Origin of the sequence: Methanolacinia paynteri (assembly GCF_000784355.1) — an archaeon.
Classification (GTDB): domain Archaea; phylum Halobacteriota; class Methanomicrobia; order Methanomicrobiales; family Methanomicrobiaceae; genus Methanolacinia; species Methanolacinia paynteri.
On record NZ_KN360934.1, the window covers coordinates 105,014 to 146,443 of the forward strand.

At 48.8% G+C, this 41,430-nt stretch carries 44 protein-coding genes; 27 read left to right on the top strand and 17 right to left on the bottom strand.

The annotated features are described in order from the left end of the window. The 6 genes from METPAY_RS09000 to crcB form a co-directional block, all read right to left on the bottom strand. Window positions 1-783, bottom strand: a 783-nt coding sequence (locus METPAY_RS09000; RefSeq protein WP_048151523.1) for a TraB/GumN family protein, incomplete at its 3' end; no start/stop codon positions are given. Further along, window positions 776-1,261 carry a YkgJ family cysteine cluster protein gene (locus METPAY_RS09005; RefSeq protein ID WP_245611591.1) on the bottom strand — a complete coding sequence of 162 codons (486 nt, stop codon included), beginning with the start codon at window positions 1,259-1,261 and terminating at the stop codon, window positions 776-778. The genes METPAY_RS09005 and METPAY_RS09000, both read right to left, overlap by 8 nt. A gap of 64 nt (window positions 1,262-1,325) precedes the next feature. Beyond that, entirely contained in the window at window positions 1,326-1,886 is a 561-nt protein-coding gene (locus METPAY_RS09010) for a GMP synthase subunit A (RefSeq protein ID WP_048151526.1), read from the bottom strand. A 104-nt stretch (window positions 1,887-1,990) separates the two neighbouring features. Beyond that, window positions 1,991-2,998 (bottom strand): nicotinate mononucleotide-dependent phosphoribosyltransferase CobT, encoded by a 1,008-nt coding sequence (cobT, locus tag METPAY_RS09015; RefSeq protein ID WP_048151527.1) that lies wholly within the window; start codon window positions 2,996-2,998, stop codon window positions 1,991-1,993. 119 nt (window positions 2,999-3,117) lie between these two features. Continuing rightward, window positions 3,118-3,471: a DUF190 domain-containing protein gene (locus METPAY_RS09020; protein WP_048151529.1), complete on the bottom strand. Its 354-nt coding sequence runs from the start codon at window positions 3,469-3,471 to the stop codon at window positions 3,118-3,120. After that, entirely contained in the window at window positions 3,468-3,851 is a 384-nt protein-coding gene (gene crcB / locus METPAY_RS09025) for a fluoride efflux transporter CrcB (RefSeq protein ID WP_048151531.1), read from the bottom strand. The genes METPAY_RS09020 and crcB overlap by 4 nt, the downstream gene beginning before the upstream one ends. 464 nt (window positions 3,852-4,315) lie before the next feature. On the opposite strand from crcB, the gene METPAY_RS09030 reads away from it, so the two are divergent. From METPAY_RS09030 to METPAY_RS09050, 5 genes are all read left to right on the top strand, one after another. Next, window positions 4,316-4,861, top strand: a complete 546-nt coding sequence (locus METPAY_RS09030) for a nucleotidyltransferase domain-containing protein (RefSeq protein WP_157199050.1) — start codon at window positions 4,316-4,318, stop codon at window positions 4,859-4,861. After that, window positions 4,833-5,309 (top strand): HEPN domain-containing protein, encoded by a 477-nt coding sequence (locus METPAY_RS09035; protein ID WP_048151533.1) that lies wholly within the window; start codon window positions 4,833-4,835, stop codon window positions 5,307-5,309. Before METPAY_RS09030 ends, METPAY_RS09035 begins: the two co-directional genes overlap by 29 nt. A gap of 71 nt (window positions 5,310-5,380) precedes the next feature. Next, window positions 5,381-6,631, top strand: coding sequence for a methyltransferase domain-containing protein (locus METPAY_RS14725; RefSeq protein WP_084600769.1), 1,251 nt, complete (start codon window positions 5,381-5,383; stop codon window positions 6,629-6,631). 74 nt (window positions 6,632-6,705) lie between these two features. Continuing rightward, window positions 6,706-7,431, top strand: a complete 726-nt coding sequence (gene cobS / locus METPAY_RS09045) for an adenosylcobinamide-GDP ribazoletransferase (protein WP_048151534.1) — start codon at window positions 6,706-6,708, stop codon at window positions 7,429-7,431. A 41-nt stretch (window positions 7,432-7,472) separates the two neighbouring features. Further along, the gene (locus METPAY_RS09050; RefSeq protein ID WP_048151537.1) at window positions 7,473-8,342 is read left to right on the top strand and encodes a 4Fe-4S binding protein; all 870 of its coding nucleotides are present in this window, start codon (window positions 7,473-7,475) and stop codon (window positions 8,340-8,342) included. A 9-nt stretch (window positions 8,343-8,351) separates the two neighbouring features. Here METPAY_RS09050 and METPAY_RS09055 read toward each other — a convergent pair whose 3' ends face one another. After that, the gene (locus METPAY_RS09055; protein ID WP_048151539.1) at window positions 8,352-8,654 is read right to left on the bottom strand and encodes a hypothetical protein; all 303 of its coding nucleotides are present in this window, start codon (window positions 8,652-8,654) and stop codon (window positions 8,352-8,354) included. Between the two features lie 178 nt (window positions 8,655-8,832). Between METPAY_RS09055 and tuf the strand changes: the two genes are divergently transcribed. From tuf to METPAY_RS09080, 5 genes are all read left to right on the top strand, one after another. Further along, on the top strand, window positions 8,833-10,110 hold the full coding sequence (tuf, locus tag METPAY_RS09060) for a translation elongation factor EF-1 subunit alpha (protein ID WP_048151540.1): 1,278 nt from the start codon (window positions 8,833-8,835) through the stop codon (window positions 10,108-10,110). Window positions 10,111-10,143: 33 nt separating this feature from the next. After that, entirely contained in the window at window positions 10,144-10,452 is a 309-nt protein-coding gene (rpsJ, locus tag METPAY_RS09065) for a 30S ribosomal protein S10 (RefSeq protein WP_013328647.1), read from the top strand. A 14-nt stretch (window positions 10,453-10,466) separates the two neighbouring features. Further along, on the top strand, window positions 10,467-12,203 hold the full coding sequence (locus METPAY_RS09070; RefSeq protein ID WP_048151542.1) for a flippase activity-associated protein Agl23: 1,737 nt from the start codon (window positions 10,467-10,469) through the stop codon (window positions 12,201-12,203). 470 nt (window positions 12,204-12,673) lie between these two features. Beyond that, a complete protein-coding gene (locus tag METPAY_RS09075) occupies window positions 12,674-13,513 on the top strand; it encodes a polymer-forming cytoskeletal protein (RefSeq protein ID WP_013328649.1) in 840 nt (279 codons plus the stop codon). Window positions 13,514-13,515: 2 nt separating this feature from the next. Continuing rightward, window positions 13,516-14,352: a hypothetical protein gene (locus tag METPAY_RS09080; protein ID WP_048151545.1), complete on the top strand. Its 837-nt coding sequence runs from the start codon at window positions 13,516-13,518 to the stop codon at window positions 14,350-14,352. A 15-nt stretch (window positions 14,353-14,367) separates the two neighbouring features. Here the strand turns inward: METPAY_RS09080 and METPAY_RS09085 are convergent, their stop codons facing one another. Then, a complete protein-coding gene (locus METPAY_RS09085; protein ID WP_048151546.1) occupies window positions 14,368-17,451 on the bottom strand; it encodes a HEAT repeat domain-containing protein in 3,084 nt (1,027 codons plus the stop codon). A gap of 160 nt (window positions 17,452-17,611) precedes the next feature. On the opposite strand from METPAY_RS09085, the gene METPAY_RS09090 reads away from it, so the two are divergent. Next, window positions 17,612-20,179 carry a U32 family peptidase gene (locus METPAY_RS09090; protein WP_048151548.1) on the top strand — a complete coding sequence of 856 codons (2,568 nt, stop codon included), beginning with the start codon at window positions 17,612-17,614 and terminating at the stop codon, window positions 20,177-20,179. Here METPAY_RS09090 and fdhD read toward each other — a convergent pair whose 3' ends face one another. Then, window positions 20,180-20,914, bottom strand: coding sequence for a formate dehydrogenase accessory sulfurtransferase FdhD (fdhD, locus tag METPAY_RS09095; protein ID WP_052418755.1), 735 nt, complete (start codon window positions 20,912-20,914; stop codon window positions 20,180-20,182). It abuts the gene before it with no gap. Next, entirely contained in the window at window positions 20,911-21,222 is a 312-nt protein-coding gene (locus METPAY_RS09100; protein ID WP_048151550.1) for a DUF1894 domain-containing protein, read from the bottom strand. Before METPAY_RS09100 ends, fdhD begins: the two co-directional genes overlap by 4 nt. Before the next feature lie 98 nt (window positions 21,223-21,320). Here METPAY_RS09100 and METPAY_RS09105 point away from each other — a divergent pair, with 98 nt between their 5' ends. The 5 genes from METPAY_RS09105 to METPAY_RS09125 all read left to right on the top strand — a co-directional run bounded on the left by METPAY_RS09105 (window position 21,321) and on the right by METPAY_RS09125 (window position 26,948). Beyond that, window positions 21,321-22,469 (top strand): LL-diaminopimelate aminotransferase, encoded by a 1,149-nt coding sequence (locus METPAY_RS09105; protein ID WP_048151553.1) that lies wholly within the window; start codon window positions 21,321-21,323, stop codon window positions 22,467-22,469. Then, the gene (gene lysA, locus METPAY_RS09110; protein WP_013328656.1) at window positions 22,466-23,761 is read left to right on the top strand and encodes a diaminopimelate decarboxylase; all 1,296 of its coding nucleotides are present in this window, start codon (window positions 22,466-22,468) and stop codon (window positions 23,759-23,761) included. The genes METPAY_RS09105 and lysA overlap by 4 nt, the downstream gene beginning before the upstream one ends. A 22-nt stretch (window positions 23,762-23,783) precedes the next feature. Beyond that, window positions 23,784-25,118: a hypothetical protein gene (locus tag METPAY_RS09115; protein ID WP_157199051.1), complete on the top strand. Its 1,335-nt coding sequence runs from the start codon at window positions 23,784-23,786 to the stop codon at window positions 25,116-25,118. A gap of 127 nt (window positions 25,119-25,245) precedes the next feature. Then, window positions 25,246-26,217 carry a DNA repair and recombination protein RadA gene (gene radA, locus METPAY_RS09120; RefSeq protein WP_048151557.1) on the top strand — a complete coding sequence of 324 codons (972 nt, stop codon included), beginning with the start codon at window positions 25,246-25,248 and terminating at the stop codon, window positions 26,215-26,217. Between the two features lie 17 nt (window positions 26,218-26,234). Continuing rightward, a complete protein-coding gene (locus METPAY_RS09125; protein ID WP_048151558.1) occupies window positions 26,235-26,948 on the top strand; it encodes a phosphoglycolate phosphatase in 714 nt (237 codons plus the stop codon). Here the strand turns inward: METPAY_RS09125 and METPAY_RS09130 are convergent. Together METPAY_RS09130 and METPAY_RS09135 are read right to left on the bottom strand one after the other, a co-directional pair. Next, window positions 26,937-27,188, bottom strand: a complete 252-nt coding sequence (locus tag METPAY_RS09130; RefSeq protein WP_013328660.1) for a PRC-barrel domain-containing protein — start codon at window positions 27,186-27,188, stop codon at window positions 26,937-26,939. The two genes, METPAY_RS09125 and METPAY_RS09130, sit on opposite strands and share 12 nt — an antisense overlap. A gap of 110 nt (window positions 27,189-27,298) precedes the next feature. Then, on the bottom strand, window positions 27,299-28,177 hold the full coding sequence (locus METPAY_RS09135) for a CBS domain-containing protein (RefSeq protein ID WP_048151560.1): 879 nt from the start codon (window positions 28,175-28,177) through the stop codon (window positions 27,299-27,301). 48 nt (window positions 28,178-28,225) lie between these two features. On the opposite strand from METPAY_RS09135, the gene METPAY_RS09140 reads away from it, so the two are divergent. Further along, window positions 28,226-29,188 (top strand): NOG1 family protein, encoded by a 963-nt coding sequence (locus METPAY_RS09140; RefSeq protein WP_048151562.1) that lies wholly within the window; start codon window positions 28,226-28,228, stop codon window positions 29,186-29,188. On the opposite strand, the gene METPAY_RS09145 is transcribed toward METPAY_RS09140, so the two are convergent. Then, the gene (locus METPAY_RS09145) at window positions 29,139-30,047 is read right to left on the bottom strand and encodes a presenilin family intramembrane aspartyl protease PSH (RefSeq protein WP_048151564.1); all 909 of its coding nucleotides are present in this window, start codon (window positions 30,045-30,047) and stop codon (window positions 29,139-29,141) included. The genes METPAY_RS09140 and METPAY_RS09145 overlap by 50 nt on opposite strands. Before the next feature lie 121 nt (window positions 30,048-30,168). Here METPAY_RS09145 and METPAY_RS09150 point away from each other — a divergent pair, with 121 nt between their 5' ends. The 8 genes from METPAY_RS09150 to cofC all read left to right on the top strand — a co-directional run bounded on the left by METPAY_RS09150 (window position 30,169) and on the right by cofC (window position 35,314). Next, a complete protein-coding gene (locus tag METPAY_RS09150) occupies window positions 30,169-30,483 on the top strand; it encodes a hypothetical protein (protein WP_048151566.1) in 315 nt (104 codons plus the stop codon). A gap of 31 nt (window positions 30,484-30,514) precedes the next feature. Next, window positions 30,515-31,516, top strand: coding sequence for a flap endonuclease-1 (gene fen, locus METPAY_RS09155; RefSeq protein ID WP_048151568.1), 1,002 nt, complete (start codon window positions 30,515-30,517; stop codon window positions 31,514-31,516). 57 nt (window positions 31,517-31,573) lie between these two features. After that, window positions 31,574-32,563, top strand: coding sequence for a 7,8-didemethyl-8-hydroxy-5-deazariboflavin synthase subunit CofG (cofG, locus tag METPAY_RS09160; RefSeq protein ID WP_048151571.1), 990 nt, complete (start codon window positions 31,574-31,576; stop codon window positions 32,561-32,563). An 18-nt stretch (window positions 32,564-32,581) separates the two neighbouring features. Next, window positions 32,582-33,304, top strand: coding sequence for a phosphoribosylaminoimidazolesuccinocarboxamide synthase (purC, locus tag METPAY_RS09165; protein ID WP_048151572.1), 723 nt, complete (start codon window positions 32,582-32,584; stop codon window positions 33,302-33,304). A gap of 8 nt (window positions 33,305-33,312) precedes the next feature. Continuing rightward, a complete protein-coding gene (gene purS / locus METPAY_RS09170) occupies window positions 33,313-33,561 on the top strand; it encodes a phosphoribosylformylglycinamidine synthase subunit PurS (protein ID WP_048151651.1) in 249 nt (82 codons plus the stop codon). Window positions 33,562-33,565: 4 nt separating this feature from the next. Beyond that, a complete protein-coding gene (gene purQ, locus METPAY_RS09175) occupies window positions 33,566-34,261 on the top strand; it encodes a phosphoribosylformylglycinamidine synthase subunit PurQ (RefSeq protein WP_048151574.1) in 696 nt (231 codons plus the stop codon). A gap of 20 nt (window positions 34,262-34,281) precedes the next feature. Next, window positions 34,282-34,581, top strand: a complete 300-nt coding sequence (locus tag METPAY_RS09180) for a ferredoxin-thioredoxin reductase catalytic domain-containing protein (RefSeq protein WP_048151576.1) — start codon at window positions 34,282-34,284, stop codon at window positions 34,579-34,581. A gap of 94 nt (window positions 34,582-34,675) precedes the next feature. After that, the gene (gene cofC, locus METPAY_RS09185; RefSeq protein ID WP_048151577.1) at window positions 34,676-35,314 is read left to right on the top strand and encodes a 2-phospho-L-lactate guanylyltransferase; all 639 of its coding nucleotides are present in this window, start codon (window positions 34,676-34,678) and stop codon (window positions 35,312-35,314) included. On the opposite strand, the gene cofE is transcribed toward cofC, so the two are convergent. From cofE to glyA, 4 genes are read right to left on the bottom strand one after another with little or no spacing between them, the layout of a single operon-like run. Beyond that, window positions 35,240-36,040, bottom strand: coding sequence for a coenzyme F420-0:L-glutamate ligase (gene cofE, locus METPAY_RS09190; RefSeq protein ID WP_048151579.1), 801 nt, complete (start codon window positions 36,038-36,040; stop codon window positions 35,240-35,242). The two genes, cofC and cofE, sit on opposite strands and share 75 nt — an antisense overlap. Continuing rightward, a complete protein-coding gene (gene folP / locus METPAY_RS09195) occupies window positions 36,040-36,849 on the bottom strand; it encodes a dihydropteroate synthase (RefSeq protein WP_048151581.1) in 810 nt (269 codons plus the stop codon). The genes cofE and folP overlap by 1 nt, the downstream gene beginning before the upstream one ends. Next, window positions 36,836-37,672, bottom strand: coding sequence for a bifunctional methylenetetrahydrofolate dehydrogenase/methenyltetrahydrofolate cyclohydrolase FolD (gene folD / locus METPAY_RS09200; protein WP_048151582.1), 837 nt, complete (start codon window positions 37,670-37,672; stop codon window positions 36,836-36,838). The genes folP and folD overlap by 14 nt, the downstream gene beginning before the upstream one ends. Beyond that, window positions 37,669-38,940 (bottom strand): serine hydroxymethyltransferase, encoded by a 1,272-nt coding sequence (gene glyA, locus METPAY_RS09205; RefSeq protein WP_048151583.1) that lies wholly within the window; start codon window positions 38,938-38,940, stop codon window positions 37,669-37,671. Before glyA ends, folD begins: the two co-directional genes overlap by 4 nt. Window positions 38,941-39,185: 245 nt before the next feature. Here glyA and METPAY_RS09210 point away from each other — a divergent pair, with 245 nt between their 5' ends. Both METPAY_RS09210 and METPAY_RS15490 read left to right on the top strand, forming a co-directional pair. After that, on the top strand, window positions 39,186-39,749 hold the full coding sequence (locus tag METPAY_RS09210) for a hypothetical protein (RefSeq protein ID WP_048151584.1): 564 nt from the start codon (window positions 39,186-39,188) through the stop codon (window positions 39,747-39,749). A gap of 53 nt (window positions 39,750-39,802) precedes the next feature. After that, window positions 39,803-41,430: AAA family ATPase (locus tag METPAY_RS15490; protein ID WP_048151661.1), on the top strand; the 1,628-nt coding region annotated here is incomplete at its 3' end.

Genomic DNA, 41,430 nt, shown 5'->3' on the forward strand with positions numbered 1-41,430 from the left:
TCCTACGCCAGAGAAGCCTATCAGGAGTATGAGGAATGCGAACAGTGCAACGAAAAAGACACCGAATGCAAGTTTCCACGGGAAGCCTTTCGGCTGTTCGACGAGCGAACTGAAAGGAGGGAGCGTTTCGGGTTTCGACATGTACTCTTTTATTCCCTTTACATGCCCTGCACCGACGATACCGAGAACCTTTTCGTGTTTTGATGCGAGCCTCAGAAGCGAGTGGGTTAGATAAGCATCCCTCTCCCCGATAAGCGCCGCCGCACCCTTCGGCGAGAACTTCCTGAACTCTTCGATCGAGGCCTCGATTAGGTCCTGGTTCTTAGTGAGCTCCTCGATATCGATCTCTTCTTCATCGCCTTTGCCGGCTACGGCGCCAACTACTGCAAAGAGAAGTTTGAGCTTTTCTATAATGCCCATTCCTCCCCAGAAACGCGATAGGGTCAGGCGGATGTCCCTGTCGGCAAGGGCTATCGGGATATTATTCTTCTCGGCCTCTTCAATTGCGGCAAGCATCTCGGCGCCAGGCTCGACACCTACATCCATCCCGATCTTTCTCTGGATATATGCAAGCGACCACTGGACAAGGAGTTCTGAAAAATTTCCTCCTTTCAGGATCTCGTTTACCGTGGGCTTCTCGCCCTGGTTTCTGATAGCCGCGAATCTTCCTTTATCCAGTTCAATAGCCACTACATCCGGCTGGTACTCTTCTATAGTATTTCTTACTTCATCGATACTTGCCTGCGACACATGGGCGGTGCCTACAAGTCTTATTTCACCCAACTGTCTTTACCCCCTCGCTGTCAATTATGTTCATTTTATCACATTTTAATTCGGCCGAACTGAAGATCTTCCTGATCTTATTGAATTCTTCCCGCTCGAATAGTGCTCTTTCAATTAGCTCTTCGGCGATTTTGCCTGCTGCCTCTTCTGAGGCCACATCTCCTATTCCGGGGCATTCAAATATCAAAAACCCCGATTCATCAAGCATGAACGGGTATGTCCTGCATATCTGCGGCCTGTATTCATATATACTGCACCGGGAGTCCTCATTAAGAAAACGGCACTTCTTTTCCGTTCTCTTCAGGCACCATGCAAACGTATACTCCTCGCCGTTGTCTCCTATGAGAGTCTCGGGATAGGGCTCTGCGATCTCACCCCATGAAAGGCCGGTACCGTCCATGATCCTCCTAATCTCGGGTGCACTCACCAGAACAAGATTCGAGTTGTCGGATATAAGAGAACAGCATTGTCCGCACATCCTGCAGGAAAATCCGGTTTCTTTTATTTTAGCTTTCAGTTCTTCGTGTTTAATCATAAAAAAATCAGAGATTGTCCTGTGTGATCCTGTCGAAGTTCTTAAAGACCCTGTAGCCTTCTGTCGTATGGCTGACTTCCGGGTGCCACTGGACGCCGTAGATATTCTTTTCAAAGTTTCCAATTGCTTCGTTTCCGCAGATATTGGATCTCGCAAGGAGCGTGAATCCCTCGGGCATCTCTTTTACTTCATCTGCATGGGATGCCCAGACAGAGATCCTGTCCGGGTAGCCTTCGAGAATTCCCGTATGATCCACGATCTCAACTTCAACGCCTCCGAATCCTCCCATCTTTCCCGGGTTTACAGTTCCGCCATACCTGGTGGCAATAATATGCAGGCCGAGGCATATCCCGAGTACAGGTAATCCGAGGTCGAGGTAGTCGGGGGCATGGTTCGCCCTATCAAGGCTGGGGCCTCCGCCGAGGATTATCCCCCTGTATGAACCTTCGACCTCTTCAGGCGGGACATCGTTTTTTATCATCACTGCATCGATTTCGATGTCCCTGAGCATCCTTTTGATCAGGTGGTTGAACTGACCGAAATTATTTACAAGGCAGATTGGAAGCATTTGTTAATATTTGTGGTTTATTAATGTATATTACTTTCACAGGAGGCATTGCCGCCTGTATCCGGAATAGGTAATCCTAAAAAATATGAGGCCAGGATGTTTCTTCACCCGTATTTCTCGAAGAAAGAATTGATTGCTTTCCAGATCTCATCTTTCGAGTATCCCATCATATATGCAAGCCAGAGGGAGCCCGAGATTAAAGCGCCTTCCTTTACCTCTCCGTTGCAGTATCTTGCAAGGGCTGCATTCCCGATATTTCCGAAGTCCGGGTCCACGAACCACGCGGTAGCCCCGACAAGATCGGACGCCTTTTCGATATTTGCAGAACTGTCGACTCTCACGTATTCTGTTGTTACAAAGGGCGGCATTTCATTCCCGAGCGCCTTGATTAGCGCCTCTACCGCAAGCATTTGGGTTCCGCCGGAGAGGACCAGGTTTTTGTCGTAACCCTTTGCAATTCCGGCTACGACCGGCATCATCGGGTCTCCGCAGTAACTTACAATATCTAAGGGGTCTTTAATGCCGTCCCCGACGATCCTCCTGGCAGCCTCGCTGCAGATCTCTTCCTTGATTGATGACGGATTGCTGCTGTAGCTGCTGGAAACGCCTACATCATAACCAAGTGCACGGAGAACGCAGAGCGCTGTCGTGGTTCCGCCGGGTACACTCTCCCCGAGGACAAGGAGGTCGCTGTAATCCGAGAGTTGTCTGCCTATTGTGATTCCCTTTTCATATAATTCACGTGCCTCTGGCACAGCAGGACCTTCCCTTGGATCCTTTCCCGGACTTCCGTATGCGTCAATGCACGGTACGGCAGGCGGTGTCTTAAGACCTGCATTGATTATTATCGGGTTGATCCTGCAGAGTTCAAACATCGCCCTGGTGACTGTCGCGGGTGTCGCACAGCCTGTCGGGCTGAGCGGGATTGCGATGTCCTTCGGCATCCCGTTCAGGATAAGGCCTGCATCAAGTGCCGGTGTTATCAGAGTCGCTTCAGGGTTGAATCCTGCGGCCGAGACTCCGGGAATTGTGGAAAGCATCGTGTTTGCGATGACCATTCCTGCCATCGGCCTTTCAAATTTGATATCCGGTTTATATGATAGAAAAGGCATGGAATAATTTTTACTGGTGAATGTATATGACAATTTGTTTTTCTTAATTCAAAAAAAATGGAAGAAACGATTATTTATACATGCCTTATATTCGGGAGATCTCTGTGAACGAAACGGGTTCAGTCGGATTCATCTTCCTTTCCCCTATATGCCCATACTTCCACTTCCTGTTCTATGATGAGCCCTCCTTTTATTATCTCATCCAGTACCGGTTTGATCTCGTCGATCTTCTCACGCGAATCGACGACTTCGATCACGATAGGAAGATCTGTTGACAGGCGGAGTATCGAGGTTGTATGGACATTGCTTGTCTGCCCGAACCCTGTAATGCCCCTTAAAACTGTCGCTCCATAGAATCCCTCCTTTTTAAAGAGTTCTACAAGGAAGCGGTACAGGGGTTTTCCTTTATACCGGTCGGATTCGCCTATGTATATCCTAAGCAGGACCGCCTTTGAATTTCTTTCAAGTTTCATGTAAACACCTCGGCAAAACCTGCCATTATCTTTCCCAGGTAAATTCCGCAAAGCGTAAGCAGAACTGTACCGAGTATATTTACCGACAGCTTAATGAATTCGTTGTGTTCGAGCATCCTGAAGGATTCATAGCTGAATGTCGACATCGTGGTGAACGCCCCGAGGACGCCGATAGTAATGAATATGCGTGTCTCATCGCTGAAAACTCCGGTATATTCTGAAAAATACATAATAAACCCGAGGAGAAAGCTGCCGATTATATTTACCGACATCGTTCCGACGGGGAATGTAGAATTTCCGCTCTGGAACCACCCGCCGATGATATACCTGGCGAGTGCACCGATTGCTCCTCCTATGGCTACGAGCAGCCAGATCTTCATATATCCGCCCCGGCTATAATCGTCATATGTCCCCAGTATTTTCCGGGAATATTATTAAATGCTCGTGATAAAATGAATTGAAGAATGCAAAAAACAGCCTTTTAGGGGGATTCCCTTCCTGTCCATGGCAATTTGGGCGGATTTGGATTATTTATCAGATACGGGATCATTTTTCATGGTTGAACCGGTTGGGGGTCCCGAAGGCATGTGTGTCATTTATTTTCTGGTAACGTGTGAAATTAGGTTTGTTTCTCCTCTTTATCACCTCGCTTCCGTGCCGGACTGCTATAACAACCCTTGTAAAATACATTTTACATTTTAACATATATACTTTACCTTTACTATGTGATGAATCTCAGTAATTGTTTTTCGGGTGCTCCATCCAAAGATCTCCCCTCAAAAATTTCATAGAGTATTTTTTCTCTGGCAAAAGGATATTATGGGATGGAACAATAATGTTCCATGTGGAACGAAATATCGGATATGAGATTGCCATACATCTGCTTGAGTCCGACAGCCACCCGAGGAGGATAGCAAAGGATCTCGAAGTCCCGCATACAACAGTTATCCGTCGGCTGAAAGGTCTTTATGACATGAATATTGTTGATTTCAGGGAGGAGGGGAAGAACAAGGTATTCTATCTTGAAGAAAGTCTTGAGGCAAGATCCTTCATCATCTCCGCGGAGATCTACAAATTTACAAAAACCCTGGACTTATATCCCCGTTTAAGACCGCTTTTCAATGGAATAATCCGGGATGACAGGATACATCTGGCAATACTCTTCGGGAGTTATGCCCGGTGGGCTCCGACCTACAAGAGCGATATCGATATTTTTATTGAAACAAAGGACAGGGAGATTAAAACCGGGGTGGAGAAACTCCAGTCACGGGTGAGCGTCAAGATCGGTGATTTCGACCGGAGCAGCGATCTTGTGAGGGAGATCGAGAGCAATCACGTAATAATCAAGGGTTTTGAGGATTATGTCGGAAAGACGCGAGTTTTACAGTAGGATCTACAGGCAGGGGCACCTGAGGCCGGTTCCGCCGAGCATAGATATGAAGCGTGCCTACCAGAAAAAATCCGAGAGCTATATCGTATCGGCAAGGATACTGTTCGAGAACGGGAAACTCGAAGAGGCTGTTTCGATGATCTACTACAGCATGTTCTATATGGTGCTCGCTCTTTTTTTCAGAACCGGCATAAAATGCGAGAATCATTCTGCCGCAATATATCTCCTCGAAGATCTGTACGGACTTGACAACAGTGCAATAATCCATGCCAAAAGCGAGAGGATAGACAAACAATATTATATCGATTTCAATCTAAGCCGCGAGGATGTCGATGAGATGATGGGAGAGGCATATGATTTCAATGCATACATCATGGACTTTACCGAGAAGATGAAAGGCAGGGAGATTGAGAATTTCAGGAACATGTTCTTAGACCTTGTCAGGTGAATCTTTTTTTTAGTATCTATAATATTACGGATATCCAAAATATATTTATGTGCTACGGACAACCGTAGTATATGCAGTTACACCCTGTAATCCGGCTTCGGCTTTCGCTTGGTTTCATTCAGTATGCATTGAACCTGTTGTGGGAGGTTGACAGGGGGAAGAAGAGCCCTCTTTCTCCTGCAGCGATTGAAATCATATACACGGCCTACTTTCATCCCCTCTATATGGGAGATGTGGCGGAGATGCTCGGGATAACCAGGAGTACTGCCACGGATCATATCAATTATCTTGAACGTGAGGGGTATGTCCGACGGGAACCCGACGGAAACGACAAACGAAAGATCAGGGTGTTTGTTACAGAGAAGGCCGAAGAATGGGTTCTGTCGATTGAAGAAAGATTGTTCGGCTATTTAGAAACATGCCTTTCCCGTATGACGGAGGAAGAGCAGGAGCAGTTTGCCTTATTGTCCACCCGGTTTACAGGAGTGTCCGATGACAGGACATTTGATGAAGCTATCAGGGGGATGAAAAAAAGCAGGGACGATTTCAGCGTACCGCTGCTCGAAAGGCGTGATGGGAGACTTCTGCGGCTTGAAGAAATGGCTGATGAGCGCTATCATGCGTTTGATGATGAAGATACTAAAAAAAGTGATGAAATTATGTTTGAAAAAAGAATTCCGGAGACTGATGAAGGTATTCAGGATGAGTTTACGGTTGAGATCTATGATCAGATGCAGAGAAATCTCCGTGATGCGGGACATCTCCCTTCGGAAGATTACATAAAAACCGGCATTGACTCGGGAGAGGTTCTTGAAATCGGTCCCGGGCCCGGTTATACAGGGCTTGAATGGCTTAAAGCTACAAAAGATACGAAGCTCACTGGCGTTGAAATCAGCCCGGAGATGATCCGCATGGCAGAAAAGAATGCATCGGATTATGGGATGTCCGGCCGGACCAAGTACGTGGAAGGAAATGCCATGAATATCCCTCTTGGCAATAACATGTTTGACGGAGTATTTTCCAACGGCTCCATGCATGAGTGGGAGAATCCTGTTTCGGTATTCAACGAAATCGCAAGAGTGCTGAAACCCGGCGGAATTTTCTGCATAACCGATCTGAGAAGAGATCTCTCGGAAGAGATATACGAATACATGTATAATGCCTGTAGTCCTGAGGAGATTAGGCCGGGATTTAAGACATCGGTTATGGCTGCATATACCCCCGTTGAACTGGAGGAAATCCTTGCAGAGTCGGATCTTTCCGGGAAAGTAATCGGCCATCCATACGGGCTTGTAATCACAGGCCGGGCTGCAAAAAAGTAGGAGAATTTTCAATCTCTTTTTTCGACCGGACAGAAGCCCTTTTTTACACTACCCTTCCAATAAATAATATTCAGATGAAGGGTTTTTTCAGATCGATAGCGGCAACGTTCGGGTTCTGCACGATACTCCCTGTAGGCAATAACGTGGACTTCGACTATTATGCGAGACGTTATTACCTGATGCCGCTCGTAGGCTATCTTACCGGGTGCATAGCTGCAGGGGTCGCGATCCTTCTTGGCAGTACGCCGTTTGCCGCCGCCGCTTCGATTGCTGTCCTTTTGATCCTTTACGGTTTCAATCATCTTGACGGCCTCCTGGATTTCGGCGACGGTCTCATGGCACACGGAAGCCGCGAAAAACGAATCAAAGCCCTGACAGATCAGAACGTGGGTGCGGGAGGTGTCGGTCTCGCCATGGTCGTGATATTAATGACCTATAGCGGTCTTTCCGCGTTGCCCGCAATGCCTGCGGCACTGATTGTTGCCGAGGTCTGCGCAAAATTCTCTCAGGTTGCTATGATTGCATTCGGAGAGCCCCTGCGGGAAGGAATTCATTCGTATGTCCGCTCGTTCGGGAAGAAATACTATGTCATTCCGGCGTTTTTGATATGCATCCCGGTAATCCTGATGCCCTTTTCCGTCAGGGAGTTTTCAGCTGTGGTAATTGCCACTGCAGTATCTATTGCTTTCGTTTATTTTGCCGCAACAAGGCTGTTCGGCGGTGTTAACGGCGATGTCGACGGCGCTTCCGGCGAGATCACCCGGATGGCGGTTATCGCTGCACTGGCACTCGCTGTCTGAAACATTTTCTTAATAAACTGCAAAGTCCCTCTATTATACTCATGAGTGAACTGTATTACGGGGTTCATACATTAGGCGGTGTAATCACCGAAAGAAATGGTGATCTCTGTACAATACGGCTGCGGACGCCTGCCGGTATATTGTCTGTTGAAAAGATGCGTGGTATCGCAGAGATTGCAGAAAGATTCGGCCAGAATGAAGTACACCTCACGACACGGCAGACCCTGGAGATCCCTCATATCCACCACACAAGACTGGAAGAGATAAAGGAGGCGCTTGCGGAGAACGGGACGCCTCTCGGATCGGAAAAGGACGAGGTCGTAAATATCGTGGCATGTCCCGGTACCGAGAGATGCAAGTTTGCAAATTCCGATTCAATTGGTCTTGCAAAAAGGCTCGATGAGAAGCTCTTCGGAAAAGAGATGCCGGTGAAGATCAGGATCTCGATCTCCGCCTGCTCTTATGCATGCACCAGTCCTGTCTTAAACGAGATCGGAATAACTACGAGGGTCTCGCCGCACCGGACACCAGGCCTTTGTACAGGGTGCGGTCAGTGCAGCGAATACTGCAAGGAGGAAGCTATCAGTGTAATCGGCGGCGAGGCCAGAGTCGACAAGGAAAAATGTCTCGAATGCGGCGTATGCGTCACTTCCTGCCCGTTCCAGCTTGTTGATATCCAGAAGAAATATTATATCATCACGGTCGGCGGACGAAGAGGAAGACACCCCCAGATGGGGCGCGTCCTTGCAGAGGTCGATAACGAGGACGATGTCGTAAATATCATTGACCGGCTGGTATACTGGGTATACAGGCGTGCATGGTCCGGCAGACTTCTCTCGGATCAGCTTGAAGACATTAAGTTCGATTCCTTCAAAAACGATGTGCTTCCCGAACTTCTGAAAAAGGAGTAATATCTTATTTTAGTATGAATAGAGGGATGTAAATCCTTCATCGTTTTCATCTGCGCATACGATTGCGGTGCCGTCCCTGATTAGAGTCATGAACATCATGTGCGCTGCCATGAGTTCTTCGTCCGGAGTAAGGCCTTTTTGGATCCCGTCCATCTTGGACTTCTGCGGCGCTTTGACTTTTCTCTTGTTCACAATCACACCTTCGCAGAATTTGCAGTAGGCGCAGTGGCTGTAGACGGAAACATCCTCATTTTGACATTTTACGGACGCCTGACTACCCTTCTCGTCTTTTTTCATCTCAAGCGATTTCATCTCTTACAAACCTCTTACTTAAATCAAGATAAATATCTCTTTTTTACGTCGTTTTGATCAATTATCCGCTCAGGTAGTACACAACGAAATCTTTTATATGGCTGGTTTCCATATATAAGATACTCGTACCCAAGCGATTGGACGAATTTGAGTAATCAATAAATTTGAGGTTATGATTATGGCATCAGACAAGCCACACATGAATCTGGCCGTGGTCGGGCACATCGATCACGGAAAATCCACAACTGTGGGTCGTTTACTGTTTGAGACCGGTGCTGTGCCTGCGCACATCATTGAGAACTACCGTAAGGAAGCGGAATCAAAAGGAAAGGGGTCCTTTGAGTTTGCATGGGTTATGGACAACCTCAAAGAAGAGCGTGAGCGTGGTATTACTATCGATATCGCTCACAAGAGGTTCGACACCGACAAGTACTATTTTACAATCGTAGACTGCCCTGGTCACCGTGACTTTATCAAGAACATGATCACAGGTGCATCCCAGGCAGATGCAGCTCTCCTTATTGTAGCAGCACCTGACGGTGCAATGGAGCAGACAAAGGAGCACGTTTTCCTTTCCAAGACACTTGGTATCAACCAGCTTATCGTTGGTATCAACAAGATGGATGCAGTAAAATACGACGAAAAGCGCTATGAGGAAGTCAAGCAGCAGATCAGCGATCTTATCAAGATGGTCGGATTCAACCCCGCAAACGTTCCGTTCATCCCCATGTCCTCGTTCGTAGGCGACAACATTGCGACGAAGTCTGCAAACACACCCTGGTACAGCGGTCCCGATCTTCTTGAGGCACTCAACATGCTTCAGCCCCCGGAGATCCCCGTAGACCTTCCGTTCCGTCTTCCGATCCAGGACGTATACTCGATCTCGGGTATCGGAACAGTCCCCGTCGGACGTATTGAAACCGGTATCATGAAGAAGGGAATGAAGGTTTCATTCATGCCCGCAAACAAAGCCGGTGAGGTAAAGTCAATCGAGATGCACCACGAGGAAATCCCCGAGGCAAAGCCCGGCGACAACGTCGGTTTCAACGTCCGTGGTATTGGAAAGAACGATATCCGCCGTGGAGATGTTTGCGGTCCTGAGGAAAAGCCCCCGTCGGTTGCAGAGGAATTCACAGCACAGATCGTTGTTCTCCAGCACCCGAGTGCAATTACAGTCGGATACACCCCTGTATTCCACTGCCACACTGCACAGGTTGCATGCACATTCGTTGAACTCCAGAAGAAGCTTGACCCGCGCACAGGTCAGGTCAAGGAAGAGAACCCCACATTCCTGAAGGCAGGAGATGCGGCAATCGTCAAGCTGCGCCCGGTCCAGCCTCTCGTCATCGAGAAGTTCAAGGACATCCCACAGCTCGGAAGGTTCGCAATCCGTGATATGGGTTCGACAATTGCAGCCGGTATGTGTATAGACATTGACCTCAAAGATATGAGATAATCCGGTTCTCAATATTTTTTTTGGTGACCAAAAATGCAAAAAGCAAGAATTCGTCTTTCCGGAACCGACTTTGAAAAAGTCGAAATGGTTTGCGACCGTATTAAAGAGATAGCTGAAAGAACAGGCGTAAACTTAGCAGGTCCGGTACCTCTTCCCACAAAGAAGCTGGTTGTACCCATTCGCAAGAGCCCCGACGGTGAGGGAACGGCTACATGGGATCGCTGGCAGATGCGTGTTCACAAGAGACTAATTGATCTCGATGCAGACGAGCGTGCACTCAGGCAGCTGATGCGCATTCAGGTCCCCAAGGACATCGGCATTGAGATAGTTCTCGAGAACTAAACAGGAGGCGGCACTTGAGAGCCGCAGAATTAACCTCTCAATTTAAAGGATTTTTTACTTTTGAGAGGACTCTTGTTCTGATATTTTTAGTAAGCCTGCTTTTCAGGCTTGCGTTTTTGGATCTGAAGCTCCTCCATCATGATGAGGCCATTCACTCGTGGTTTTCATACAGGCTTCTTACTCTTGGGGAATACAGCTACGATCCTGTCTATCACGGGCCTTTCCTGTATTACGTCACTGCCGGTGTCTTTTCATTTTTAGGCGCCAGTGAGTTTACAGCCAGGCTGATTCCCGCAATTTTGGGAAGCACGTTATGTCTGTTCGTGTACCCTGTATACAGGCTTGGCTATCTTAATCGTATCCAGGCAATTGTTGCAGCCGTATTCTTTGCAATATCACCCGATCTGGTATATTTCTCGCGTTTCCTCAGGAATGATATATTTGTGGTATTTTTCACTCTCGTTATTCTGGTTGCCGCATTGTATTATATCGAGAAAGGGAAACTGCGTTATGCCCTGATAGCCGGAGCAGGCGTCGGATTCGGGATGTCATGCAAGGAGAATATGCCGATAGTGGTCCTGATATTTGCGGTGTTTCTCCTTTATCTTGTATACTCGGGTAAATGGAAACTCCCGCGCCTCTGGATCCGTGATCTCGCATGTACAGTTATAATTGCCGTCGGAATAATGGCGGTATTTTACTCATCGTTCGGAGCAGTTCCGGAGATGCTCATGACCGGCTGGCAGACTGCCATTGAGCACTGGCTTGCGATGCACGAGGAGCAGAGGCTTGGCGGACCGCCTTATGTGTATATTCTGCTTTTCATTCTCTATGAACTGCCGATATTCCTGCTCGCCATTTATTCGGTTTACAGGTTCTTTATGGGCGGAAGAAGCCTGAAAAGGAAGAGAAAGCAGTTCCTGCCCGAGGAAGAAGCTAAGTTTCCCGAAGATCTGCTTGAGGGAGATGCAGAAACGGTACTCCCTGAAGAGGTTGCAACTACCAGTGACGAGAATCTTTGCACAGAGAATCCGGTTCCTGTAGTTGATAGCGAAGCAGGGACTGCAATTGACGAAGTGAAAGAACCACTCGGTAAACCTACTGGTTTATCCCTCCCGGTTATTGATAAAAAGACAGAATTTGCAAGATTCTGCATATTCTGGATGATTGCATCGATGGCGGCATATGCATATATCGGCGAGAAGGTCCCGTGGCTGATACTTCACCAGCTTGTCCCGATGATCTTTGTGTCGGTCATCTATATTGAGAGATGGAAGGTCTGGGTTCCGGTGCTGGCATCTGTATTCCTCATCGTGATGATGCTCCATGTCGCCTTTACTCCGGCAGATATCAACGAACCTATAGTTCAGGTTCAGAATTCGGAGGAGCTAAAGGAGCTCTTTACAATGATTGACGCCTCGGATAAAGTTGCAGTCGATTTTGACGAGAGATGGCCTATTGCATGGTACTATTACAGCGAAGAAGGCAAAAAGGTCAGTTATGTGACCGATATGAATAAGAATATAGATTATCTTAAAAACGGTGATTTCGATCTGATAATAGTCCATGATGACAAGAATCTCTCTGTGCCGGGCTATGAGAAGTATACGACTCTTAAGAAGAGCTACTGGTTCTCATATTATGATAATAAGGATCGCCTGATTCCCTATTATTTCCTGAGGGATGGCAAAGTTGGCAGTCTTAATTACGATGTTTTAGTCCGGACGAATAGCAGTTGGGAAACTGTATAATAATCTATTTTTTCTTTTCTGTTTCACATCTGCTTTGTAAATATTATTTTATTATTTGAACTGGTGACCTAAAGTCGCCTTGGGTTTCGAAAGGGGCGGAACCCCTTCGGTAGGCAACCCTTGCGCAAGTTCGCTTCGCAGGCTCAGCGAACACGCCCTGACCTCAGGGCTTTGCGCTTGCGATAATGCTACCCTTTCGGGCAGCCTCTATAGTGAATCATAATAATCGCCTTGATAATTGTATTGTGATATTGGAAAAAACTGGAGCAAAAAGGGGATGCTTGTCCATCCCCTTTGCGACTTATCGCGATCAGGGGGAGGGTCATAGGGAGGGGGAATCTTCCCTCTCCCTTTTGTTGTTATCGCGTGTTATTACTCCACGAACATAAATCGAAACTTGTCAAATCTTATTTCACATTACATTCATATTTTTATATGTCAGAATCAATCTTTCATCAGGATAAGGTAGCATGGATACGCAAAAGGCAGAATGGCTTTGGCAGTGTACTATACCCGACAATACGGAACTCCAGGAGCATACACTTAAAACAAGCCGCTGCATCATAGTCGGAGAGCGATGCACCATAGATTACGGGCTGAAGGGCGAGGACATCCTTGTCGGTGAGTTCTGTCGAATCAACGGCAATATCAAATCGGATGGCGATTTCCGTCTTGACAACTGGTCTGAAATAACCGGCGACATATATGTTAACGGAGATGCCTTCCTTGGCGAAGGAGTGAAAGTCAGCGGAAAACTGGTTGTAGAGGGAGATCTGGATCTCGGTGATAATGTCCAGATAGCGCAGGGATTTGAAGCACACGGATGGATATCGATCCGGAACCCTATGCCGGTCATCACCTATATCCTTCTTTACCTGATAACTCTTCTCGGGCTTGAAAAAGAGGAGGATATCTCTAATTTTTTCAAAAACCTTGTTGAAGAGGATGAAGATGAAAAATCAGTTCCCCTTGTGATCTCCCCGAATTCAGTTCTTGATATGGAGAGATTTTCATCACCCGGAAAGATGACGATTGGAAAGGACTGCCGTCTTCATGGAAATATCAGGGCTAAATCGATAACCGTTCATGAAAAATGCACGATCTTCGGCAGTCTCAGCGCAGAGCAGGATGTCGTTATAATGGAGTCTAATATCGTACACGGGGCTGTGAATTCTTCATCCGGCAATGTGGAGATAATGAATGATTCTCATGTCCTCGGCGATGTTAAATGTAAAAGCCTTGTTATCGATGAGAGATCGCATATCGACGGCATGATTGTCGCACCAGGCGGTGTAAAAATTCAGAGGTGAAAATGAAAATTCTTGAGACTTTTGAAATAGAGGATTGCAGCTGTATTGAGCCGACACTTATGGATCATCTTGAAGACAGATACACCGATATGGCTGTAATGATGGCCGCCGACGAAGCAAGGCTTCTGATCGACGAGAAAGAGGATCCCGTGGCCCTGGCGCTCCATGATTCGAAAAATTGGTTTGTATCGTCATATATCTTCAGGGAGCCGGAACTTGGTGTCATCGAAAAGTTCGAAGAGTGTGGGGGGGATATCTACCAGGAGAATCGTGATGACTATACGGATTCTATAAGGGAATACTACTGTCTTGAGATGGTAAAGGAATTTCCCGGTGTTCTCGAAGACAACAGGCCCGGAAGGGATATACTCGTCAGGGAACTCCTTGAAGAGGTCTTTGGAAGCGGCTGCATAGGTATGAAGACCGCCACGGATTTCTGCTGCGGCTCCGGAGTCGCCACATCGGTTCTGAATGATATGGGCAAGGATACGCTCTCCTTTGATCTTGATGCCTCTCTCATCTCGCTTGGGGTCCAGAAGAAAAGACTTGATCCGAAAAGGGCGATGTGCATCGATGGGAGAGCAGCCTCCGTTTTTTGCCCGGAATCCGATCTCTGCCTCGCTCTTATGCTCGGGGATATAAACAACATGAATTATCCAATCTGGGAGTGCATGATCGGCGAGATACTTGCAATCGGTAAAAAGTCCCTGATCTCCGTGGCAACGGAACGCGAATCGAAAATGGTAGAGAAATGGCTCGAAGAAGAGGACGCCTCAGTTACATCGTTTGAAAATACATGCGATCCGATTTATGACAGGTTTGTTCTGGTAGCTGAATAATTTCTTTCCAGTTTTCTAACTTTCTAATTTTTTCAGGAGTTTCATTGCAAATGTCCTGATATTGGGGTCTTCCGTGTCTGCAACAGCTTGTTCCAGGTACGGAACCACAGTTTTTCCTCTTTCAAGAAGGGCGTTTTCGGCTCTTATTCGTATTGGTGCACTGTTGTCTCCAAGGGCAAGAATAAGCGGCTGTACAGATGCATCCCCCCCGATTCTTTCTATCATCTCAAGCGCACTTGCCCTGAATTCGGGATCTTTGTCATTTTGTAGTTCTGCAAGGACTTCAATGGCCTGTTCGCCGATCCTTTCTATCTCGTCCCAGTTGTCTCTTGCTGCGAGGTAAAAGATGATGTCCCTCTCGGTCTCCGGCACCCATGAGAGTGCTTCAAGTGCATGGGCGATATGCGACCTGTTGTGAGTTCCGGAACTCATGGCATCAAGCAGATATGGTATTGCTTCGTTGCCTGAATTTTTAAGCGAATCCGACGCTTTTTTGCACATGAAATGATCCTTTGAATCCAGGACGGTGATCAGGGTGTTAATAGCTTTTGGATCCTTGAAGTAGCCAAGTGAAATTATTGCGGCGTTTTTAACCCTTGAGTCTTCATCGTTATTTACAGTATATATGAGAGCTTCCAGTCCCTGCTGATCTCCGATAAAGCCCAGGGATTCTGCCGCCACCATCCTTACCACAGGATCTTTCTCCTCGTATAATACCTCGCAAAGTGCCGTGATGGTACGTTTTTCCGGTATTTTTGCGAGATTTTGTGCCAGTATGATCTTGACCGAGGGTCTGCCTGCTTTCAGTTCCCTGATCATGCTTTTTACCGCGGGATCTCCCATGCCTGTCAGTATTTCGGCAACAAGATTCTGGAATTCCGGGTTTTTATCATCTATCGAATTGATAAGCGGCTTTATCGCTTTATCTCCAAGCATGGATATCTTTTCGACTGCTCCCATCTGGACCATTACATCGCCTGATTTGAGTTCACTGATGAGTTTATTGATATCGTCACCGGCTTTTCCGGGTGCAGTTCCGGCAGGAGTCTTTACCGTAGCAGTTACTGCCTCTCCGCCAAGGAGTTCCAGTGCCTTGTTTCTGACGTTTTCGTTACTGTCTGCCGTAAATTCTGCAAGGACTTCTCTGGCTCTCAGATCCTCTATACCGGCAAGAACAACGATAATTCCGTTCTTTTCGATTACATTTCCCTGCACCCGCAATCGCCGGGCTTCATCCATCAGGGCGTTAAACATCTGATCGCTCATGTTGCGCAATGTAACAACGGCAGTACTCCTGACATCATACTCGCTGTCGTTGAGCATCCTTACGGCAAGTGATATCGCAAGTGGGTCGGCAATCTTTCCAAGGGATTCGAGTGCGGTGATTCTTGCGTCCAGATCGCTGCTTTCGAGAGACTTTTTGATATAGGGCAGGGAACTGTTTCCCATCTTCGATACTGCCGATGCAGCTTCCTTTCGAAGCTCCCGGTTGGGATCGGAGAAGCACCTGATAAGAGATGGTATCGATTTGGGCTCCTGTATCAGTCCCAGGGAATGAGCGGAGGCCATGCGGACATTCAGGTTTTTGTCTGCGAGAGTTTTTGCAATGTAGGGGGCGGCTTTGGTGCTTTTCAGGTCCCCGAGAGACTCGATGGCAGCGACCCTGACATTGTCTTTTTTATCGAGCAGAAGATAGAGAAGACAGTCAGTTGTTATGATACCGCTCTGTTTCAGGTTTTCAATCGCTGCCGACCTGACGACTTCGTTTTTATCGGAGAGGGCTTTTGCAAGTTTGATCTTTCTCTCTCCTTCAATACCGCAGGCCTGAAGTTTCCTCATCCAGCCTTCCTCGGCTTTGGTATCCTTCGGGGCCATGGAAGCTTTCTGCCTCTTAAGCTGCTCTTCGAGGGACTCGTCTTTGCTTTCTTTTTCTTCCTTATGCGGAGTTTTTTTCTTTTCAGCGCTTAAAGAGTCTTTTTCCTTAATCCTTGAAGCAGCTTCAATTGCAGCTTTTTTCAGCACGGGATCGCTGCTTTTCATCGCATCGTTTATTGCAGCATATCCTATGCTCCCCATTGCCCTCAGAACCTCTGTGCACTTTATCCTGATCGCGGGGTTCTGGTTGCAGAGTCCGGTTACCAGGGTCGGGACGGCGTTTTCACGCATCTGGACGAGGTCTGCCCATCTCTCTTTTACCATCAGGAACCTGGCTTTTTCATTATTGTTGGCCGGCTTCCACCCGCTTTTTTCAAGGGACCATGAAGCCTCGACTCTTACTGAAGGGTCTTCATCATCCAGGGCTTTCACAAGATACGGCAGAAGTCTCGGGTCTTTGATCTCTCCTATAGCTTCTATTGCCGCATGCCTGACTCCTGCATCACTGTCATTTGCAAGAACAGTAAGAGGCTTTGCCGCATCATCGGAGTTGATCTTTTTAAGAGTCTGGGCGACTTTCTTTCTGGCTTTCGGATCGGGATTCTTCAGGTCCGCCGAAAGCACGATAACCCCGTCTTTTCCGGTCTTTGAGAGCTTTTCATAGTCCTCGAGACCATAAAAGAACAATGCGGCCTGCCTGTTGTTTGCAGGCACCCATTTCATATTGGAGAGCGAGAGTGCAGCCTGCCTGCTGACTTCCTGGTTCTTGTCTAAAAGAGCCTGGACAAGGAGTTGTGTAATCTCATTGCCAAGGTAATCCAGATATCCCAGTGCAAGGGCGGCACCGCGCCTTGATTTGTAATTATCACTCTCTAATGCTTCTTTGAGCGGGTTGATCGCCTTTTCCCCGTTTTGCCCTATGGCGCGTGCGGCTCCGTCGCGGACTCTTTCCTTGCCTGTTACAAGCAGTTTCATGAGGGTAGGGATTGCTGGCTCTCCGTATGTACCGAGAATCTCGGCTGCACCGGTTCGGATTAAGGCATTGTCATCATTTAATGCCTTCAGCAGGTGGACGATGGCGGGCTTTCCTGCCCCGCTCAGCCGGATTGCCGCCTCCTGTCTTTTTTCCCAGTCTTTTGATCCAAGGGCCCGGATAGATCTTTCGATCTCCGTTTCCTTTGCAGATTCATCTTCTTCCCTGTCCTTACGATCAAAAAGTGCCATAGGATTGTTGAAACTCCGCTCAGGTTATAGAAATGTTGTATATAATGATCTGAATTTCCTTTAATATTAAATTGGTCTTTGGATCCGATTGCGTTTGTATTATATTTTATTTCGTATAACAGGGTAAGCAGGAAAGTTTTTTTCATTCAACGGTGTGTTCATGGGAGAGAAGAAAATACCCGAACTTTTAGCCCCTGCAGGATCCTTTGAATCGCTTAAGGCAGCGGTCTCTGCCGGAGCCGATGCCGTATACCTTGGGGGAAGAAAATTCGGGGCCAGAAATCTTGCTTCCAATTTTACAGGTGAGGAGCTGAAGGATGCTGTCGATTACTGTCACTCCCGGAATGTCAGGGTATATGTTACGCATAACATACTTGTCCATGATGATGAGATCGCCGATTCTATAAACGAGCTGCACTTCCTCTTCAGTATCGGTGTGGATGCTGTTCTCCTCCAGGACTTCGGAATATTGCATGAAGCTTCGAAAATTCTCCCTGATCTCGAACTGCATGCCTCGACACAGATGACCATCCACAACCCTGAAGGTGTCCTGTGGGCCGAAGCGAATGGAGTTTCAAGGGTGGTCCTCTCCCGTGAGATGAGCCTGGAAGATATCTCAGCAGTCAGAAATTTTAAGGGAACGGAAAAGACCGGTCTTGAGGTATTCGTTCACGGGGCGCTCTGCTGTTCGTACTCGGGGCAATGCCTGCTTTCGTCTATGATCGGAGGGAGGAGCGGAAACAGGGGCCTGTGCGCCCAGCCATGCAGAAAGGAGTACGGGATCTTGTCCCTGGAATTCGACGGATGTGGAAATCCCGCCATAAAGAAGAAAAATGGATCGTGCTACATGATGTCTCCCGCAGATCTCTGCGCATACCGGAATCTCGATTCACTCGCTGTATCCGGAGTGGATTCGCTGAAGATCGAAGGAAGGATGAAGTCGCCGGAGTATGTTGCGATTGTAGTTTCGGTCTACCGGAGGGCTCTCGATCTGATTGCAAAAGGCGGCTGGTCTTCGTCCGATGAGGATGAGACATTGCTCCTCCTTGCGTTCAACAGAAATTTTACCGGTGGATACATCTCCGGAGAGTCGGGGGTGTCGATAATGTCCATCGACCGTCCCGGGAACAGGGGGGTATATGCCGGCAGGGTTATCGGTTATGATCGTGGTAAAAAGAAAGTCACCGTTAGGGCGGACGAACGCATCGTCCCTGAGGCCGGGGACGGGATTTTAATCCGTCAGCCCGGAACACAGGATGATTTCGGCCTTACAATACCCGGGAATGCAGAAAAAAAAGGCCGCGAGATATCTTTCCATGTTAAGAACCCGGCAGTCCCCGGCAGCAGTGCTTATATAACCAAAAGCGTTCTGCTTTCGAAGATGGCAAAAGAAATCTCGTCTTCGCCCGGGGGTGTCGCAAAAAAGATCCCTGTTCGTTTAAGAATCTATTTTGACGGAAAAGTGCCGGTCGCATCGGCCGTATTCCCGTCACTTCACGGAGAACTCTCGTATGAGACAAGAGCCGGATTTGAGATGCAGGATGCGAAGAGCAGGCCGGTTGAACCTGATGACCTGAGGAATATATTCTGTAAGACAGGAAACCTGCAGTTTGAAGTGGCTGATTACAAATCCGATTACCCGGGAGGACTATTTGCTCCGGTCTCCCTGCTGAACGAATTCAGACGGGATCTTTTTGATGGGATTGAAAAGAGGTTGATAGATGTCTGCCTGCCTTCGGATGACAAAATTGCCGGGTCGGCAGAAGGAAGAGATCTTTTCTTATCTACACTAACGAACAGGAAAGCTGTCATGCCACCCCGGCAGGCCGGTCGCACTATTTCCGTTTATGTCTCCTCCCTTGCCAGTGCGAAGACAGCACTTGATGCAGGGTGCACCAGGGTTTATTATGAGATGAAGACTGTTCCCGGGATTGACAGCAGTGTCTATGCCCGCGAATTTGAGGAAGGAATCTCTGCCGCATCGGAGTACGGAGCGGATTTCGTATGGAAATGGCCGCGTATAACCGACAGGTCATTTTTCAGGACTGCCGAAGAGATCCTTGAGTCGTTGGGAGATTCAAAGCCGGACGGCATAATGGTCGAAAATGTCGGCGACGGCGTTGCGGCGATGCGGATTGCTAAGGATATTCCCCTCTACGGCGGCCAGGGGCTTAACATATTCAACCATCTTGCAGTCGGAATGTTCTCCGGGGATTACCGCCTCCTTACGCTTTCGTGCGAACTCAACAGGTCCCAGCTGAAGAGGCTGTGCGGGCTATCAGGCGCGAATATTTCGTCACGCCCTTTGCTGGAGTATGTCGTCTTCGGTCCATCAGAGATACTGATATCGGAGAACAACCTGCCTGCCGCATCAGTGGGGAATAATTATTCGCCCTCGGAAGAATACGGGATAGCAGACAATACGGGACGAATCTTTCCTGTACAGGTTGATGCATACGGGCGGACACACGTATACAACTCTGCGGTGACCTGCCTGATCGACAGTCTGCCGGAGATCTTCGCCACAGGTGTTGACGGGATATCGCTTGATTTGAGACTTAATTCACCAGAGTTCGCCGGTAAGATCACGGGACTCTACGTGAAGGCTGCCACGTTGTCACTCGATGCCGGAAAGAAATCATCAGGGTCTTTGAATCTGCTGAAAAAAGAGATAACGTCTTTGTATCGCGGAGAAATTACCGCCGGACATTTTAACAGGGGAGTCTGATCAGATCTTTTTCAGATCGGAGATTCTCCATTCGTTCGAGTATACCGTGAACCTTTCGTCCCTTGCGAAGCATATGAGAGTGATGCCGGTCATTCTCGCTGTTTGGATTCCCCCCGTAGTTGATGCCGCTTTTGAAATTATTATGGGAATTCCTGCATTCGCACATTTTGAAACCATACCCGACGGCTGTCTGCCGGTGCACCCTACATAGCATTCGGAGAGGTCAATTCCGTTTAGCACCGCAAAACCGATGATCTTGTCGATGGTATTGTGCCGCCCGATATCCGACATCTTCGCAAGCACATCTCCGTCTTTGAAAAGGACGGAGCAGTGCATGCCGCCAGTCTGTCTCCATTCCTCGGATACGATCATGTGGCTGATCCTGAATATCATCTCTCCTGATATTCTTATGTCGGATTCGACTTTTTTTGGGGCCTTTACAACATCGGCGCTTCCTGAAGTGGAGCACTCGATCGTGATCTCGCCCGGGTCTGCACCGTAGACATATACCCTGTTCCCCCTGATCTCTACCTTATCCACATAACCGGAAAGACCCTCCGAGATCACGTAACCAGCCCCCAGTTCGGCGATGTTGTCCGTATTTGCAACCTGGGTGGTGATGTATGCGTCGTTAAGAAATATCTCCACTCTTTCTTCAGGAGCGATGCAGTCAGATATTTTTGAAATATTCTTTCCTGTAACCTTCAGGGCATCGATTGTGTCGAGTTCCATCATTTTTTCCCGGCCTCCGGTACAAGCTTCCCCTGCTCCCTGATCTTTTCGAACTCCTCGTCTGATCCTTTTGTCTTAAGCAGCATCGTACCGAAGCAGGGTTTTTTGAAATAAAAGAGGATTTCCTTTTTCTTTTTCAGGAATCCCACATACAGCGGGGCTTCGCCAAGGATATTAACTCCTTTGATGGTGTAATGCTCGGGCATTTCATAGACCTCAGATGATTTCTTGAAAATATATTCTACGGCATCTTCGGCTTTTATCTCGGGATCGATGATATCCGGACAGAGTTTATTGACGCATCGGTTCATTTGATAAACAAATCATGCGATCGGAGAAATAAAATGCTTTTTGGATTGAACAAAACCGCCAGTGATATTAATAGATATAAAAGCCAACTTTTCTCGCAATGTACGCAAAACGTCTTGATAATCTCCCCCCGTATCTGTTTGCACAAATAGATAAGCTGAAGGCTGAAAAGAGAGCAGAAGGCGTGGATATCATAGATCTCGGTGTCGGCGACCCTGACCTCCCTACACCGCCTCATATTGTCGAGGCTCTCTGCGAAGCGGCAAGGGACCCGGCCACTCACCATTACCCGGATTATACCGGGATGATCCAGTACCGCGAGGCCGTTGCCTCCTGGTATAAGTCCAGGTTTAACGTCGACCTCGACCCCAAAACCGAGGTGCTTGCACTTATAGGATCGAAGGAGGGCATCGCCCATGTGCCCGAGGCATTCGTCAATCCCGGCGAATATGTCCTGGTACCGGACCCGGGATATCCGGTATACAAGACATCCACCCTCTTCGCAGAGGGAAAGGTCTGGGAGATGCCGCTCTCCGAGGAGAACAAGTTCCTCCCCGATCTCGATGCAATACCTGCGGATGTCCTGAAAAACGCATCTCTAATGTTTATCGGTTACCCCAACAACCCGACGGCTGCTATCGCACCGATGTCGTTCTTCAACGAGGCCGTCGAGTTCGCCAGGGAGAACGGGATCGTAGTAGTCCATGACAACGCCTACTCGGAGATAACATTCGACGGGTACAAGGCCCCCTCCTTCCTCCAGGCCGACGGTGCGAAAGAGGTCGGAATGGAGATGCATTCGCTCTCCAAGACCTACAATATGACCGGCTGGAGGCTCGGTATGGCTGCGGGCGGTGAAGAATTCATCTCCGGCCTCGGAAGAGTAAAGACGAATATCGATTCGGGTGCCTTCGATGCAATCCAGAGGGCGGGAATCACTGCACTTACTTCTTCGCAGCAGAGCGTGGCCGATGCCTGTAAGGTATATCAGGAAAGACGCGATATTTTAATAACAGGACTAAAGGGTCTCGGGTTTGATGTCGCTGCGCCCAAAGCTACCTTTTATGTCTGGATGAAAGTTCCCGACTCCATGAGCTTCGCCCGTAAGATGCTCGATGAAGCGGGAATTGTCGTTACTCCGGGCACAGGATTCGGAAGGAACGGCGAGGGTTACGTGAGATTCGCCATAACCCGTGACACAAACAGAATAAGCGAGGCCCTGGAAAGAATGAGGAGGATTGACTTTTGAAGCTGCCTGATCACTTAAGCATAAGAAACGGACACCTGTATATTGGACAACACGATACTGTGGACCTTGCCGAACAGTACGGCACTCCCTGTTATGTATCGGATGAAGAGCGTATTAGACAGAATTTTCTCCGCTACAACAGTGCATTGAGAGAGTATTACAACGATGTCCAGCTTCTCTATGCAGCAAAGGCGAACGGAAATCTCTCCGTCATGAGGGTTCTCGCGAAGATGGGTGCAGGTGCGGATGTATTTTCATCCGGAGAGCTGCACCTTGCACTCCTTGCGGGGATGCCCCCTGAAAAACTCCTCTTCAACGGGAGTTCGAAGACAACAGAGGATCTTGAACTTGCCGTGGACAAAGGCGTTCGTGTGTCGCTCGACTCTTTCGATGAACTGAGGCAGCTCTCGGAGGTTGCAAAGAGAAAAGGAAAGGAGGTCGAAGTTTCGTTCAGGATCAATCCCGCACTCGAGGTTCCGACCCATCCCAAGATCGCAACCGGCCTTGCGACGAGCAAATTCGGGATTCCTGCAGGCCAGATCCTTGACGCATACAAGGCGGCCATGGAAGCCGATAACGTGACGCCTGTCGGAATGCACTGCCATATCGGTTCTCAGATCCTTGATGTGGCGCCGTTCGGAAAGGCCGCCGAGGTTATGGTCGATCTTGCGGGAAAGATAACAGATCTCGGTGTTCGTCTTGCATTCATAGACATAGGCGGCGGGCTCGGCATTCCTTATAACCGGGAGACCGACAAGATGCCCACGCCTGAAGAATATGCAAAGGCAGTGATGCCTGTATTCCTCAAAGGAATTGAAAAGCTCGGGATTAAGGCCCAGCTATGGGTGGAGCCGGGCAGGTACCTTGTCGGTGATTCCACGATACTTCTTACGAAGGTTAACTCCGTCAAAAAGGCGCACAAGAACTTTGTCAATGTTGATGCCGGATTCAATCTCCTTATCAGGCCTGCAATGTACGATGCATATCATGAAGTCGTTGTTGCAAACAGGGCTGATGAGGCTCCTGTCGAGACGTATACGGTTACAGGCCCCATATGCGAGACCGGAGACATTCTTGCAGCGGACAGGAAGCTTCCTGTGGTAGCTGACAGCGATATCATGGCAGTCCTTGATGCCGGTGCTTACGGCTATTCGATGGCTTCGCAGTATAACAGCCGTCCCAGGTGCATGGAGGTTATGGTGAAGGGAGAAAAGTCGGCACCCATGCGCAGGAGAGAGAGCATAATCGATATCATCAATACGATGCAGAAGCTCCCCTGGCACGAAGAGTAGGGGTTACAGGGGTTAAAGTCAGGTGAGAATCCATTACGCCCTGATGGATGACCTCTGCTCGTGGGAAGAGTTCGAAAGGCTTGTCGAAGACAGGGTGGGGGTCTCCGCCGATGAAAAGGAGGAAAGGTCTGCCGCAAGAGATGTGGTATCGGACGCCGGGAGGCTCCATACGCACCTGTCGGCACTAAAGGCAGGCCCGTCCCTGGTCTCTTTTTTTTGTCGTGTAATTGAAGTTAAGAAAGCTGAAAGGTTCGAACGTCAGGAAGGCGGTTACGGCTTCGTATCCAGGGTCTTGTGCGGGGATGAGACCGGTGAAGTCGTGCTTACTCTCTGGGACGAAAAGGCATTTGCGGCCGGGGAGATCTCCGAAGGTGAGATCCTTGAGGTGGTGGGCAGGTTCAGGAGGAAAGGTGCCGTCGATGTCGCCGATCTCAGGAAACCCGAGAACCCTCCTGAGATTACGCTTCGAAAGAACGGTATGAAGACCTTCAGTCCTGTATCTCTTGATTGCGTTATTCTCGTCTTTGCCGGAGAGGGAGTTTTTCAGGCTCCGGGCGGGAAGGAGTCGCGTTATATACGCCTCATAACCGGTGACCGTTCGGGGGAGGCTGAGATTATGTTCTGGAATAACGAATCGGCAAAAACGTTTAATTGTGGCGATTTTGTCCGGATATCAGGCATATACGAGAGGCCCTCTTCAGGTCCGAAGAAAAGTTACACTGCCGATGAAAAATCCCTGATAGCACCTGTTCCTGTGGAAGAAGGGAAGATTGTTCATGAGTTTTCATCGCGGATTTCCGGGATCCGTGAAGACTGGTGGGGATCGATCCAGGTCTGTATCGATGATCCGGGGAGGGTGCGTGATTTCGTTACCAGAAAGGGTGCTGCATCTCATGTCAGGAACCTGCAGGTATATGATGAGAGCGGGGCAGGGGCTTTGGTCATCTGGGGAGAACAGGCGTGTCTGCCTTTTGTGAAAGGCGACAAAATCGAGATCTTCTTCGCGGAGGCAAGGGAAGGATCGAAAAGACCCGGGTTCAATGAAATCCCGTCATTGCCGGAGATCCATGCCGGTTACAGCTCTTTTGTATCTCTTAAGGAGAACGGTGGGGAACAGGTCTGCATTAGGGGAATCATTACTCCGCGAGGCGGTGGCTGCTACAGCATTGACAGCAGAGATTGCTGTTACCTGTTAAAAGAACTGAAAAACGGGATGCTTCCATGCTCCGAAGTTCTTGTATGGGGCATCTTATATGATTCAGGAAGAGTTGAGGTGAGCCGGTTCGAGATCTGCGGAGAAGATATCGATCTGATGAAGTCAGGGCTTGATGAAGTGAAAAAGCGATGCGGGTGCTGAGCCGGCGATTACTTTCGCACCGCATGGCGTGCTATCTTTATTATCAATCTGGCTATTGATTAGTATGAAAAGTTGCCTGGAGCTTCTTCTACAGGCACATTTTAAGAAAGTTCGAGAGGTATAAAAAATGACAGAACTTGAGATTGAAGATCTGCCCGGTGTCGGGCCTACAACTGCAGACAAACTCCGTGAAGCCGGTTACAGCACCATTGAGGGTATAGCAACCGCCTCATTTGCCGACCTCGCCGAGGCCGCTGAGATCGGTGAATCGACGGCAAAAAAGATGATTCGCGAGGCCAGGAAGATGGCCGATATCGGAGGGTTCCGGAAGGGTACCGATGTCCTTGAAGAGAGAAAGAAAGTCCGTAAACTGACTACTTTCGTTCCCGAGTTTGACGCACTTATGGGCGGAGGGCTCGAGACCATGTCGATAATTGAATTCTACGGTGAGTTCGGTTCAGGTAAAAGCCAGATCGCGCACCAGATGGCTGTAAACGCCCAGCTCCCCGAGGATGTCGGCGGGCTCAATGGATCGGTCATATACATAGATACGGAGAATACATTCCGTCCCGAGAGGATACGCCAGATGGTCGAAGGGCTTGATCTCGAAGATGTTCCCTCGCCCGAGGAGTTCCTCGAGCATATCCACGTGGCCGAGGCATTTACATCGGATCACCAGATGCTCCTTTTGGACAATGTCCGTGAACTTGCCGCAGAATTAAAAGAGACCGATAAACCCTTAAAACTCATTGTGGTCGACTCTCTCATGGCCCATTTCCGTGCAGAGTATGCCGGACGAGGAACCCTGTCCCTAAGGCAGCAAAAGCTCAACAAGCACATGTATGATCTCGCAAAGCTTGCGAAAGAGTTCAATGCAGTCGTAATTGTCACAAACCAGGTTCAGTCGAATCCTGCTGTGTTTTTCGGAGACCCGACGAAACCGACCGGGGGAAACATCGTTGGTCATGCCTCCAAGTTCAGGGTATACCTCCGCAAGAGCAAAGGCGGGAAACGTGTTGCAAAACTTGTCGACAGCCCCGACCAGCCTGAAGGCGAGGCCGCTTTCTCGGTCGAGATGGCAGGTCTTAAACCTGTATGATTGATAATATCATATAGATGAACAATAAATCCTCTTTTCATCCCCGTGCAGTTATAACCGATATCGACGGGACAATAACAAATAAAGAGCGCCGCCTGAACCTGGATTCGGTCTCTGTAATCAGGACCCTTGTGGATAACGGAATACCCGTTGTTCTTGCAAGCGGAAATACCGAATGCTCGCTCACATTTCTCTGTAAGATGATCGGAACTGACGGCACGATTATCGCCGAGAACGGTGGCCTTTACAAGATCACATATGCAGGGGAGAGAAAGATCTGTTCGGACAGGGCCGCGTGTCTTGAGGCTTATGAGAAGGTCCGCGAATATTACGATGAAAAAGGAATAGAACTTCAGCTCTACAGCCCTGAATATCGTTTTGCAGACGTTGCATTTGCGAGAACAGTAGACCCGGCCGAGGTTCGCGAGATTGTGTCGGGAATGCCTGTAAAGATCCTTGATTCCGGTTTTGCAATACATATCCAGTCCGGGGATATCAACAAAGGAACCACCCTGGCACTTGTGGCGGAAGAGATGGGCATACCATTATCGGATTTTGTTGCAGTAGGAGATTCGGACAATGACAGGGAGATGATTAAGGCCGCAGGGCTTGGTATTGCGGTTGCAGGTGGTCAGAGCGGAGCAGTCGAGGCAGCAGACTCTGTCAGCATGAAAAAATATGGGGACGGGTTTTCGGAAAAAATCAGGGAAATCTTCAGTTCATTCTTTTGACAGGTACCTGTCAACGACTATGTAGTCTTTTATATCCCTTACAGCTTCGAAAGGAATAAAAAGGCGCTCTCCGTCAACTTTGTAACCGCCCGTGTCAAAGCCCTGCTCGGGCCTGACTACAAGGCTGTCGACATTTCCTGTGTCAAGATCGATCATAATGTTCCTGATTGTCCCAATAACCATCCCGTCTGTACTCATAACCTGCTTTTTTGAAAGATTTCGGGAAAATACATTCTTCATGTTAAAAAAAATAGTGCAATAATACTATTTAAATTATCTTAAAGAAATTCAGTATGAATTATTTTTTAGCCGTTTCAGCACTTTTACCGGTTTAAAGATTTCCATCCTGTCTATGGGGACGGGAAAACTTTAAGGATGTCTGACTGCGTAAGTATTCCGATCGGCTTTTTTCCGTCTACGATTACTATCCTTCCGATTTCCTGCTCTTTGAATCTTCCTATGACCTCGAAAAGGTTGATATTCGGGGGAGCGATCACGACATCCTCCGTCATGATTTTATCCATCGTCGTGTCCATGTCCTTCCCCTCATCGAGTTTATGTGCAATGTCTGAAAGCGTCACTATCCCCACAAGCATATCCTTGTCCATTACCGGTGCCCCGTGTATGTGGTGCCTGCTGAAAAGCGATATTGCATCTTTTATAGTGTCGTTGATGTCCAGTTTCTGGACAGGGCTGCTCATGTAGTGGCTGATCTGCTTCTTGGGGAGGGAGATCATCTCAGATATGGATATCAGGAGCGACCTGTTCACCTCGTCCTTGCCATAGACCTCTCCCTTTACAAGGAGCTTGTTTACAGGTGTAGGCCCAAGGGTGATCTCGTCGCCGATATTGAAGCCCTTGACACTGCCTATGATTCTCACAACGGCGTGGCATAGGTCCGGGTGGCACAACGTCGTGAAGTCAAGTTCCGCGACATTTACACTTTTGAGATATTCCCCGTTGACCTGCAGGGGCACATCGCTTCCCTTTTCATAATCCAGAAGGTTTAATTCGTTATAAGCCGACGAAGAGGGAGTGTAACCCCCTTTCGGTCCCGGAACACCCTCGACAAGGCCCAGCGCCTTCAGCGCCTGCATCTGGTTTCGTACTGTTCCCGGGTTCCTTTTTAATAGTTCGGCGATCTCTTCACCTTTTATTGCCACAGACTTCCTGTGGTAAAGCGTGATTAAAGTGATAAGGATATCCTTCTGGATAAGGGACAACTCCATAATAAATTAATCATATAGGTTTACATAAATAGATTCGGGTTATTATCAGTGGAATTCGAAAAGATACCAACAATCCCCACGGCCGAGGAGATACTTGACAGGTCGCTGGGGCGGGCTTCAGCCATAAAAAAGGAAAAAAGGAATAAAGACCGCGCGAACGAGGAGTTCATACGTTCGGTATACAGTTCGGTCTATGACAAACTTACAGATACAGTTTCAAAATTTCCAAGTTTCGACCAGATATCCCCGTTTTATATGGATATCATAAATATCCTGCTCAGTGTAGACAATATCAAAAAGTCCCTGGGGGCGATACAGTGGGCCGCATCCCAGTCACGCGAAATAGGGAGAATGTATGCACGGGAGATGCGTAATGCGGAGAATCCTGTCGAACTCAGGAAGAAGGCGACGGCAAGAATTGCGTCCGTTCTTTACCAGGTGGACAGCGATCTGAAGTACCTGAACGAAACACGAAACATTCTCCGGAAACTTCCCGATATTCGCGAGGAGGAGTTCACCGTGGTGGTCGCAGGTTACCCCAACGTAGGCAAGTCCTCGTTTATTGCCCTTGTGTCATCGGCAAAACCGCAGATCGCCGGATACGCCTTTACGACGAAGAGCATCATGGTAGGGCACCACCCTGTAGGAAGGGAGAGAATCCAGATCGTGGATACTCCCGGCCTCCTGGACAGGCCCCATGAAAAGAGAAACGATGTCGAGAACCAGGCGATGACAGCTATTAAAAATGTCTCGGACCTGATACTGTTTATTGTCGACGCGAGCGAGACATGCGGTTATTCTGTCGGGGATCAGTTAGGTCTTCTCGAAAATGTCAAAAAAATTGTGGGAGAGACTCCCGTAGTAGTCGTCATAAACAAATGCGATGTCCGGAGGATGGACGGGTATCCGAATATGTCGACAAATACAAGAGAAGGGGTATCGGATATTATGAAGATAATTCTTAAAGAAAGGGAATCCAGCCCCAAGTCCCGGCGAGAGTGCACCCTATAAGGAATCCGATAATCGCACCGCCGTTGAGTGTCGGAAGTCCTGCCTGCGGTCTTCCCTTGACCACATACCATAACAGGACACAGAGACCGGCAAGAGATCCTATCATTGCAGCGATCGTCGGGAGGATCGATATCGGATTGTCGGGAGTGCTGATGAAAACATAAGAAGATACAACAATTATCGTTGGCATGATGAGATCTCCCATGCCCATGATAAAGGCCCCTCTCTCTTCTTTTCCCTCTCCGATGTTCAGATCGTCCTTAATGTAGGAATAATTTCGTGATTTGGGAATTACCACGAGTATAGGCGATTTTGTATTTATCACCCCTTCCGCGAGCGAAATCATGTGTTTCGTCTTGTACACCGATATCGCATCGTAAGCGGCAAGGATTACAAGCAGCACGATCGCAGGGAAGACCTCGAGCGAGATGCCGAAGATGGATGCCGTACCTGCACAGATCAGGATTCCGAGAATATCGATGACATACCACTCGGGATATTTATAGAGAAGTGCCATCGATCCAGCAGATAGAAGCAGTACAAAAACCGCAGCGAGGAGCTCCGATTCAGTGAGCAGCAGTGCAATTGCACTGTAGATATACAAAAATACGAGGAATATGGATACCCCGATGATGTACCCGAGAATGCGTTTAAACCCGTGCCTGATCAGCAGGAGCATTATCGCAGTGAAGACGAGAAGTATTATTATAAAATATAGTATATTCTCGACAGCCCCCGGGTCCTCAAAGGCAGCATATCCCGCTTCGTTTATTGTCGGTGTGATGAGCAGTGCACCCAGCTGTACTGCTATCATCATGACAAACATTGCAAACAGAGGCAGATTTTCTTTAACGTTCATATTTTAAAACCCCCTAACCCCTTGTTTAGGGAAAAACGGTGATATTGTTTCTCCTAAGAAGTTATCGTTTTCATAAATATCGACAGTTAGATTAATTAATTCTCTGTAATCATTTAAGAACATGGATGAAAGAGAAAGAACGAAGGATGTGATTCTTGCAGTCATCCTTGTCATATCTACACTTGTAATGGTGATCAGGTTATGGCAGGACTGGATCGTTGCAGTATCGACAGGTCTTATGATGATCTCTCTTGCAGGTCTGATACTGTCCCTCGGCAGGAGACTCGAGAGCTTTGAAAAAGCCGTGTCTACAAGAGAAATGACAATGAGAATGAACTTTGAGGAGATCTCAAAAAGTATTGACGAGAAGTGCGACAGGATGGTAGGGGATGTAGAAGCGACTGTCAGTTCACTTTCCCGCCGGGTATATCGTTAAATATCCCGAATTCTTTTTTGGTGAATAATTAATGGGCGTAGCAATAAGGGATCTGATCTCCGACTATAAAACTCCCGTAGACTGGGCCGACCTCCTGGGAACCGCGGCAGTCGACGGAAATAATGCACTGTACCAGTTTCTGACAACAATAAGACAGCCCGACGGGACTCCGCTCATGGACAGGGAAGGACGGGTAACTTCGCACCTGTCCGGGATTTTTTTCCGAATAACCACCTTCCTTGAGAACAATATAAAACCGGTTTTCATCTTTGACGGTGCACCTCCAGAGTTTAAATCGGAGACGCTCGAACAGCGCAGGGAGAGAAAAGCGGTGGCCGAAACAGCCTACAGGCAGGCTGTCGCGGTAGGGGATACAGCATCCGCCTTCCGTCATGCAAGGGCTGCGACAAAAGTCGACGAGACAATAATTGCAGGGACGAAGGAACTTTTGGGATATATGGGAATTCCCTGTATAGACGCCATGAGCGAGGGGGAGGCACAGGCGGCGTACATGGCCATGAACGGAGATGTAAGGTACTCTATATCCCAGGACTACGATTCTCTCCTCTTCGGGGCCCCGAGGCTTGTCAGGAACCTGACCGTAAGCCGGAAGAGAAAGGTCAGAGGTAGGGTGATCACAGTCAATCCCGAAGAGATCCTGCTCTCCGATCTGCTTGACGGGAAGGGAATCACACGTGAGGATTTAATCGAGATCGGAATACTTGTGGGCACTGACTTCAACAGCGGTGTGAAAGGTGTCGGTGCAAAGACCGCCTTAAAGATTGTAAAATCCGGGAAATTCTACGAGACCTTCGAAGAGAACGATCCGGAATTCGATCCCGCCCCCGTGAAAGAATTCTTCTTAAACCCTCCCGTGTCAAAGGATTATTCCCTCTCATGGTCCCACGTGGACCGCGAGGGAGTCGTTTCGTACCTCTGCGGCAGGCATGATTTCTCTGAAGATCGGGTCAACTCCGTTCTTGAAAGGATCGGGGTGAAATCCGGGCAAAAAACTCTTGACAGCTGGTTTTAACCGGCGACAAATTCTATTCTCCGATTGGTTGAATAAGATTCAGGTTGAATACTGTTTATGCAGCAGAGGCAGATCACCTACTCGCGCAATGTATTTTTACCCCTGACCAATGTGTGCAGGAACAGGTGCGGCTACTGCATCTTCAGGACTCCTGTGGGGCCGGACTGTGTCATGCCCCGCAATGAGGCGGAAGGCATAATCAGGGCCGGTGCCGCTGCGGGATGTACAGAGGCCCTTTTTACTTTCGGTGAAAAACCTGAAGAGGAAGACGGTTTTTCCGGGTACATCGAAAAAACCGGATATTCTACAATTCTAGATTACTGCTACGACATGTGTGAGTTTTCCATATCCTCCGGGATGCTGCCGCACACCAATGCGGGAATTCTCGATTACAATGAGCTTGATGTGCTTAAGGAGGTCAACGCGAGCATGGGCCTCATGCTCGAGACGACCGCGGAGATCCCCGCCCACAGGAATTCTCCCGGTAAAAAGCCGGAGGTGAGGGTCGGGATGATGGAGGATGCGGGAAAGCTTCGGATACCGTTTACGACAGGAATTCTCGTAGGAATTGGGGAGACCACTGCGGATCGCGAGGAGTCATTCGAGGTAATCCGGGATCTCCATAAGCGTTACGGACATATCCAGGAGGTCATCGTCCAGAACTTCTGCCCGAAGGACGGAACGGATATGAAGGACTATCCCACTGTGGGAAGAGAGGAATTCTGTTCGGCGATATCCTCCGCACGGGAGATCCTGCCTGCAGATATATCGGTTCAGATCCCCCCGAACCTTGCCGATGCGCAGTATTTCATCGGGTGCGGTGTCAACGATCTCGGCGGCGTTTCTCCGGTCACGATAGATTACGTGAATCCCGAGCACCCGTGGCCCGCAATCGACGAACTGAAGGCTACAGTCGGGGATCACCTGCTGAAAGAGAGGCTCTGCATATACCAGATGTACATCGATAAGGGCTGGTTTCCGGAGAGGCTTAAGTGCCTTATTGAAAAACTTAATGATGATATCGGAAAGAGAAATGAGCAACAATAATTCAAGGGCATAACTAACATGGCGAAAAAAGAACTGCTTTATGAAGGAAAAGCAAAATCCGTCTACGGGACCGACAATCCGAACGAGCTGATTGCCGTATTCAGGGACGACATCACCGCATTCAACGGTGAAAAGAAGGACCAGTTTTCGGGTAAGGGAGTCTATAATGCAACCGTTTCGGCATTCTTCTTCAGCATGCTCGAGGAGAAGGGAATTAAGACGCATTTTATTGGAATGATCGACGAGAGAACGATGCTGGTCTCAAAACTTAAGATGATCCCCCTTGAGGTCATCGGAAGGAACAGGGCAGCTGGCTCACTCGTGAAAAAATTCCCGTTCGAAAACGGGCAGGTCTTAAATCCGCCGCTGGTCGTTACGGATTACAAGAACGATGAACGCGGAGACCCCCCCATCTGCGACGATATCATATATGCCCTTGGTCTCCTGACACCCGAAGAACTGAAAGAAGTTCGTGAGATGACGCTGAAGATAAATAAGATACTCTTCGAATTCTTCGACAAGCTTGGCCTTGTATTCGTCGACTTCAAGATCGAATTCGGCAGGCTCGGGGACAGGATTGTCCTTGGAGATGAGATAAGCATGGATTCGATGCGTCTCTGGGATAAGGATACCGGCGAGTCTTTTGACAAGGATGTTTATCGGTTCGGAAAAGGGGATGTCATGTCCGCATACGGTCGTGTCGTCGAAAAGATTGAGGAATGGAAGAGACAAAATATTTAGGTGGATCCATGAAGTTCAGCTTGAAGATTACAATCTCGTTAAAAAAAGGGATGCTCGATCCCGAGGCGCTTGCAATTAAACACGCACTTGACAATCTCGGCTTTAATGTAGAGTCGCTCGGCACGGCAAGGGTTTTCTTTATCGATGTCGACGAAAGCAGTGAGGATGCTGCAAGGCAGAAGGGGCAGGAGATGTGCGACCGCCTCCTTGCAAACCCGGTAATCCACAGCTACGAGATCGAGGTATCAGGGGTTTAAAATAATGAGATTTGCCGTAATCAGGTTCGGCGGAAGCAATTGCGACCTTGATGCTGTTCATGTGCTGCAGGACGTATGCGGAATCGATACCGATCCGGTCTGGTATAAGGAAGGCCTTGCCCGCAAGTACGATGCGATACTGATCCCCGGCGGCTTCAGCTACGGGGATTATCTCCGTGCCGGTGCGATCGCCACAAGAACCCCGATAATGAAGGACGTGATCAGGCACTCGGATGCAGGCGGCCTGGTGATAGGCATATGCAACGGCGCCCAGATCGCCGCTGAGAGCAGGCTGGTCCCGGGAGTTTTCACGATAAACGAGTACCCGAAGTTTATCTGTGAAAAAGCCTATTTAAAAGTGGAGAACAATACGTCGCCCTTTACAAGCCTATACGAGGAGGGGGAAGTCATCAGCATCCCGATCGCCCACAAGGAAGGGCGGTACGTGGCGGATGATGACACGCTCGCAAGGCTCGAGAAGGAAAACAGGATTGCCTTCAGGTTCTGCGATGCGGACGGGAATGTTACGCCTGAAGCAAACCCAAACGGTGCGGCAGGGAATATCACCGGGATTCTCGGGGAGAAGGGAAACGTTCTTGCAATGATGCCCCATCCCGAGAGGGCGTCGGAGGAGATCCTCGGTTCGACTGACGGAAAGAAGATCTTCGATTCGATGATATCCTACATAGAATCCCGTTAGAGAAAATTCGGAGTAATCAGATGGCAAACGATGAAATATCACAGGAAGAGATCGAGGCATTGTCCGGGGAGATCGAGGACTGGGCTGAGTCTTATGCCGATGAAAGCGGCTATAAGCTGAACAAGGATGAGCGCCAGAAAAAGGCGGTTCTCAAAGGACTTGCGAGGAACAAACTGAAGTTCGGCGAGAGGTACTGCCCGTGCAGGATAAGGTCCGGCGATCCCGGGAAAGACAAAGAGATCATCTGCCCGTGCATATTCCATAAGGACGAGATTGATAAAGACGGCAACTGCCACTGCAACCTCTTCTTTGACAAATAATTTGGGAAATAAGCGAATGGAATCGAAAGGAAATCTTTTGAAAGAAAATCCTTTTGAAACAATTTTTTATCGATAACGTACAACGGTTTTCATAATGGTTATTGCTGTAATTCCGTTCAGGCCGGAAAATCCGAAGACGAGACTTTCGTGCGTCCTGGATCAGGCGGAGCGTGAAAAGTTCGCCCTGACGATGCTCAGGGACGTGGTCCAAAAGACCGCACTTGCAGGCTGCAGCACAATACTGCTATCGACGGAGGAATATCATGTTGACGGAGCATCCACGGTCGTCAAAGAGCTCGGCTTAAACGAAGCCCTGAACGAATTTCTTTCCGAAACCGACGAACCCGTACTGATAATAATGTCGGATATCCCGCTCGTCACTCTTGAAAACATTGAATCAATACTTTCTGTTGAATCGGACTGCGCAATAGTCCCTGGTCGGGGAGGAGGGACGAACACGATATTCATAAAGGAGCCGTCCAGGTTCAGGGTCGATTTTTACGGTGCAAGCTTCCTCGATCATATGAATATTGCAAAAGAGGCCGGGCTTAGCGTCGAGGTTATAGATACGTTCCGCATGTCGACGGATATAGATGAAAAAGAGGACCTTGTCGAGATTCTCCTGCATGGAAACGGGGAGAGCCGCCGGTACCTGGAATCACTCGGTTTTACGATCTCTGTCAATAAGGGCAGGGTTGGAGTTCATCGCGACTCCCATGAAGAGGCACTCTGAAGGTTCGATCGAACCGACACCTGAGCTTCCTTTTGAGATATATTTGGAAAGTCCCCTGATAATCGCAACAGGGGTGCATTCGTTCGATTCTCCCATTACCAGTTCTGCAGCAGACGCCAGGTTGTCACCGACTGCAAGTCTCGTTACTTCAAGTTCGTGCCCGAAGAGATCCTTCTTTCCCCTTTCATCAGTAATTGCAGAGACACCGTAGCAGCCGATTGCGACTCCCGAGCACCCGAGGCGCATTGCGTGCGTCCTTGAATCTATTACCAGAACCCCGGTCTCTTTTCCGGTTTTTTCCAGGATCTTATCATGGATTCTCTTTGCACTTTTATCCGGATCTTTCGGGAGCGTTACCACACATCCGGGCGGGGCGTTAGAACCGTCTACGCCTGCATTGGGAAGAAGAGTCCCGTTTTTAAGGCTCAACAGGAATCCGGGGATACCGCCCGCGATGCTGTCGCTCTCGGAGATTACTACCTCGGCGAGCCTTGCATCGATCTTATACATCTTTTCATATTCGTACGCCTTTTCTGAGGGGGTCACATCCGAAAGCCTGACTATTGCATCTTCTGTCGTTGCAAGCCCGCTCTCGGCAATGGCAATAATATCCCCGTCTAAGATGCCTCCGGCCTGGCTGGATTCATCGATTATTATTTCGGCGATATCATCGCCTGGGATCAATATCTTTGTTTTTATTCCGAAAACCTGAAAAGAGCTGCCCATTATAACCTGTTTAACTTTTCAAATACTCTGATTAAATCCTTTGTGTCGGAAACATCATGAGCCCTGACGATCGCCGCTTCTTTCTCCAGAAGGCTGTAGGTGACTGCAAGGGTTCCGGGGAGTCTTCCTTCCGGAGGGGCATTAACCAGATCTCCGATAAACGTCTTTCTCGAAACCGCCGCAAGAAGAGGGTAGCCGAATGCGTTCAGCTCATCAAAACGCCTAACGATCTCCCAGTCGTCTTCGGATGTCCTTTCCGGTGTCCATCGTCCCACTGCCGGATCAAGGATGATCTCGTCGATCCCGTTTTCCCTAGCCCGGTTCAATACTACATTAAGTGCGTCGCATATTGCATCAAAACCCTCCGGGTCGCCGGGTAGATCGTAAGATGCCATAAGTATGGCGGGAAGGCCTGAATCCCCGGCAACCTTTGCGAATTTCTCGTTTGCGAGCCCATGTATGTCGTTTATGCAGCTTATATCGTATTTAAGGCAGGTCTCGAGTACTTCGGGGTACATCGTATCCACCGAGACGGGGATGTCGCTTCCGGAAAATTCCGAGAGTGCTGTCTTCATCCGCTCCGACTCTTCTGCCAGGGAGATCGGTGCCGAAAGAGGGGCCGTGCTCCTCGCACCGATGTCGATAATATCTGCACCCTTCTCGACGAGAAGCGCCGCCTGTTCATATACACCTTCGGGTCTTGTATAAGAACCGGAAAAAAAGGATTCGGGGCTGCAGTTGACAACACCCATTATTCTTACGGGATTGTCTCCCCCGACGGTTATTTTATCTATATTACAGGTTCGCATGCCTTCTGGCCGATTCCAGAGTGTTTTCCATGAGCGTCGCGATGGTCATGGGCCCGACTCCGCCGGGAACGGGAGTTATTGCCGAAGCGATAGGTTCGACCTTCTCGAAGTCCACATCGCCGCAGAGCTTCCCGTTTTCGTCATGGTTTGTGCCTACGTCGATTACGACCGCACCCTTCTTAACCATCTCCGGCCCGACAAATCTCGCCCTTCCGATGGCAGATATGAGAATGTCGGCCTTTGAAGTCTCTTCTGCAAGATTTTGCGTCTTTGAGTGGCATACCGTGACCGTTGCGTCTGCATTGATCAGGAGTGCGGCCATAGGTCTTCCGACATCCACCGATCTCCCTATGACAACCGCCTTCTTTCCGGCCGGATCTATCTCGTACTCCCTGAGGATGGTCATGATCCCGCCCGGAGTGCATGGCACGAAGTCCGGTCTTCCGCTGAAAAGCCTGCCGTTGTTTAAGGGATGAAAGCCGTCCACATCTTTCTCAGGGATCACAGATTCGATGACCTTCTCGGTATCGATCTCTTTGGGAAGGGGGAGCTGGACGAGTATTCCGTGAACTGCCGGGTCACTGTTGAGTTTTTCAACGGCGCTGACTACATCTTCAGTCGTGGAGTCCCCCGGAAGCTCGACTCCCACCGACCTGATGCCGACTTTCCCGCAGGCGTTGTGCTTCATCCTGACGTACAGCTGCGAGGCCGGGTCTTCTCCGACGATCACTGTCGCAAGACAGGGTTTCAGGCCCGTCTTTTCGATCTCCGATTTTACGATCGCGAGCCTCTTTTCCGAGAGCTCTTTTCCGTTCAGTATCATGAGACTTCAGGATATAACGTATATTTTGAGGCGAAGGCTTCGACTTCCTTCTTAACCTCGCTGATCTCGGCCTTTGAGTTCTTGTTCTTGCATACGTCCTTGAGAACTCTTGCAATCCAGTGCCCGATCTGCTTCATCTCGTCTTCCTTCATTCCGCGTGATGTTACTGCGGGCGTTCCGATACGGAGGCCGGATGTCACGAACGGGCTGAGCTTCTCCCTCGGGATCGTGTTCTTGTTGACTGTGATCCCTGCCTCTCCAAGGTATGTCTCAGCTTCGAGACCGGTGAGGTGGTCGCCGTTTGTGCTCAGGTTTGTTAAGTCGAGAAGAATCAGGTGATTGTCGGTTCCGCCGGATACAAGGTCGAGACCCTCTTCGATGAGGACTTCAGCCATCGCCTGTGAATTTTTGACGATCTGCTTTGCATATTCCTTAAATGAAGGTTGAAGAGCCTCATGGAAGCAAACCGCTTTCCCTGCGATTACATGCATGAGAGGTCCGCCCTGCATCCCGGGGAATACGGACTTGTCGATTGCCTGTGCGTTCTCTTCACCGCACATTATTGCACCGCCCCTCGGTCCGCGAAGCGTCTTGTGCGTGGTTGTTGTTGTAATATCGACGACTCCTACCGATGTGGGGTGGGCGCCTCCTGCAACAAGACCTGCGATGTGTGCGATATCGGCCATACAGTATGCACCTACCTCTTCAGCGATCTCCCTGAATGCCTTGAAATCAATAATCCTCGGGTAAGCGCTTGCACCGCAGACGATCATCTTCGGCTTCTCTTTCCTTGCCTGGTCAGCAATCTGGGCATAGTCGAGCGTTTCGGTCTCGGTGTCTACGCCGTAATGCGATACACTGTACCATTTCCCTGTAATATTTACCGGTGACCCGTGCGAAAGATGTCCGCCCTGCGAAAGGTCCTGGCTCATCATGAGATCCTTGTGCTGCATGAATGCGAAATAAACCGCCTGGTTCGCCTGGCTTCCCGAAACAGCCTGGACGTTCGCATGTTCTGCGCCGAAGAGTTCGCAAAGCCTGTCGCGTGCGAGGTTCTCGACCATGTCGTGGAATTCACAGCCGCCATAGTATCTTTTGCCGGGGTATCCTTCGGCATATTTGTTTGTCATTATCGAGCCTACGGCTTCCAAAACGGCTTTGCTTACAACATTTTCCGATGCGATCAGTTCAAGGCCGTTAATCTGCCGCATTCTCTCTTTTTCAATCAGATTGAATATTTCCGGATCTGTATCTGACAGGTAGGACATATGCAAAAGTGTTTGACCTGAAGAGATTATATTGTTTCTACACCGGATGCGGGTTATGTTTGTATTGAAGAGATGCGATCGCTGTTTTTCAGGTTCCCTGATTATCTGTCGGCAGGATGCGCATATCCGGTATAAGTCTCCAGGTGGATAAGCTCCGGCAACTGTTAAATAAGATGTGATTCTTTTTTTATGCCAAATATTATTAAAGTTATAAGATTACCTTTATTTAACCCGGGGAATTCCAGATGTCAGATATGAATTCGGATGCAAAAGTCAGGGATCTCGAGCACGTGCTCGAAGAAAAGGAGCGGGAGATTCAGATGCTGAGAGATAGTATACATGAGTATAATGAAAGAAAGCCTGTTGGCGAAGAGAGGATCAAGAGTATTGAAAAGCGGATAAATGAGATCGACGGGCTTATGAAAGGCCTTATGGAAGAGATGCTTGATGTCAAGGCATGCCTCCAGAAGATCTCGAAATCGATAGATGAAGATTCTGCTAATATCCCCAAGAGGACTCCAAGGGAGTCCCGGAGATATCCTCCGGTCGTATCTCCTTCGGCAAACGCAGAAAGAAAGGCAGCAGTTGCAGAAGCGGCGGCCCCGCCGGCTCCTAAAGAAAAAAAGATGATCATACAGCCGGACGGGACTATGCAGCCCGAAGAACGGTCCGGGGAAGAGATGATTGTTGCCGATCACAGGAATTCGGGAAGATCTGCAGGGAGAAGGGGCGACCCGAAAGAGTCGAAGCCTCTTATATATGCAGATGACGACGATTCGATAGAGATCAAAAGAAAGAGCAGCAGATAATAGGCGTTAATTTCGGGTAAATATCCCTAACAGCCCCTGAGGAGTAGCGGTCTTTGTATATTACCGAACTGGAGATTGATAATTTCAAGTCTTTTGCAAAAAAGACTAAAATACCTTTTTATGAAGGTTTCACTGTCATTTCCGGGCCAAATGGTTCCGGGAAGAGCAACATTATAGACAGTATTCTCTTTTGTCTTGCACTCTCAAGTGCCCGCGGTCTCAGGGCCGAAAAACTTACCGATTTAATCAACTTAAATTCCGGGAAAAATACTGCGGAGGTTTCAATAACTTTTTCAGACGGAACCAAGGTCCGCAGAAAGATAAAGAGAACTCCCCACGGTTATTACAGCTACAATTATCTCGATGATCGGGGCTGTAAACAGGGCGATATAGTCGATCTTCTCTCGAGGCACGGTATAAAATCCGAGGGTTATAATGTCGTAATGCAGGGCGACATAACCCGGATTACGGAGATGAGCGACGTTGAAAGGCGAAAGATCATAGACGAGATCGCCGGTGTTGCCGAATTCGACAAAAAAAGGGACCAGGCCTTATCCGAGCTTGAGATTGTCAGGGAGAGGATTGAGAGAGAAGAACTTCTCCTCGCAGAACTCGAGAGAAGGCTTAAGGATCTTGAAAAAGAGAGAGCACAGGCTGTAAAATATCGCGAATGGAGTGAAAAGCTGGAATATTTCCGCTCCTGCCACTCATTTGCAAAACTTAAAGAGAAGAAGAACGAGCTCGGTGCGATCAGGGAGCTGATCCTCTCGCAGAAAGAGGAGATAGAGAAGATAAACTCCAAAAAAGTTACCGAAGAGGAGAAGATCGAAGAGCTTCGCAAAAATGTGCTGGAGCTAGAGAAGGAGATCAATGAGAAGAGCGGGAAGGAGTATCTCGAGCTTCTCTCCGAGATCGAGTCCGCAAAAGGGCGGATATCGGTGTCCGAGCAGACGATCGTCCGTCTTCAGCAGAGTATAGAATCCAATAAAGAGACTGTCCAGCGTGTCTTTATGGACAAAAAGAGGGCCGAGTCAAGGGTGCAGGAGTGTTCCGACAGCCTGCGGAGCATGTCCATAGACCGGTCGAATCTCTCGATGGAGGTCTCGGGTCTCAGGGCTGATCTCGAGGATGTCGAGGCAAAACTCCAGAAAGAGAGCAGTGCTCTGGAAGGTGCGAAGGAAAAGCTCTTCGAGCTGATGGACGGCCTTGAGAAGAAGAAAGGCGAGAGATCGGAATTTCTCAACCAGCAGGATGTCCTCATCGAAAAGAGTAGGATGCGTACGGATGAAAAGGAGCGCCTTTCTTCAAGAATTGCCCTGATCGACCAGGAGTTTGCCGAAAAGTCCTCGCTTTGCGTGGAGTACAGGTCTGAGCTGAAGAAACTGGAGGACCAGAAGAAAACCATCGATGCCGGCCTGTCCAAAGCAGAGGTTGAACTGTTTGAAAACCGCAGTGCCCTGGAAAAGATACGCAACGAGATCCGGGGTCTTGAAAGGGATCTCATGCGGCTTGAGGCCCAGCAGCAGGCGTCGGGCGGCCCCGGAGGAAATGCCCTCGATGCAGTCCTTGGGATGGACGGGGTTATTGGGACGGTCGCCCAGCTTGGAAAGGCACCCGCCGAGTATGCTACAGCGCTTGATATAGCCGCAGGAGGAAGACTGCGGAATGTAGTTGTGGAAAA

What these genes read in the sequence shown, in the direction of transcription:
- METPAY_RS09005 (WP_245611591.1), bottom strand. Translation starts at nt 1,261, where the DNA reads ATGTGCGGACAATGCTGTTCTCTTATATCCGACAACTCGAATCTTGTT.
- METPAY_RS09010 (WP_048151526.1), bottom strand. Translation starts at nt 1,886, where the DNA reads ATGCTTCCAATCTGCCTTGTAAATAATTTCGGTCAGTTCAACCACCTG.
- cobT (WP_048151527.1), bottom strand. Translation starts at nt 2,998, where the DNA reads ATGCCTTTTCTATCATATAAACCGGATATCAAATTTGAAAGGCCGATG.
- METPAY_RS09020 (WP_048151529.1), bottom strand. Translation starts at nt 3,471, where the DNA reads ATGAAACTTGAAAGAAATTCAAAGGCGGTCCTGCTTAGGATATACATA.
- crcB (WP_048151531.1), bottom strand. Translation starts at nt 3,851, where the DNA reads ATGAAGATCTGGCTGCTCGTAGCCATAGGAGGAGCAATCGGTGCACTC.
- METPAY_RS09035 (WP_048151533.1), top strand. Translation starts at nt 4,833, where the DNA reads ATGTCGGAAAGACGCGAGTTTTACAGTAGGATCTACAGGCAGGGGCAC.
- METPAY_RS14725 (WP_084600769.1), top strand. Translation starts at nt 5,381, where the DNA reads ATGCAGTTACACCCTGTAATCCGGCTTCGGCTTTCGCTTGGTTTCATT.
- cobS (WP_048151534.1), top strand. Translation starts at nt 6,706, where the DNA reads ATGAAGGGTTTTTTCAGATCGATAGCGGCAACGTTCGGGTTCTGCACG.
- METPAY_RS09050 (WP_048151537.1), top strand. Translation starts at nt 7,473, where the DNA reads ATGAGTGAACTGTATTACGGGGTTCATACATTAGGCGGTGTAATCACC.
- METPAY_RS09055 (WP_048151539.1), bottom strand. Translation starts at nt 8,654, where the DNA reads ATGAAATCGCTTGAGATGAAAAAAGACGAGAAGGGTAGTCAGGCGTCC.
- tuf (WP_048151540.1), top strand. Translation starts at nt 8,833, where the DNA reads ATGGCATCAGACAAGCCACACATGAATCTGGCCGTGGTCGGGCACATC.
- rpsJ (WP_013328647.1), top strand. Translation starts at nt 10,144, where the DNA reads ATGCAAAAAGCAAGAATTCGTCTTTCCGGAACCGACTTTGAAAAAGTC.
- METPAY_RS09075 (WP_013328649.1), top strand. Translation starts at nt 12,674, where the DNA reads ATGGATACGCAAAAGGCAGAATGGCTTTGGCAGTGTACTATACCCGAC.
- METPAY_RS09080 (WP_048151545.1), top strand. Translation starts at nt 13,516, where the DNA reads ATGAAAATTCTTGAGACTTTTGAAATAGAGGATTGCAGCTGTATTGAG.
- METPAY_RS09085 (WP_048151546.1), bottom strand. Translation starts at nt 17,451, where the DNA reads ATGGCACTTTTTGATCGTAAGGACAGGGAAGAAGATGAATCTGCAAAG.
- METPAY_RS09090 (WP_048151548.1), top strand. Translation starts at nt 17,612, where the DNA reads ATGGGAGAGAAGAAAATACCCGAACTTTTAGCCCCTGCAGGATCCTTT.
- fdhD (WP_052418755.1), bottom strand. Translation starts at nt 20,914, where the DNA reads ATGATGGAACTCGACACAATCGATGCCCTGAAGGTTACAGGAAAGAAT.
- METPAY_RS09100 (WP_048151550.1), bottom strand. Translation starts at nt 21,222, where the DNA reads ATGAACCGATGCGTCAATAAACTCTGTCCGGATATCATCGATCCCGAG.
- METPAY_RS09105 (WP_048151553.1), top strand. Translation starts at nt 21,321, where the DNA reads ATGTACGCAAAACGTCTTGATAATCTCCCCCCGTATCTGTTTGCACAA.
- radA (WP_048151557.1), top strand. Translation starts at nt 25,246, where the DNA reads ATGACAGAACTTGAGATTGAAGATCTGCCCGGTGTCGGGCCTACAACT.
- METPAY_RS09125 (WP_048151558.1), top strand. Translation starts at nt 26,235, where the DNA reads ATGAACAATAAATCCTCTTTTCATCCCCGTGCAGTTATAACCGATATC.
- METPAY_RS09130 (WP_013328660.1), bottom strand. Translation starts at nt 27,188, where the DNA reads ATGAAGAATGTATTTTCCCGAAATCTTTCAAAAAAGCAGGTTATGAGT.
- METPAY_RS09135 (WP_048151560.1), bottom strand. Translation starts at nt 28,177, where the DNA reads ATGGAGTTGTCCCTTATCCAGAAGGATATCCTTATCACTTTAATCACG.
- METPAY_RS09145 (WP_048151564.1), bottom strand. Translation starts at nt 30,047, where the DNA reads ATGAACGTTAAAGAAAATCTGCCTCTGTTTGCAATGTTTGTCATGATG.
- METPAY_RS09150 (WP_048151566.1), top strand. Translation starts at nt 30,169, where the DNA reads ATGGATGAAAGAGAAAGAACGAAGGATGTGATTCTTGCAGTCATCCTT.
- fen (WP_048151568.1), top strand. Translation starts at nt 30,515, where the DNA reads ATGGGCGTAGCAATAAGGGATCTGATCTCCGACTATAAAACTCCCGTA.
- cofG (WP_048151571.1), top strand. Translation starts at nt 31,574, where the DNA reads ATGCAGCAGAGGCAGATCACCTACTCGCGCAATGTATTTTTACCCCTG.
- purC (WP_048151572.1), top strand. Translation starts at nt 32,582, where the DNA reads ATGGCGAAAAAAGAACTGCTTTATGAAGGAAAAGCAAAATCCGTCTAC.
- purS (WP_048151651.1), top strand. Translation starts at nt 33,313, where the DNA reads ATGAAGTTCAGCTTGAAGATTACAATCTCGTTAAAAAAAGGGATGCTC.
- purQ (WP_048151574.1), top strand. Translation starts at nt 33,566, where the DNA reads ATGAGATTTGCCGTAATCAGGTTCGGCGGAAGCAATTGCGACCTTGAT.
- METPAY_RS09180 (WP_048151576.1), top strand. Translation starts at nt 34,282, where the DNA reads ATGGCAAACGATGAAATATCACAGGAAGAGATCGAGGCATTGTCCGGG.
- cofC (WP_048151577.1), top strand. Translation starts at nt 34,676, where the DNA reads ATGGTTATTGCTGTAATTCCGTTCAGGCCGGAAAATCCGAAGACGAGA.
- cofE (WP_048151579.1), bottom strand. Translation starts at nt 36,040, where the DNA reads ATGGGCAGCTCTTTTCAGGTTTTCGGAATAAAAACAAAGATATTGATC.
- folP (WP_048151581.1), bottom strand. Translation starts at nt 36,849, where the DNA reads ATGCGAACCTGTAATATAGATAAAATAACCGTCGGGGGAGACAATCCC.
- folD (WP_048151582.1), bottom strand. Translation starts at nt 37,672, where the DNA reads ATGATACTGAACGGAAAAGAGCTCTCGGAAAAGAGGCTCGCGATCGTA.
- glyA (WP_048151583.1), bottom strand. Translation starts at nt 38,940, where the DNA reads ATGTCCTACCTGTCAGATACAGATCCGGAAATATTCAATCTGATTGAA.
- METPAY_RS09210 (WP_048151584.1), top strand. Translation starts at nt 39,186, where the DNA reads ATGTCAGATATGAATTCGGATGCAAAAGTCAGGGATCTCGAGCACGTG.